Here is a 40,697-nt window from a genome sequence, read left to right as displayed (position 1 = left end):
ACGTTCACGTGTACGCCGACAACGGGCGTCGTCGCGCTCAGCTGGCTCATCCTTGCCGCGAGCCCGATGCGCCGCGAGCACGACCTCCCGCAGACCCACGAGCCAGAGCAAGCGCCCGCCAAGAGCTGAAGGATAGGGTCGCCAGACGAGCGATCCAGCTGCAGTTCTCGCCGCGTAGTTCGGAGAAGGCCCTCTCTGCGGCAGCTGCAACACCTTCGAGGGTAAGAGCTCCCCGCGCAGCTTCCTGGAGCGACAGAAAGAGGCCGTGCTGCACCTGCTGGAGTGCCGCGGCTGCCTGGAACGGCAAACCCTGCCCGGCCGGTACCACGTCGGCATCGCCCAGAAGCATCCGGAGGCGACCGAGCGCCACCGCCACCGCAGTCGCCGATGCCGATGCCGACGCCAGACGTGGGTCCGGCACGTGGAACTCGCCCACGGCGCGCACCGCGGCCAACCTGGAGAAGTTGCTCCTGCGTACCCGGCGTCCGGTCAAGATGGTCGACCGCACGCTCGAGATCTTCGGCAGCTACTACGGGCAGGTCACCGAGCCCGTGGTGCGCAGAGCGTTGCAGCTGCTGCACAAGGAAGGCAAGACGCCGAGCACGGGCGTCGGGGTAAGGCGGACGCGCGAAATCGTGGTCTACCCGGGCCGTCAGGCGGCGGCATAAAGCCTGAAGCGGTTTCGGTTTCGGCGCTTCCCTAACTATCGCCAGCCGTCATTGGTGATGATCCAGGGTTCGCCAGCCTGCATGTGTGAGCACTGGTCACAGTGAACACACGCCCCTGCCACCGGCAGACCCTGACCGTGTGTGCTGAGCAGCCTGACCTGTCAGCACACACCTGGCCGCCACCCGGAACTGCGGCTGTCGGCTGCGGTACACGGTGGCGGGAGGTGTCCGGGATATGTGTTTGAAACGGTAACCAGCAACTCGTGGTGTCTGTAGGCTTCTGCCGCTCATCAGCACTATTGAGGGGGGACCTCACCTTGCGTACCCATGCCGTCATTGCCGCAGCCCTCGCGGCCGGAACGCTCGCCGCGCTGACCGCGAGCCCGGCCCAGGCCACTGAGTACTCCTCCGCGCTGAAGGTCCGCGGTGTCCAGTACGACGCGCCCGGCAGGGACTCCAACAGCTGCTCGACCGGAAACACCCGCGAGGAGTACCTGACGATCAAGAACTACTCGTCCTCGGCGACCGTCAACCTCAGGGGCTACTTCGTCAAGGACGCCGCTGGGAACCGCTTCACGTTCACGGCGAACCACTACCTGCAGCCCGGCGACTACGTCAGGCTCCGCGGCGGCAACGGCACCGACTCCGACGCCTACAACGTCGTCTACCGCGACAACTGCAACTTCATCTGGAACAACGACCGGGACACGATCTACTTCTACAAGCCCTCCGGCAGCCGCGCCGACGTCCACTCCTACACCAAGAGCGCAAACGACCCCGACGGCAACGGCTACATCACCTTCCACTGAACATGCGCGTGCTCTGGCCCCATCGCTCAACAGTGATGGGCCAGAGCAGTCCAAGAACAGGCGCCCACACGCCGTCACGGCGCCCGCAGCGGTGGTGCAAGTAATAGGGACATGGCCCGCAGCCGCATGACGCGTCCGCGATCCCCGCGGACGTCGCTGCGGCATACAGACCGGCCGCGGTGTCTCCGGGGTCGTTTTCCTGGTCGTGGACGAGGCGTCGATGGTCGACGACCGCGTCGCCGCTTTCATGACGGACGCCGCACCGGCACGAAGATCGTGGCCATCGGCGACCCGCAGCAGCTCCAGGCGATCGGACCCGGTGACTGGTTCCGCAAGGCGCACCGCATGGTCGGCGGGCTCACCCTCGCCGAGAACCGCAGCACGTGGCGGCTTCGTGCCGTTCCCCCTGGCCCCGCTGCTGTCATGTCTGGATCGCATACAGCTTGTTGTCATGGCTGCCGACGTAGACCACCTCGTCGGCCACCGCCGGCGACGACGACACGAAGAAACCGGTGAGGAAGGACCAGATCTCCTCTCCAGGCTTGCGGCTGGGGCTTCGGGTGGTAGATGAGCTGATCTTCCCGCCCGTTTCTCTGGTTGGCCCTGCTTCGGAGGAGCCGTTGTCGAGCACCTTCCAGGTGGCGAGGGAGGTACCGAGGGTGGTTCCGGTCAGGGGGAGCAGGGCAGAGCGGCGGGACAGGGGGGCTGGAGGGGTGGCCGTGCGAGGGGTACGCGGGGTCCGTCGGCTGTTCTGGGGAGTCGGCTTTGTCCGTGTCGGGGGCTGGTGAGGGCGGGACGGTTTCGTGGGGGGCCCGGCTTGGGTGGGTGTCCGGTGTGCCTCGGGTACTTGGCTTTATTCACGAGTAGTGGGATCAGGCACAAATTCCGTGAGCGTCAGGAAGGCGAGGGCTCAGGTTCGTTCGTCCCATTTCCATCCAGTTTCGGGGAACTGCTCGAGCAGTGCAGAGAACGAAGTTGCCTGGTGGATGGCGGACGACCAGTCCTGAGCGGAGACGTCGAGCAGGACCAGAGGCGGGGGTTCCTGCCGAAAGTCGTAGGTGAGCAATTCGCGGCTTCCGTCCCCGCCGATGACGATGCTCCCAGGGAAGCGTTCCTGGAAGTCGCCAGCCTCATTGACTTCGATGAGCTCCGCACTGGCATTGATCATCAGGAAGTCGTCCGCAGGAGGAACGAACCGGGCGATGCTCCCTTCCGTGGCCAGGAAGTGTCGGTAGTCCTCGGGAAATCGGACTCCGAAGCGGCGCTCAGCCTGCGCGATCTGGTCGTCGTTCGAACTCATGAGGCCGTTCTATCAAGGCCGGTCATGCCTGGTGGCGGTGGCTGCCGTGAGCTGCGGTGAGCAGGACTCGCTTCCGGAGGAGGGGAAGTTTTGCTCGTCCGAACATCTGCCGTTTGATCATCTTGATGTGGTTGACCCGTCCTTCCACCGGACCGGAGTTCCAGCAGGTGGTCAGGCCCTGGACGACGGCGTCCCAGTCCTTCTCCAGGCCGGTGGCGAATGTGTGGAGTCCGGGCAGATCCTCTGCGCGGGTTGCGGTGACCCAGTCTTTGAGGTGCTGGCCAGAGCGTGTTGTGAGGATCTCGGCGAATGTGCGGACGTGCCCATGGAGGGCGGTGAGTTCTGGGCACTGGGCGAGGACGGTGGTGAACTGCTGGCGTTCTTCGTCGCCCAGGTGGTCGGGGCGGCGCATCAGCCAGCCGGTGACCTGCCGGACGCCGGGTGGAGCGGGAGCGACAACACGGATGCGGCGGCGTCGCCTCGGTCGCAGGTAGTCGCTGATCGTCTGGTAGCTGCCGCGGTAGCCGAGGTCCTGGAGCTCGGCGTGCAGATCGATCGCGTTGGTGAATCCCTCGGCCCAGCGTTTGTCCAAGTGAGGCTTGTAGGGGTCGAGCTGGCTGGGCCGGGGCTGGTGTCGTCCGCTCAGGAGCTCTTCGGGGGCTGCGGCGCGGGCGGTGCGGCGGACGGTGTTGCCGCCCATGTGCAGTTCTCGGGCGATCTCACGGATGCCGTGCCCCTGGGCGAGCAGAGCATGGACGGTTGCGTGGCGTTCGCGGATACGGGCCTCGATCGGCGACATCTTCTTCTGGGCATCTGCATAGTCGGCGACGGCATCGTTCGGCAGGCCGTCAGCCCTGCTGGCTGCTGTCTTGAGGCAGTTGCTGTGGCGGCGCACGCTGCGTTCGACGGCGGTGCCGAGGTTCTGCCAGAGGTGGAAGCGGTCGGCAACCTGGATCGCGTCCGGGGCGCCGGTGCGGGCGCCGTCGGCGTAAGAACCGGCCCGGTCACGGCAGATGATCTCGGGGCCAGGATGTTCACGCAGCCAGCCGGCCAGGGTCGCAGCGTCGCGGCCGGGCAACAGGTCGAGAGGCTGGCCAGTCTCGCAGTCGATGAGCACGGTGCCGTAGTGCTGTCCACGACGGGTGGCGAAGTCATCGACTCCCAGCACTCTCGGAACGGTCCAGGCAGGATCGGGCAGGGCCATAACCGCCCGTAACAGGGTCGACCGGCTCGCCCGTGTATGCAGGGCAGCGGCAAGACGGCTCCCAGCCCGGCCCGCGAGTGCGACAGCAACAGCCTCCAGAACCCGGCGAGCGGCGGGTGTGCGGCGGCTATAGCGAACGGTCAGTCCCTCGACCTGCTCTGCGAACGTCCGCCGCGAGCAATGAACGTTCTCGCAGTACAGCCGCCGCACCGTTACTGAGGTTGAACTCGTGATGTCGTGCTGTTTGGTCAGGCGGGTCTGATGGCCAGGCCGGTCTCGGCGAGGCAGCCATCTATGAGATGGGTGCGGTACTGGATGTGCCGTAGGCCGCGTCGGATGCGCTGGACGAGGTGTTCGGGAGTGCTGAAGGCAACGTTGGAGAGCCAGCCGCGTCGCAGGAGGGACCAGATCCCTTCGACGGGGTTGAGGTCGGGTGCATAGGGCGGCAGGTAGTAGATGGTCAGCCAGTCCCGGGTTTCCGCCCATTCCTGCAGGTCAGCAGCTTTGTGGACGTTGAGGTTGTCCCAGATGAGCACGATGGAGCCGCCGAGCTGCTGATGTGCGGCGATCAGCAGGTCGCGGTAGTCGCGCCAGGAGAAGCTCTTGCGGCCGTCGCGCCGACCGTCGTCCCGGCGCGGACGGTAGATCAGCCGGGACCGGTGGCCGGGTTTGTAGCAGGTCAGCGCGGCGATCGACACTCGTCGGCGGGAACGGCCCCGGACCCGCACCACGGGGGTCCGGCCGCGCTGCGACCAGGTCTTCGCCTGCGGCGGCGTCATGGAGAAACCGGCTTCGTCCTCGAAGACGAGCCAGGCTCCACGGGCCGCCGCGAGTCTTCCGCGCACGGCCACACCTCCTTGACCCACCCCGCGACCGCGTCGTCGTCCCGTTCCATGGCCCGTCGGGCCGGGACCTGGCAGGACCAGCCATTACGCACCAGGAGCTTGCGCACACCCTGAATCGTGTAGGTCAGGTGGAAGCGTCGGCCGATCACCGTCTTGACCCGCGCCAGCGTCCAACGCTGGTCTTCCCAACCATGCGCGGCCGGCCCCTTGGCCAGCTCTGCCTCCAACTGTGTGAACTGCTTCTGGCTCAGCCTCGGAAGCGACGCCGGCCCCTGCGACCGCAGAGCCCGCGGACCGCCCTCGTCCCACATCTGCCGCCACCGCTGCACCGACCGGACACTGACCCGCAGGTCCTTCGCGATCGCCGAGCTCGCCTCACCTTGGGCGAACCTCTCGGCCGCCTTGAGCCGTAACTCCTCGCGGAACTGCTGCCGTTCGGCGGTCAACCCGCCCCCTTGTGGATACCGCATGCCTTCGGTGATACCGCACGGGCGACGAGTCGTCAGCCCCTACGACTCCACGAGTTCAACCTCAGTAAGTGGTGCGCGACTCGACAGCGAAAGTCGTCTGCGGCGCCTGCGACCCTTCGAGGTCGGCTTCGCCGACGGGACGCGGGCTGCGGAAGCGGGCCGCCTTGATCAAGTAGGGCAGGTTCGTCCGCGCTCGGATCAGCTGCCTGCCGTAGAGGCTGCGGACGCCAGGGCGGAGGATTCGGTGAGGAACGGCAGAGGTTGGCGGGCCCGGAAGGGGGACCCGAGTCGTCCATACGGCCCGTATTTCGTGGTGGTGTGCGGGTTCGAGCTGATCCCGGCGCCTAGCGTCGGTCGCGGCGATGTTCAGCGCCGCGGCGACGCCCGACGATCCATGACGGGGCATCAATCGCCGAGTCCATTCGGGGCACTGGAACGCACATCGGTGTCGTGCACTGCAGGAGGTCTTGATGTCGGGTATCGCAGTATGGGGGCCGCCGGATCAGGGAAGTACTTGGCGAACTCGCGGAAGCGGGGGTTCGTGGTGGGTGGTGGTGCGGGCCTGGGTGGCGGGGTTGGCGGTCCTGGCGGGCCTGGTTCTCCCGATCGCCGTGGCCACGCCGGCCGCCGCGCAGACCGGGACCTTCGCCTACGTCGTCAACGCCGGCTCGGACAACGTGTCGGTGATCGACACCGCCACCAACACCGTCATCACCACCATTCCCGTCGGCGACGGGCCCTTCGACGCGGCGGTCACCCCAGACGGCACCCGCGTCTACGTCACCAACTCCCAATCGGACAACGTGTCGGTGATCGACACCGCCAGCAACACCGTCATCACCACCATTCCCGTCGGCGACGTCCCCTTCGATGTGGCGGTCACCCCGGACGGCACCCGCGTCTACGTTGCCAACCAAGGCTCGGACACCGTGTCGGTGATCGACACCGCCACCAACACCGTCACCACCACCATCCCCGTCGGCGACGGCTCCAGGGGCGTGGCGGTCACCCCTGACGGCACCCGCGTCTACGTCGCCAACATTTCCTCGGACACCGTGTCGGTGATCGACACCGCCAGCAACACCGTCATCACCACCATTCCCGTCGGCAACGGCCCCACCGGCGTGGCGGTCACCCCGGACGGCACCCGCGTCTACGTCAGCAACATTTTCTCGAACGACGTGTCGGTGATCGACACCGCCACCAACACCGTCACCACCACCATCCCCGTCGGCAGCCTCCCCTTCGATGTGGCGGTCACCCCTGACGGCACCCGCGTCTACGTCACCAACGCCGGCACGGACGACGTGTCGGTGATCGACACCGCCACCAACACCGTCACCACCACCATCCCCGTCGGCGACAGCCCCAATGGCGTGGCGATCACCCCGGACGGCACCCGCGTCTACGTCACCAACTCCCAATCGGGCAACGTGTCGGTGATCGACACCGTCACCAACACCGTCATCGACACCGTCACCGTCGGCGACAGCCCCTTCGGTGTGGCGATCGGGACGGTCACTGAGGAGCGGACGCCGACCAGGCTGACGCTGAGGCTGGAGAAGAAGAAGGGGAAGGACGGCAAGGCCGCCATGGACGCCATGGACGCCATGGACGCTCTGGGCGGCGGGGGCAGGAAGGGCCTGACTCTGAAGGCCAAACTGACTGCGGAGGGCGAGCCGCTGGCGGACCAGACCATCGAGTTCACCACCGACTCCGTCTCGCTGTGCACCGAGACCACCGACAGCAGGGGCAAGGCCACCTGTAAGGTCCCGCGCAGCCGGGCCGATGAGACGTGCTACACCGCCACCTTCGCCGGCGACGACACCTATGAGCCCTCCACCACCACCGGCTGCAGGTTCAACGGCAGCTCTGTCGAGTCGTCAGAACTGGAGGGGCTGGAAGGCCTGAGCGTCATCCCCGGCCAGGCACTGACGCCGGCCGCCAGGACATGAACCTGATCCTGCACGGCCAAGTCCCGGCGACTCGCCGACTCCCGCTACCGCAACCCCGCGACTGACCACCTCGACACACGCTCAGCCAGGGCATGCCATTTCCCGTACGACTCGTGGCCCTGACCTCCACCGGAGGCAGGGCCACGACGGCGCCACGGAGCCCGATGTGATCGGGCTGCTCCAGAGAATGATGTTGCCGCTTCATGCGCTGACCTGCGTAGAAGGGCAGTGACCAGCCTGAAGAGGGCGCAAGTGGTGCGGAAGTGGTGCGGGGAGCCTAGAAGGGTCTGGACAACACAAAGGCCCGGGTCGGGGATCATGTCCCTGGCCTGGGCCTTCGTCGTGGAGCGGGTGACGGGAATCGAACCCGCGCTCTGAGCTTGGGAATCACCGATCTTGCGGATGTCCTTCGACCCATGACCAGCGGAAACGGATGTCAGGGGGAACCCTGCGGGCTCACCCTGACATCCGTCGTTGACCGCTGTTCCCCGCCCTACCTGGCACGCGTCTGGCACGGCCAACGTTCTAATCCGTAGCTCTAGCCAGATCAGTCAGCACCGGTCATACCGGCCAGCTTCGGGCCCCACCGAGTCGTTGTCAGTTAGGCGAGGTTGCTGTGGTTGCGGTACGTCGCAGCTGTACGGCACTACCACCGGCTCCATGCGCTGCATGGCTCACGGATGGGCATCATCTCAGTCGCCTGCTGCAAGCATTCGGCGACGACGACGGGCGATTAGCATTCGCCGCCAATCAGTTGGCCGCTGCTCTGTTGCAACGTCTAGATCCATACGTGCCGCGCCCTCGAAGATGTCGATCGCCGGCCCCATCGCCAGGATCGCCGCATAGGCTTCCTCTGTGGTTCCCCGGGTTGTCTCCACCGCCCCAGTCGCATCCCAGCAGAATTCAAACATTCGCTTTGCCGCCGATGGTGCGAACCCTTCGGAAAGGATCGATATCTCGGCGATGAGGTGCTCTGACTCCTCATTGAGGCTGAAAGCCCGCTCAAGAGCTTCTTGTACGATCTCCAAGCTGGTCGCATCAAAGATCGAGATGTCACCAGAGTCCGGCGGCACATCGCTGGCCCGGGTGATCGTGAAGGCCGTTCGCCCCATGTCCTGCAGGCGTTGACGCTCCGCATCCGAAGGCAGGTGGGCAGCGGCGCTGTACAGAATTCTCTTGACCTCGTTCACTTTGTAAAGAAGCTCTTTAAACGCGCGAAACCGATCCGCATGCCATCGACGGCCGTCGTCAGCGGCGCGTCTTTCTCTCTCCGCCCGCCGTTGCAGGATCTGAGTCGTGATGGCAGCAGCCAAGGTGCCTGCAACACCGAGCGCTGCCAGAGCAAGCTGAACGATTGATTGGCTCACGTCGGGAGGCTAACGGCCTCTCACGTGACACGGGGGCTTTAGCGCAATCTGAAGGCGTACAGAGGCCCGACCTAGTTCAGCCACAACTGATCACCGGCGGCCGTGACCTGCGGCCCCCTTATCGATCAACGCTCTGACCTGCTGTTGAGCTGTCGGCAGTTGTCGACGTTGGTCATTACTGAGCGCCCTTCCACGGCCCGAGGACGGCCCGGGAGGGCGCTCGTGCGTGAGCACCGCATTAGGAGTTCGATCAGCCTGCGGCGCGGCCCCTCAAACAGGGTTCGATGGCGGCTCCTCGCTCCGCCTACGGCCTCTTCCGTCCGCCATCGTGCACCGTCGTTGATGTCAGACGGTGATGTCACTTCGCGTAGCGTCGACGTGCCGCCAATCGCTTCAGTCTGCGGCGGCGTTGCCCTCCTGCACGCTGCTGCGCTCTCACGATGGCAACCGTCTGCGGATCACTGACCAGGTCGTAGTCGTACATCAGAAGCGCGTCGTCGTCCTCGGCGAGAAGGCACCGCAACGTGTCGATGTGGCGTTCAGGACTGACGAGCAGTCGTTTCGATTCCAGCCAAGCGGCCTGGCAATCGTTGTCTTGCAGCACGGGGACACCGTAGCCAGCGAGGGCAGCACAGTCATGCCTTTTCCCTGTCTGGATCACGAGTTTGGAAGATCCCGTATGTGCATCCCAGCTGACCTGGCAAGATGCTGACCTGGATGATCCCGGGCGACTCGCCGAGGTTTCCCGCTGTTCCCCGTCCGTGACCGTCCGGTCGGGCACGGAGGGGGCACACGTGACCCTTGGGATCTCCACCCCGGCTACGTCCTTATGGCCCCAGGGCCGGGCCGGGTGTACTCGCCGCATTCCGCGGGGCTTGCCGAGCTACTGGGTCGGCAGCCGCTGCCACGGCATGCTGATTCGTAGATCAGGCATCAGTAATGCGTAAGACTGCCGGGATACGGCAGTGACTCTCCTGGGCAGTGGTGGGATCGTCGACGCGGCGTCGTGGCTGACGACGGCGAAGGAGAACCGCCCTCTACCGATGGGCGGCTTCTCTGACAGGACAAGGAGTGTGAGCCGTGTTCACGTGGCTCTTCGTGATCGGCTGGTCAGCGTTCGCACTGCCACTGGCCATCGCCATGTTGCGGGGCTGGGCGCCCAGGCGTGTCCGGCGTCGTATCAGTCCGTGGGGCATCCAGGTCCGGGGAATCGCGCTGCTGGTGCTCTGGGTCGGAGGGCTGGTCGGTCCGCTGGTGCGGCAGAGCGGCCTGGACATCGAGGAGGCCACGATTCTCGCGTCCATGACATCGGTCGGGTTTTTGATGTTCGCAGGTGGGCTGATGAGCGGATCGCAGCTCGGCGAGTGGTTCTACCGGCGGGCTGGGCGGTCCCAGGCACTCGATGCGGCACAAGACGTCGGCGGGCAACCGTACGACACGGAGTCCGTCGGCAGACTCAGAGGCGGTGGCCCGGCTACGTGAGTCGCTGGTCAGTAGGCCGATGGGTGAGCCGTCCCACGCTCGCAGCCTGCATGCGCTGAGCCTACTCGGCTCTCACGAGGTCGGTGTAGCGGCTTTGGGCGGGAGCTGCCATGGGGCGAGAGATCGGGGCCCGTAAGCTTGCCGCGACTCGGGCAGTCTGTGGACCTGCCCGCTAAAGCCCGATGTGGGCCCCGATCTTCGAGGCTCGCCCCATGGTGGCTGCCTAAAGCCGTGGAGCCGACGCCCCAGCCCCGTGCCGACCCTTCTCTGACGGTTGGTGTCCGCGCTCGGTGCGCCGCCGCCCGGCCGGGGGCAGCCGGGCGAAGACAGGGGCTGCCCCCGAGCCGGGGGCAGCGGCGCGCGCCGCGCTTGCGCGGCGCCTTGATGAAGTAGAGAAACTCTTACCGCGCTGCGCCTCAGAGGGCGATCGGGCTGTATGCGAGGGCTCTATCGACGATGTTCGCTGCATTCGGCTCCGGGGCGTTGGCCCAGTAGATGTAGTCGCTGATGTGAGGGCACATCAGTCCGCGCCTCAGGGCGTTCAGGATCTCGGAGTGCTCAGCCTCGTCGGCTGTATCGGCGTCCAGAAGATGCTGCACGAGCGAGATCGCTTCGTCGCGGCTCATCCTGTGCTGGGGCTCGGTCATCACTGCGCCGTGAGTAGCTGGCGTCCATCGTGGCTGCGGACATGAGGGCTGCCCTCGTCGTCCAGGGCATCGAGCAAGCGCACTGCGTAGACCTCGGACATCTGCTCGGCGACTTCCTCCGGCGTGAGCCATGCGACTGCCGTCGACTCGTCGGAGGTGCGCTCGGTGCCCCCGGAGGGCTTGCAGCGGAAGACCAGGGCGACGATGCCTCGCGTCGTGTTCTTGTAGACGCCGCTGAGCTGGTCGACTTCGACGTGGATGCCGGTCTCTTCCCAGACTTCGCGGGCCACACCGTCTTCCGGCGTTTCGGAGAGCTCCAGGACTCCGCCCGGCAGCTCCCAAGTCCCGTTGTCTGCCCGGCGGATCGCGAGGAGCCGGCCGTCCTCGCGTATGACCGCCCCCGCCACGGACACGGAGTGCAGTGGCGTTGACTTGTGCTGCTGGGAGCCCGTACTCATGTACAGGAGCATAGGAGGAAGAGAAGGACTATGGGAACTGCGGTAGGAGGTGGCAGGGCCGTACCTCGGTACGTTCAGATCGCCGACGAGATCGTTCAGCAGATCCGGGCTGGTGTCCTGAAGCCTGGTGACATGGTGCCGAGTGAGTCCGAGCTGGTCGAGCGCTACGGCGTCTCCGGCGGGACGATTCGCAAGGCCATGGTGGAGGTCCGGGCCAGCGGCCTGGTGGAGACCCGCCACGGTAAGGGCTCGATCGTGAAGGATCGGCCGCCGGTACGACTTCGGTCCTCGGACCGGTTTCGGGCCTCGCATCGCCGGGGCGGCAAGGCTGCCTATCTGGCCGAGTCGGAGCAAGCGGGGGCTAAGCCAGACGTGAGTCTCCTCTACCGCGGCACGTTGGAAGCGCCGGCCGAGATTGCAGAACGGCTTGACGTCGAGATCGGCGCCCAGGTGCTGGCCCGGCGGCGCCTCTACTTCCGCAACGGGACGCCGGTTGAGACGGCCACCTCGTACCTGCCATGGGACGTTGCCAAGGACATCCCCGAGCTGCACGCCGACAACCCTGGCCCTGGCGGCATCTATGCCCGCCTCGAGGACCACGGTCACGTGTTCGCGGAGTTCGTCGAGACTCTTCAAGCCCGGCTCGCCACCAAGGCTGAAGCGTCGGAGCTGGCTCTGAGCCCTGGCGCCCCCGTCGTCCACCTACTTCGTAACGCCGTGACCGAAGAGGGTCGGGTGGTCGAGGTGTGCGACACCCTCATGGCCGCTGACCAGTTCGTTTTCCAGTACAGGATCCCCGCGGCCGACTGACGCCCGCTCAACTCCCTTCAACCCGCCGCGACTTCTTCGTCTCGGCGGGTTGACTCATGTATAGGAGTCGTGCACTCTTCTTCATGTCACTCATGTACATGAGTGACGGAGTCCAACACTTCTAGAGGAGTGATCTCTGTGCGTGTGATCCCCGTGGACATGAGCGGCGTGACCGCGATGGTGGCCCAGCCCCCGCAGCCGAAGATGAAGGACAGGAAGAACGGCGTGATCGCCGTGGACGCCGAGACCGGTGGCTCCCTGATGACGGTGGACGTGCTGTTCGTCGCGAACGGCAAGGCCGACCTGGTCACGGTGACGGTGGCGGAGGCAGACCTCTCCGGTGAACTCGTCACGGGCACGCAGGTGGCGCTGACCGGGCTGGTGGCCCGGCCGTGGGAGAACGAGTTCGACGGCAAGAAGAAGCACGGAATCACCTTCCGCGCCGCTGCCGTGACCGCGCTGGCGGGCTGACTCATGAGCGCCCGAGAGTTCCTGATCTACCTGGGCCTGGGGCTGGTGGCCGCCGGACTGCTCGTCCTGCGGCGCCGGCGCCCCGCCTGGTACTGGTACGCGGTCGGCGCCCCCGCCAAGCTGCTCCGGATCGTGGTTACGTACCGCTCGGTCATGGAGGCGTGCGGGCTCACCGAGCCGCCGTCCCGGTTCCGCCTCGCTGTCGCGGCGACGACGAACCGTACGGCCCCGCGCAGGGTGCCCCGCCTGGCTCGTATCCGGTTCACCGCAAGCGGCCTGGTCTTACGGATCCGGATGCAGCCCGGGCAGGAGGTCCACGACTTCGAAACGGCCACCGAGCGACTGCGCCACTCCTGGCGGGCCTACGCGGTGCACGTCTCGGCTCTCACCCCGGGGTGGCTTCAGGTGAAGGTCGTCGGGTACGACGTGCTCCGCCAGGTCGTGATGCCGAAGTCGGCGCGTCCGGAGCTGCTGAGCATCCCGGTGGCCGTGCGCTCTGACGGCGCGGTCCACACACGGGACTTCCGCACGGTGCCGCATGAGTTGGTGATGGGCGCAACGCTGTCTGGGAAGTCGGTCTACCTGCGGGGCCTGTTGGCCGGTCTCGCGCCTCAACCCGTCGCGCTCGTCGGGATCGACTGCAAGTGGGGTGTGGAACTCGCGCCCTTCGCCCCGCGGTTGTCCGCGCTCGCCTGCACGCCGGATGAAGCCGCCGAGCTGCTTGACGCCCTGGTGGCGGAGATGACCGAGCGATACGAGCTGATCCGGAGCGTGCAGCGGCTCGGGCCCGGTCCGGTGGAGACCATCACGTCGGACATCTGGGGACTGCCGGAGGACATGCGGCCGGTACCGGTTGTCGTCTTCGTCGACGAGGTGGCGGAGCTGTTCCTCACGGCCTGCTCCGCCGACGAGAAGCGCCGAGACCAGATGGTCACCCAGCTCGTTCGCCTCGCCCAGCTCGGCCGCGCCGCCGGCCTCTACCTGGAAGTCTGCGGGCAGCGCTTCGGCGCAGAACTCGGCAAGGGCGCAACCGCACTTCGCGCCCAGCTCACAGGCCGCATCTCGCACCGGGTGAACGACGAGACCACCGCCAAGATGGCGCTCGGGGACATCAGCCCGCTCGCCGTCCTGGCCGCCACCGCCATAGCGCCGGAACAGCGCGGCGTGGCCGTCGCGGGCGACTCCTCGGGCGGCTGGTCCCTCGTCCGCAGTCCGTTCACCGAGCTCGCCGACGCGGTGGCCACATGCACCGAGCACGCGGATCTGACACCCGACCTGCCCGGCCTGGCCGCCTTCCGTCCCGCGGTCCCCACCCTGGCCTTCGACCTGGTCGCCGACAAGGACTGACGTCATGCGCCCATCGCTCCGACTCGACGCCGTCCTCGTGCAAGCCGTGATCGCCGGGGCCCTGTCCTTCTCCCACCTGCACGACCTGGCGGAGGCCGCCGGACAGCACGGCTGGAAGGCATGGGCCTACCCGGTGTCCGTGGACCTGCTGCTCGTCGCCGCCTGGCGTCGGCTCCGCACGCTGAGGGATGCGGGCGCGTCGCGAGGGGCTGCCTGGACCTGGTTCGCCGTCGCCCTCGCCGCCTCCCTCGGGGCGAACGTCGCCACGGCCGGGCTGCTCGACCTGAACGACGTGCCGGACTGGCTGCGCATCCTCGTCGCCGGTTGGCCGGCGCTCGCCTTCCTCGGCGGCACGCTCCTCGTGCACACCCCGGAAGCCCCGCGGCCCGCGCCCGAGCCTGTCGCCCAGGAGGACACGGCACCCGAGGTCGTACGGGCGGAGATTCCCGAGGACGAGCCCGCTTCGGCTCCGGAACTCCCGGCCGCCGGCCCCGCGGTACCGCCCGCCCTCATCGCACACGCCCGGAAGCTCGCCGACTCGCACCGCTCGGCGACCGGACGCGACATCGACGCCGACACCCTGCGCTCCCGGCTCGGCGTCCCCGCCCCGATGGCCGACGCCATCGCCGCCCGACTCGCCTGAGAGGAGGTGATCCGCATGCCGCGCAACCGCTTCTGGGACGTCGACCGCATCGGCCCCGTCCAGATCGGAACCCACCGCGACCGGCAGGGCCGCGAGGCGCACGCCGCCGCCTGCACCGCACCCGGCTGCGACTGGTCGGCCGACTACCTCAACCGCGCCGCCGCCGAGCTGGCCGCCCGCACCCACCGCTGCAACCCACGCTGACCACACAGGAGACCACGCCATGGACGTACCGCTCTGGCTCGCACTGATCGTCGTCGGCGCCCTCGGCATCAAGCTCGTCCGCCCGCCCTGGTGGCTCGTCGCCGTGCTCCTCCTCGGCGGCTACCTCCTCGCCGACAGCCTCCTCGCACCGGTCATCGACCCGCTCGCCAAGTAACCACCCGGAAAGGACACGGCCCGTGTTCAAGCCCAAGTACCCGCCCTCCGACACCTACGACGCACTCACCAGCCGCATCGCCTCCGCGCCCGTCCCGGCCGAACGGCCCGTCGCGCTGGCGGCCCCGCACCGCCCCGGGCTCGTCGACCAGGTCCGCGCCAACCCGGCCGCCACGATCACCGGCGTCGTCGCCGTCGGCGCGGTCCTCGTCTCCATGCTCCTGGCCGTGGCCATCACCGGCCTCGCGCTCTCCATCAGCGGCGTCGTCCTCCTGGTCCTGGTCCGCATGCTCCGCCAGGAATTCCGCCGCTGACCGGCCTCCGGGCGGTGCCACAAGCCGCCAAGCATCGCCACCGCCCGGACGGCCCACGCACCTCTTCCAACCGCAACGAAGGGACAACCGTGGACACCCAAGCGCTCGCCTTATCCCTGCCGCTGGTCGGCTGGGCCGCACACTCCGGCTACCTCACCCACCGACTGGCCACCGCCCGCCGCGACCCGCTCACCGGCCTGCGAACCCGCGCCGGATGGACCACACGGGCCGAACGCATCATCCGCCGCCACCGCGACGCCGTCGTCCTGCTCCTGGACGTCGACGACTTCAAGTACCTCAACGACACGCACGGCCATGCCGCCGGAGACGCGGTACTGACCGCCATCGCCGCTCGCCTCACCGCCTGGTGCGGCCGACACGGCATCGCCGGGCGCTTCGGCGGAGACGAGTTCGTCGCCGTCGTCCGCTCCGCCGGCACCGAGGACATCGACCGCCTCGTCGACCTCCTCCACGAACCGCTCGCCCACGCCGGTGAACGCATCCCGCTCTACGTGTCCACCGGGGCATCCTGCGTCGCGGACCTGCCGCTGCGAAGGCTCTCCGACGCGCTCTCCGCCGCCGACGCCGCCATGTACGAGATCAAGGGCAAGGCCGGCCGCCGCGGGACCCGCACCCTCGCGCGCTGAACCACAGCCACGCACTGACCGGCCCCCGGGCGGCGCACAAGCCGCCAAGCATCGCCGCCGCCCGGACGGTCCGGCCCCTTCCAACCGCAATCGAAAGGACCACCATCATGTCCCAGCCCACCCCTGCCCGGACACGCGTGTGCCCCGACTGCGACGGCTTCCCCGCCGTCAAGGTCACCCTCGGCGGCCGCGACCGGGCCGGACACCTCCGCACCGTCACCGCGCACTGCACGGCCTGCCACGGCACAGGCACCCGCCTCCTGTCCTCCATCAACCGGGCGGAGGTGTCGGCCTGATGGGTCTCTTCAGCAGGCGCGAGCCCGACGACTACGACATGCAGGAAGCAATCGACCGCGCCAAGCGCGACGGTGCCCACATCCGGGAAGTACGGGAGGCACACAAGGTCCATGACTTCTTGCGGCCCGAGCCGAAGAAGGCTCGTGGCAAGAACCTGAGCGGCCCTGTGAGCAATGACGTCAGCACCGCCAAGGGGAGGCGGCGCTGGTGACCGACACCGCGACCATCGCGGGCCTGGACCCGGCCACCCTCGGCGACCTGCTGCGGGTGGCCGGGTCCACCGGCTTCGACCGCTGGCGTGACCAGATCCGCCGCACCGGCGGCTGCGCCAACCCCATCCACCTGTCCGGCTGGACCCTCACCAAGGACAAGACCACCGGCGACACGCTGCACCGCTACTCGACCGACACCGAGCCCGACGGTCGGCTCCGCGTCGCCTGCGGCAACCGCCGCGCGTCCCGTTGCCCGGCCTGTGCGTGGATGTACGCCGCCGACACCTACCACCTGATCCGCGCCGGGCTCGCGGGCGACCAGGACAAGGACGTACCCGCCACCGTCCGCGACCACCCCCGGGTCTTCGCCACCCTCACCGCACCGTCGTTCGGCCGCGTCCACAACCGCCCCGACTCCGGCCGCTGCCGCTGCGGCCTCCGGCACCCGGCGGACGACGACACACTCGGCACACCGATCGACCCGGCCACCTACGACTACGCCGCGGCGGTCCTCTTCAACAACCACGCCGGGGAGCTCTGGCAGCGCTTCACCAACCGGCTCCGCCGCGAGATCGCCGCCCGCGCCGGCATCACACAGCGCGAACTCAAGGAACGCGCCCGGGTCTCCTACGGCAAGGTCGCCGAGTTCCAGAAGCGCGGCGCCGTCCACTTCCACGCCGTCGTACGCCTCGACGGACCCGACGGCCCCGAATCGGCGCCGCCGTCCTGGGCCACCGTGCAGCTGCTCACCGACGCCATCCGCGCCGCGGTCGCCCACTCCTACACGACCATCACCGTCCCAGCCGCCGCCGACCACCCCGCCCGCACACTGCGCTGGGGCACCCAGCTCGACATCCGACCCGTCCGCGCCTTCGAGGCCGGCACCGCCATCACCGAACAGGCCGTCGCCTCCTACGTCGCCAAATACGCCACCAAAGCGGCCGAGACGACCGGCACCGTAGACCGCCGCATCGGCAACCGTGAAGCCCTGGTCCTCCTCGAGGTCCCCGACCACCCACGCCGCCTCATCGAAGCGTGCTTCGACCTGGATGCCGCGTATCCCGACCGGCGGCTGAGGGTCTGGGCCCACATGCTCGGCTTTCGCGGCCACTTCTCCAGCAAGTCCCGGCGCTACTCGACGACCCTCGGCGCCCTTCGCCAGATCCGCGCCGACTACCGCGCCGCCCAGCAACGCGACGAACTCGGCCGGCCCGACCCGGACCAGGACCCGACCATCCTCGTCCTGGCCGACTGGCGATTCGCAGGACAGGGCCACAGCCCCGGCGAATCCGTCCTCGCCGCCTCCATCGCCAGAGACATCCAGCTCAACCGCCAAACCGCCCGCGAAGCACTTGCCTTGGAAGGAGACCGGCCGTGAGTGACCTCCTGCTGACCGTCGAGCAAGCCGCCGAACGCCTCGGCACCACCGCCCGCTTCCCGCGGCGACTCATCGCCGAACGGCGGATCGCCTTCGTCAAGATCGGACGCCACGTGCGGATCGCGGAGAGCGTGCTGAACGCCTACATCGACGGCAACACCGTCCAGCCCATCCGCCGTCGCCGTGCTCGGTACGGGAGGGCTGCCTGATGGCCAACAGGAGAGGCAAGCGGCGGGCATTCGGGGCGGTGCGGAAGCTGCCTTCCGGGCGGTACCAAGCTCGGTATCCCGGCCCGGACGGTGTCATGCGGCCGGCGCCCGAGACCTTCGCGACCGTGCGCGACGCTGACGACTGGCTCGCCGAGAAGCGGACCGAGATCCGCCGTGGTGACTGGCAGGACCCGGACGCCGGAGCGGTCAACTTCGAGGAGTACGCGACCCTGTGGGTCAAGGAACGGCGGCTGTCCCCGACGACCGACGAGCTGTACCGGCGGCTCCTCCGGCTGCACATCCTGCCCGCCTTCGAGGACCTGGACCTCGACGAGATCACGGCTCCGCGCGTGCGCTCCTGGCGCTCGGAACGGCTCGACTCGACCGGGGCGGAGACCACCGTCGCCAAGAGCTATCGCCTACTGAAGGCCATCCTGGAGACGGCCGTCGAGGACGAGCTGATCCGACGCAACCCGTGCCGCATCCGGGGGGCGGGAAAGGAGACAGCGGCCGAACGGCCCGTCGCCACCGTCGACCAGGTCGACGCGCTCGCCGACGCCCTCGGTCCACGCTGGCGCCTGATGGTCTACCTCGGCGCATATGGTCCCCTCCGCCCGGAGGAACAGGCCGAGCTGCGCCGCAAGGATGTGGACCTCGGCAACCTGACGATCCGCGTTCGGCAGGCCGCGCCGGAATTGACCACCGGCAAGCGGGCCGAAGGGCCGACCAAGTCGGAGGCGGGCAAGCGGCTCGTCGTCCTGCCGGCCTTTCTGCGGACCGACCTTCGACGGCACCTCGACTGGTACGCCGAGAAGGGCCCGGACGGGCTGCTGTTCGTGGGGGAAAAGGGCAAGCCGTTCCGGCGGTCCACCTTCGGGCGGAAGTGGCGTACTGCCCGTACGAGGGTGGGTCTCCCCGACGGCTTCCGCTTCTACGACCTTCGTCACACCGGACACACCCTGACGACCCGCTCCGGCGCGACGCTCAAGGACACGATGGTGCGCGCCGGACAGTCGACCGAGCGGGCCGCGCTGATCTATCAGCACTCGGATGTCGACCGTCAGCGGGAGGTCGCGGCCGGTCTCGACAGGCTCGTCCGGCAGCGGCGTAATGCAGTGGATGCGCCAGCATCTGGCACGGATGTGGCACGGGACGCTTAAACAGGTCCAGACAACAAGAAAGGCCCGGGTCTCTGACCTGGGCCTTCTGCATGGAGCGGGTGACGGGAATCGAACCCGCGCTCTGAGCTTGGGAAGCTCATGTTCTACCATTAAACTACACCCGCGCAGCGGACCGGTGATCAGCTCCGCATCGTCGCACACTCTACCCCATTCCTCACCCCTCGGCGTATGTCGCCGCGGGGTGTTCGTGGTGCCCCGGGCTCGGATGTGTGTGCGGGGGGCGGGAGTTGAGGCGTAACCTCGGGTGCGGAGTGCCGCCTGTGGTGGCGTCCTGGTCATCCCCTAATGTGTGCCTTCGTCCGCATTTCGTTGGGGAAGGGGCCCGATGGACTTGATGGAGCGCACCGTCGTCCGCTGTGCCGAGGGGCACGTGTTCACCACCACCTCGTTTCCGATGCAGCAGCTCGGCGCCGACCGGCTCGGGCCGGGGCGGCTGATCCGGTGTCCGCGGTGTGCGCGGCTGCGTCATGCCGTGCCCGTGGTGGAACAGAACAAGCGGTAGCACCCGGCGGCGGGGCGCGCGGGCCGGAGTCCGATTGGGGGCCGCCCGCGCGCTCTGCGTATCCTCGGGGCGTGCTTCTCTCTGACAAGGACATCCGGGCCGAGATCGACGCCGGGCGCGTGCGCATCGATCCGTACGACGAATCCATGGTGCAGCCCTCGAGCATCGATGTGCGGCTGGACCGCTACTTCCGGGTGTTCGAGAATCACCGTTACCCCCACATCGATCCTGCCGTCGAGCAGGCCGATCTGACGCGGCTCGTCGAGCCGGAGGGCGACGAGGCGTTCATCCTGCACCCCGGCGAGTTCGTGCTCGCCTCGACCTACGAGGTCATCTCGCTGCCGGACGATCTCGCCTCGCGGCTGGAGGGCAAGAGCTCCCTCGGGCGGCTGGGTCTGGTGACGCACTCGACGGCCGGCTTCATCGACCCCGGCTTCTCCGGGCACGTCACCCTGGAGCTCTCCAACCTCGCCACCCTGCCGATCAAGCTGTGGCCCGGGATGAAGATCGGGCAGCTCTGCATGTTCCGGCTCACCTCCCCCGCCGAGGAGCCGTACGGGAGTGAGCGCTACGGGTCCCGGTATCAGGGTCAGCGGGGCCCGACGGCCTCCCGCTCCTTCATGAATTTCCATCGGACACAGGTGTGAAACGATCATGAGTGACGTACGGGAGAACCTGACGTACGAGAGGTTCGGCGGCGCGGTCCGCGAGCTCGCGCAGACCATCGCCGACGACGGGTACGAGCCCGACATCGTGCTCTCCATCGCCCGCGGCGGTGTCTTCGTCGCCGGCGGTCTGGCGTACGCCCTGGACTGCAAGAACATCCACCTGGTCAATGTGGAGTTCTACACCGGTGTGGGCACGACGCTGGAGATGCCGGTCATGCTGGCGCCGGTGCCCAACGCCATCGACTTCTCCGACAAGAAGGTCCTGATCGCCGACGACGTCGCCGACACGGGCAAGACGCTCAAGCTGGTGCGTGACTTCTGCGTCGACCATGTCGCCGAGGTCCGCAGCGCCGTGATCTACGAGAAGTCGCACTCGCTGGTGAAGTGCGAGTACGTCTGGAAGCGCACCGACGACTGGATCAACTTCCCCTGGTCTGTGTTGCCTCCGTGCCGTAAGTCCGGCACACCGATCACTCCATCACGCGAGGCTCTGTAGATTCAGCCTGACCTGCATTCAGTACGCCCCAGACGGCACGGCTGCCGACCAGGAGGCGTATAGGCATTGCTGCGCCGCCTGGTCGTGGCGGTGCCGTCCCCCCGGTGGCGTCCTGCCGCCGCAGATCACCGCGGGTGCGGCACTTCGCCGTCGCCTGCGCACGGGGCGGGTGCTCCCTTGCCACGTCCCGTGCCCACGCCTCAGCGGCGGCCCCGCTCGCCGGGTACCGGCACCGACCGGGTCAGCCGCGGCGACAGCCGTCAGGTGCCCGTGACCGGTCTCCTCCTCGACCAGACCCACGTACTGCACAGCAGCCTCCGCCGATGCGTCCCCGGTCATGACCGCACCCCAACCCCCTGCGGCCGCAACAGGCAGACCCGAGCAGGCGAACCACGCACTTCCGTCAGCAGATTCCGGCTCTGGCCGTGTTCCGGGTGCGTGTTTCCCCGGGACAGGTTGCGGTTACCCGGGCGACCAGAGTGAAAGAGCGCCGGGTTCGTGGTGCCAGGCCCAGATCCGGGCCTTCGCGCGGCGGGCCGGGGCGTAGTCGAAGGAGGGATGGCTTATGAGTGATGCCGGACGCGTGCAGCAAACGGGGCAGGCCGCGAAGGAGCAGGCGTCGACTACGGCGGGCCAGGCCGGGCAGGCGGCCGGTGAGGTGGCGGGGACCGCTGCCGAGCAGGCCAGGGCGGTGGCGGGTGAGGCGCGTCAACAGGCCGGGAGCGCGGTGCGTGACCTGAGGCAGCGGGTGATGGAGGAAGGCCAGGGGCAGGCGGAGAGGCTGGCCGGGACCGTGCGGCAGTGGGCGGACGATCTCGCAGGGCTGGCGCGGAATGCTCCTGGAGACTCGCCGGCCCGCAGCCTTGCGGCCCAGGCCTCCGACCAAGGACATCGTGCGGCGGACTATCTGGACAAGAATGGCGTGGAGGGCTTGGTAGGCGATCTGCAGGGCTTCGCGCGCCGGCGGCCGGGGGCGTTCCTGGGCGGTGCGGTGGTGGCCGGTCTTGTGGTCGGCCGTCTCGCGAAGGCCGGCAAGGCCCAGTCCTCCGACGGTGGACGGCAAGCCCCTGCCCGTCAGGAGAGCAGTCCGCTGCCGCAGAGCCCTGTGCGGCCGGAGCTGCCCGGGTATCCGGGGGTGTGAGATGTCGTCGATCGCCCCGAAGTCGCCGCAGGAGCGGACGGATCCGCCAGAGCAGGACCGGTCTGTCGGCGAGCTGTTGTCCGCCGTGACGTCGGACGTGCAGTCGCTGTTCCGGCAGGAGGTGGAGCTGGCCAAGGCCGAGATCCGAGAGGAGGCGACGAAGGCGGGCAAGGCCGCCGGAATGTTCGGCGGAGCCGGGTTCGCCGGCTACATGGTCGCCCTGTTCCTCTCGCTGGCGGCCGTGCTCGGGCTGGCCAATGTGATGGACGCCGGCTGGGCAGCACTGATCATCACCGCCGTGTGGGCGGTCATCGCGGCCGTGCTGTTCGTGATGGGCCGCTCCCGGATGCGGGAGGTCTCGCCCAAGCCGGAGCAGACCGTGGAGACGCTGAAGGAGGACGCACAGTGGGCACGTCACCCGACCAGGTAAGGGCCGACATAGAAGCGACACGCGACAGGCTCTCGCAGAACGTCGACCGGCTGGCCGACCGCACCAGCCCCAAGCAGATGATGCGACGGCGTACCAACCGGGTGCGCTCGGCGGCATCGGGCCTGCGGCATCGGGTCATGGGGGTCGCGTCGGACACCAGCGGCCAGGCCGCCGACACGACACGTCAGGCGGCGCAGTCGGCGCAGGAGAGCGCCGGACAGATGGGCGAAGCCGTCAAGCAGGCCCCGGAACAGGCGATGCGGCAGACGCAGGGCAATCCGCTGGCGGCCGGCCTGATCGCATTCGGCGCCGGGTTGCTGGCCGCATCCCTGCTGCCCGCCTCGCAAGCGGAGGAGCAGGCAGCGAGCCGGATCTCCGACCAGGCCAGTGAGGCCATCGAGCCGGTCAAGCAAGCCGCGATGGAAACGGCCCAGCACCTGAAGGAGGACGCCACCGAGACCGCGAAGCAGGCCGCCGGTGAAGTCAAGGACACCGCCGCGGATGCCGCCCGTGCCACACGCGACGAGGCACGCGGCCAGGCAACCCAGGTCACCGAGCAGGCCCGCGAGTCCGGGCAGCAGGTCGCCGACGAAGCACGCAGGCAAAGCCCCGGCAGCCAGTAGTCCCGGCAGCCAGTAGTCCCGTGCCGGGACACACCACCGCCACAGGCAGGTCCGCCCTGCCGCCCGGTGGACCACCCGCCAGTGAGCGGGCCCGTGACGGCCGCCGCGCGGGCCGGGTCCCTCCTTCCCCGGCCTGGCGTGGCGGCATCGGAAGGAGGACTCGACCATGGCCCGGAACGCACGCGAGAAGGACGGCAACGGCGCACCTCGCCAAGGGCGAGGAGAGCGGCCGCCGGCCCAGGCGCCCACCCAGATGCCCAAACGGTCATGGGGCGCTGTACTGAAGCGCACCCTGAAGGAGTTCAAGGAAGACAACCTCACCGACTGGGCGGCCGCGCTGACCTACTACGGGGTCCTGGCGATCTTCCCCGCCCTGCTGGCCCTGATCTCGATCCTGGGCCTGCTGGGCAGCTCCACGATCAAACCCCTGATCGACAACCTGGGCAGCCTTGCCCCCGGGTCGGTGCGCGACATTCTGAACAGCATGCTGACCCAGCTGCAGAGCAGTCAGGGCAAGGCAGGGATAGCGCTGATCATCGGGCTCGTTGTCGCCCTGTGGTCGGCCTCCGGCTACATCGCCGCGTTCATGCGCGCCTCCAACGCCGTCTACGACATCGGCGAAGGACGGCCGGTGTGGAAGACGTTGCCCACCCGGCTGGTCATCACCGTCGTGGTTGTGGTGCTGCTGGCGCTGATCGCCATCGGCGTGGTCTTCACCGGCGCCCTCGCCCAGAAGACCGGGCAGGTCCTGGGGATCGGCGACACGGCCATGACGGTGTGGAACATCGCCAAGTGGCCGGTGATGGTCATCCTGTTCAGTCTGATCATCGCCCTGCTGTACTGGGCGTCCCCCAACGTCAAACGCGGCTTCCGCTGGGTCACCCCGGGCAGCCTGCTCGCCGTGCTCATCTGGCTCGTCGCCTCGGCTCTCTTCGCGCTGTACGTGGCTAATTTCTCCAGCTACGACAGGACCTACGGCAGCCTGGCGGCAGTCATCATCTTCCTGATCTGGCTGTGGATCTCCAACATCGCCATCCTCCTCGGCCTGGAATTCAACGCCGAACTCGAACGCGAACGCGCCATCGGCGCCGGCCACCCGCCCGGCGAAGAGCCCTATGTAGAACCCCGCGACACCCGCAAACTCTGACGGTGGTCCCGTGCGGAGTGGCACACCGTGGTGGCGCTCGTTCGCTCTACGCAGCTTGAAGCCCGAGTGCGCTCGTTGAAATCCGCGACGGGCGGGTGTGTGCCTAACGGCCATCCTGCGCCGCACGTCCTGCACCGCCTTGATCCAGCACAAGCAGGACAACGAGACCTGCTATACCGCCACCTTCGCCGGCTGACGGTGGACGGGCTGCGGCCCAGTTCGGCGGCGGTCGTGCGGGCCGTGGCCTTCTCCCGCAGCCGGTCGGCGATGTGAACGCGGTCAGCTTCTTGCAGGTAGCGAGAGCGAGCGGAAGGCGGCACCACCGGTCTTGCCGGTGGTGCCGCCTTGTTCGCGCCTGACGCGTTGCGTCCCCAGCGCCATCGCTTTCCGGTCCGGCGGTTGATCCCCAGGACCGGGCACGCTTCTGTGTTGCTCATGCCTTCCGCACGAGCTGGAAGTATGCCGCGCGCTCTGCGGTCAGCTTCCTCGCTCCCTGAGGCTTCCGGTCCTTGCGGATCTCGAAGTCCATCGCAATCCCTGAACTCCGGTGTTGCGACGACCGCTGGAACCCAAGATCTCTCCGGTGGGGCCTTTTCGATGCCCGGATCAGATCGTGCCCAGCTTGATGATCGACAGCAGCGCGATCAGCTGGATCGCCGACGCGCCCAGGGCCTTCGGCCACGGCAGGTCGTGGGACTTGCTCACCATCGAGGTGAACAGCGCCGCCGCCGCGAGCCAGGTCAGCCAGCCCAGGACCTGTACGAGGGAGTTCTCGCCGCCCAGGAAGACGGCGAAGATCAGGCGCGGTGCGTCCGTGACGGACATGATCAGCATGGAGAGGCCGACCGTCGGCTGCCACGCGCCGTCGCCGCCGAGCTGGCGGGCGAGCGTGTGCGTGACCGCGCCCAGGATCAGGCCGCTGAGCACGAACGCGACGCCGGTGATCAGCACGGACGGGATCGCGTTGGAGAGCGTCGCGTTGATCGCGTCGTCGCGCGGCTCGTCGAAGCCGAAGATCGCGAGCAGGCCGTAGAGGAACGTGACGACCAGCGCCGGGCCCCACACCGGGTAGTCGCGCATCTGGAGGAACGTCGGGCCGGGGCGCAGCACGATGCCGCTCAGCAGCTGCTTCCAGTGCAGCCTCGGGCCGACGGGCGCGGCCGGGGCCGTGCCGGCGCGGTAGGTGGCGCCGTCGCCGTATATGTCGTCGTCGTTGACGCTGAACGCCTGCGTGTGGCCGGGGTTGTTGGCCGCGTACGGGTCGGGGGCGGGCGGAGCCTGGTGGTACGGGTCGCCGAAGTACTCCGGCTCGTCGTACGCCCCTTGGTGCTGCTGCTGATACCCCTGAGGGCCGCCGCTCGTCCGGGGCCACTGCGGGGGCTGCTGCCCGTACGGGGGCGCGGCACGGCCGCCGCCCGGGTAGGGCGGCGGCGCCTGGGGCGCCTGCTGTTGTTGCGGGGTGCGGTTGTCCCGGCCGCGTCCGATCCTGAATCCAGCCACGTCATCGAACGTACCCGGTCCGCGCACGCGGGGTGACGGCGGACCGGGAACCGGGGGGCCTTTGCTGCCGAGCTGTGACATCCCCTAGGGGAACCCCGGGGGTTGGCCGCAGTATGCCTCCGCCGAGGTCAGGACAGGTGGAAGGGGTGAGGAGGCGGCGGGGAGTGAAGGCATGGAACGCCGGGAGCAGGGGCGGGGGCACGTCGAGGGTCTGCCTCGGCCGACCGGGGCCCCTCTGCGCCCCTCTCTCCGGCCGGAGAGAGCCGGAGAAAGACAGAAGCGGCCGGTCCTGCCCCCGAGGCAGGTCCGGCCGCGCTCCGTTCATGCGGGAAGACGGTTACTTCACCGGCTCCGGTTCCGGCGCGTCCGCCGCTTCCGCGGACGGCTCCGGGTCGGTCGGCGGGGTCTTCACCGAGTCGAGCAGCAGCTGCGCGACGTCGACGACCTGGAGCGACTCCTTGGCCTTGCCGTCGTTCTTCTTGCCGTTCACGGAGTCCGTGAGCATCACGAGGCAGAACGGGCAGGCCGTGGAGACGATGTCCGGGTTGAGGGACAGTGCCTCGTCGACGCGCTCGGTGTTGATGCGCTTGCCGATGCGCTCCTCCATCCACATGCGCGCACCGCCGGCGCCGCAGCAGAAGCCGCGTTCCTTGTGGCGGTGCATCTCCTGCTGGCGCAGGCCCGGGACGGCCGACATGATCTCGCGCGGGGGCGTGTAGACCTTGTTGTGGCGGCCCAGGTAACACGGGTCGTGGTAGGTGATCAGGCCGTCGACCGGGGTGACCGGGACGAGCTTGCCCTCGTCGATGAGGTGCTGCAGCAGCTGCGTGTGGTGGATGACCTCGAACTCGCCGCCCAGCTGCGGGTACTCGTTCGCGATCGTGTTGAAGCAGTGCGGGCAGGTCGCGACGATCTTCTTCGCCGACTTCGGCTTCTTCGTCGACTCGTCCTCGTCGTCCTCGCCGAAGGCCATGTTCAGCATGGCCACGTTCTCCTGGCCGAGCTGCTGGAACAGGGGCTCGTTGCCAAGGCGGCGGGGCGAGTCACCGGTGCACTTCTCGTCGCCGCCCATGATCGCGAACTTGACGCCCGCCATGTGCAGCAGTTCCGCGAAGGCCTTGGTGGTCTTCTTGGCGCGGTCCTCCAGGGCGCCGGCGCAGCCGACCCAGTAGAGGTAGTCGACCTCGCTGAGGTCCTCGACGTCCTTGCCGACGATCGGGACCTCGAAGTCGACCTCCTTGGTCCACTCGACGCGCTGCTTCTTGGCAAGACCCCAGGGGTTGCCCTTCTTCTCCAGGTTCTTGAGCATCGTGCCCGCCTCGGACGGGAACGAGGACTCGATCATGACCTGGTAGCGGCGCATGTCGACGATGTGGTCGATGTGCTCGATGTCGACCGGGCACTGCTCGACGCAGGCGCCGCACGTGGTGCAGGACCACAGCACGTCCGGGTCGATGACGCCGTTCTCCTCGAGCGTGCCGATCAGCGGGCGCTCGGCCTCGGCGAGGGCTGAGGCGGGGACGTCCTTCAGGGCCTCCTCGGAGGCCTTCTCGTCGCCCTCCATCGTCTTGCCGCCACCCGCGAGCAGGTACGGCGCCTTGGCGTGCGCGTGGTCGCGCAGCGACATGATCAGCAGCTTCGGGGAGAGCGGCTTGCCCGTGTTCCAGGCGGGGCACTGCGACTGGCAGCGGCCGCACTCGGTGCAGGTGGAGAAGTCGAGGATGCCCTTCCAGGAGAACTGCTCGACCTGGGAGACGCCGTAGACGTCGTCCTCGCCCGGGTCCTCGAAGTCGATCTCCTTGCCGCCGGACGTCATCGGCTGGAGCGCGCCGAGGGCGGTCGAGCCGTCGGCGTTGCGCTTGAACCAGATGTTGGGGAACGCCAGGAAGCGGTGCCAGGCCACACCCATGTTGATGTTGAGCGAGACCGTGATCATCCAGATCATGGTGGTGCTCAGCTTGATCATGGCGAAGAGGTAGACCAGGTTCTGCACCGCGCCCACGCTCAGGCCCTTGAGGGCCAGGACCAACGGGTACGAGGCGAAGTACGCGGCCTCGTAGTGGTCGACGTGGTGCAGGGCGCCCTCGAGGCCGCGCAGTACGTAGATGGCGAGGCCGATGGTGAGGATGACGTACTCGACGAAGTACGCCTGGCCCATCTTCGAGCCGGCGAACCGGGACTTGCGGCCGGGGCGCGAGGGCAGGTTCAGCAGGCGGATGACGATCAGCGTGGCGATGCCGAGGGTGGTCATCGCGCCGATGAACTCGATGTAGAGCTCGTACGGCAGGAAGCCGCCGATCACCGGCAGCGTCCAATCGGCCTGGAACAGCTGGCCGTACGCGGTGACGATCGTCGGCGGCAGCGTCAGGAAGCCGACCGCCACGAACCAGTGGGCGATTCCGACGATGCCCCACCGGTTCATCCGCGTGTGGCCGAGGAACTCCCTGACCAGGGTGACGCTGCGCTGGTAGGGGTTATCGGTCCGGGTGCCTGCGGGCACCGGCTGGCCCAGCTTGAAGTAGCGGACGAACTGGCCGATGGCGCGGGCGAGCAGCGCAACGCCGACCACGGTCAGGGTCAGCGACACAATGATCGCGGCGAGTTGCATGGAGGCTCCTCGGGCCTGCGAGGGTGGGAGGGCTTAGGCACTACTACTAAGCGGTAACTTATTCAGTCCGTGCTGAGCGTACCCACTTATTCCGCCGCACTGTAGCTGCGTGGGCGGTGATCTGTGTCGCTCAGGCAACCCTGACCGGAGGGCGCCCGGCGACCGCGGCGGGAACGGTTCTGGCCAGGATCATCAGGTCGAGTCCAAGCCAGTGCTGTTCCACATAATGCAGGTCGAGGACCGTCATTTCCTCCCAGGGCAGCTCGGACCGGCCGCTGATCTGCCACAGGCCCGTGATCCCTGGCCGTACGGCGAGACGAGCCCGCTCCGGCCCGGCCGGAGCCGGCTCCACGGGGAGCGGGCGCGGGCCGACGAGCGACATCTCCCCGCGCACCACGTTGACCAGTTGGGGAAGGCCGTCCAGGAAGTGGCGGCGCAGCGCCCGGCCCACCGGTGTGACCTGACCGGCGCGCATCGTGCGGAACGTGAACCTCTCGAAGGTGCGCCCGCCCAGGCCCGTACGCCGCGCGCGGTGCAGGGTCGGGCCCGGTGAGGTCACGGAGACGGCGATCGCGGCGGCCAGCAGGACCGGGGACAGTGTCAGCAGCAGGAAGAGGCTGCCTGCGAGATCGACGGCTCGCTTCGCCGACATGAGCGGTTCACCCTTCGTCGCGAATGATGGTTCTTGACCGTTTTTTACGGCTATGACTTTCGCAGACGGGTGCGAACGGAACCGTGCGCCACGCGCGCGGATCGGCGGGTGCCGCTGCACGCGGGAGGCATGCGGGAGAACGGTGTGCGCGCTGCGCCGGACCCGTCAGGGTGCACGTAAGGGCTGGATAAAAGTTGAGTCGCCCTGACTCAGGTCTGTTGACGCGAGGGGCACCGGTGGGGCATCCTTGAGCCAGTTCTACTCAAGTCAGCTGGAGGAATCGAAATGGCACGTGCGGTCGGCATCGACCTGGGCACGACTAACTCCGTCGTCAGCGTTCTGGAGGGCGGCGAGCCCACCGTCATCACCAACGCCGAGGGTGCCAGGACCACGCCGTCCGTCGTCGCCTTCGCGAAGAACGGTGAAGTGCTGGTCGGCGAGGTCGCCAAGCGTCAGGCGGTCACCAACGTCGACAGGACCATCCGGTCCGTCAAGCGCCACATGGGCACGGACTGGAAGATCGAGCTCGACGGGAAGAACTTCAACCCGCAGCAGATGAGCGCGTTCATCCTGCAGAAGCTCAAGCGCGACGCGGAGTCGTACCTGGGCGAGAAGGTCACGGACGCGGTCATCACCGTCCCGGCGTACTTCAACGACTCCGAGCGCCAGGCCACCAAGGAGGCCGGTGAGATCGCGGGTCTGAACGTCCTGCGCATCGTCAACGAGCCCACCGCGGCCGCCCTGGCCTACGGCCTGGACAAGGACGACCAGACGATCCTGGTCTTCGACCTCGGTGGCGGCACCTTCGACGTCTCGCTGCTCGAGATCGGCGACGGCGTCGTCGAGGTGAAGGCCACCAACGGTGACAACCACCTCGGTGGTGACGACTGGGACCAGCGCGTCGTCGACTACCTGGTGAAGCAGTTCGCGGGCGGCCACGGCGTCGACCTGTCCAAGGACAAGATGGCTCTCCAGCGTCTCCGCGAGGCCGCGGAGAAGGCGAAGATCGAGCTGTCGTCCTCGACCGAGACGACGATCAACCTGCCGTACATCACGGCCTCCGCCGAGGGCCCGCTGCACCTGGACGAGAAGCTCACGCGCTCCCAGTTCCAGCAGCTCACCGCGGACCTGCTCGACCGCTGCAAGACCCCGTTCCACAACGTCATCAAGGACGCCGGCATTCAGCTGTCCGAGATCGACCACGTGGTCCTGGTCGGCGGCTCGACCCGTATGCCCGCCGTCGCCGAGCTCGTCAAGGAGCTCACCGGCGGGCAGGACGCCAACAAGGGCGTCAACCCGGACGAGGTCGTCGCCATCGGCGCCGCGCTGCAGGCCGGTGTCCTCAAGGGTGAGGTCAAGGACGTCCTGCTCCTCGACGTGACCCCGCTGTCCCTGGGCATCGAGACCAAGGGCGGCATCATGACCAAGCTGATCGAGCGCAACACCACGATCCCGACCAAGCGGTCCGAGATCTTCACCACGGCCGAGGACAACCAGCCGTCCGTGCAGATCCAGGTCTACCAGGGCGAGCGCGAGATCGCGGCGTACAACAAGAAGCTCGGGATGTTCGAGCTGACCGGTCTGCCCCCGGCCCCCCGCGGGGTCCCGCAGATCGAGGTCGCCTTCGACATCGACGCCAACGGCATCATGCACGTGACCGCGAAGGACCTGGGCACGGGCAAGGAGCAGAAGATGACCGTCACCGGCGGCTCCTCGCTGCCGAAGGACGAGGTCGACCGCATGCGCCAGGAGGCCGAGAAGTACGCGGACGAGGACCACCGTCGCCGCGAGGCCGCCGAGACCCGTAACCAGGGCGAGCAGCTCGTCTACCAGACCGAGAAGTTCCTCAAGGACAACGAGGACAAGGTCCCCGGTGACGTCAAGACCGAGGTCGAGACCGCCCTCGCCGAGCTGAAGGAGAAGCTCAAGGGCGACGACACGGCCGAGATCCGCACCGCGACCGAGAAGGTCGCCGCGGTCAGCCAGAAGCTCGGCCAGGCGCTGTACGCGAACGCCGCCCCCGAGGGCGCGGCCGCGGGCGCCGACGCCGCCGGTGAGGCCAAGGCCGACGACGACGTCGTCGACGCCGAGATCGTGGACGACGAGAAGGACGTCAAGGGTGGTGCCGCGTGACGGAGGAGACTCCGGGCTTCGACAAGAAGCCCGACGTCCCCTCCGGCGCCGCCCCTGAGGACGCCGCCGAGTCCGCCGAGTCCTCCGAGAAGGAGGGCCCGGCGGCACCGGCAGGGGACGCAGCGAAGATCGCCGGTCTGACGGCACAGCTGGACCAGGTCCGTACGGCGCTCAACGAGCGCACGGCAGACCTCCAGCGGCTCCAGGCCGAGTACCAGAACTACCGCCGCCGCGTGGAGCGCGACAGGGTCACGGTCAAGGAGATCGCCACGGCGACGCTCCTGACCGAGCTGCTGCCCGTGCTCGACGACATCGGCCGTGCGCGGGAACACGGGGAGCTGGTGGGCGGGTTCAAATCCGTCGCCGAGTCCCTGGAGACGGCCGCGGCCAAGATGGGTCTGCAGCAGTTCGGCAAGGAGGGCGAGCCCTTCGACCCGACCGTGCACGAGGCCCTGATGCACTCGTACGCGCCGGATGTCACCGAGACGACGTGCGTCGCGGTGCTCCAGCCGGGGTACCGCATCGGCGAGCGCACGATCCGCCCCGCACGGGTCGCGGTGGCCGAGCCCCAGCCGGGCGCGGCGCCGACGGCGGCCAAGGAAGAGAAGCCGGCCGACGAGGAGAGCGGTGGCCCCGACGAGGGCTAGCGCGATGATCGTCCGAGAGGAGGGACGTCGATGAGCACGAAGGACTTCGTCGAGAAGGACTACTACAAGGTTCTCGGCGTCCCCAAGGACGCCACCGAGGCCGAGATCAAGAAGGCGTACCGGAAGCTCGCCCGCGAGAACCACCCGGACGCCAACAAGGGGGACGTCAAGGCCGAGGAGCGCTTCAAGGAGATCTCCGAGGCCAACGACATCCTCGGTGACCCCAAGCGGCGCAAGGAGTACGACGAGGCCCGCGCGCTGTTCGGCAACGGCGGCTTCCGGCCAGGTCCCGGCGCCGGCGGCACCTTCAACTTCGACCTGGGCGACCTCTTCGGAGGTGCCCCGGGCGGGGGCCAGGGCGGTGCCGGCGGTTTCGGCGGCGGCCTCGGGGACGTGTTCGGCGGCCTGTTCAACCGAGGCGCCGGCCCGGGCACCCGCACCCAGCCGCGCCGCGGCCAGGACATCGAGTCCGAGGTGACGCTCAGCTTCACCGAGGCCGTCGACGGGGCCACGGTCCCGCTGCGGATGTCCAGCCAGGCGCCCTGCAAGGCCTGTTCGGGCACCGGCGACAAGAACGGCACGCCCCGCGTGTGCCCGACCTGCGTCGGCACCGGCCAGGTCTCGCGCGGCGGGAGCGGGTCGTTCTCGCTGACCGACCCGTGCGTGGACTGCAAGGGCCGCGGCCTGATCGCCGAGACGCCCTGCGAGGTGTGCAAGGGCAGCGGGCGTGCCCGCTCCTCGCGCACCATGCAGGTGCGCATCCCGGCCGGCGTGTCCGACGGCCAGCGCATCCGGCTGCGCGGCAAGGGCGCGCCGGGCGAGCGCGGCGGACCGGCCGGTGACCTGTATGTCGTCGTCCATGTCGACGCGCACCCGGTCTTCGGCCGCAAGGACGACAACCTCACCGTCACCGTGCCCGTCACCTACGCGGAGGCGGCCCTCGGCGGCGAGGTGAAGGTGCCCACCCTCGGTGGGCCCGCGGTCACGCTGAAGCTGCCCGCAGGCACGCCGAACGGCCGGACGATGCGTGCCCGCGGCAAGGGCGCGGTCCGCAAGGACGGCACCCGCGGGGACCTGCTGGTCACCATCGAGGTGGCCGTGCCGCCCGAGCTCAGCGACAAGGCGAAGGAAGCGCTGGAGGCATACCGCGAAGCCACCGCGGACGAGGACCCGCGGGCCGAGCTGTTCCAGGCCGCGAAGGGAGCATGACATGGAGGGCCGTCCGGGACGCAGTCGCAGCCCCTATGAACTGACCGACGAGTCGCCTGTGTACGTCATCTCGGTGGCCGCTCAGCTGTCGGGCCTGCACCCGCAGACCCTGCGGCAGTACGACCGCCTGGGACTCGTCTCGCCCGACCGCACGGCCGGACGGGGCCGGCGCTACTCGGCCCGCGACATCGAACTGCTGCGTACCGTCCAGCAGTTGTCGCAGGACGAGGGCATCAACCTCGCCGGGATCAAGCGCATCATCGAACTGGAGAACCAGGTCGCGGCGCTCCAGGCCCGGGTCGCCGAGCTGTCGGCGGCCGTGGAGGGCGCGGCGGCGGCGATGCAGCAGCGTGAGGCGCAGGTGCACGCCTCCTACCGGCGTGACCTCGTGCCGTACCAGGATGTGCAGCAGACGAGCGCGCTGGTGGTGTGGCGTCCCAAGCGGCACGACCAGGGCGGCAGATCGTCCTGAAGCCTTGTGCGAGAAGGGCCGGAGAGCACATGCTCTCCGGCCCTTCTCCGTATGCCGGTACGCCCATATGCCCTTGTGCCCGTCGGGGGCGTGCCGGGCGGGGCAAGGGGGCGCGGCAGGAAGGTGCCGGGCCCGGTGCAGGAAGCTGACATGAGTGCCCGCCTGATGCTGCTGTTCCGGTGGCATTGTCCTCCTCGTCGGTGACAACCCGGAGGCCGAGGGGGAAGCAACCGAACGCGCAGTCCCGGCGTCCTTCGGTTCGCGAGCGCTGACCATGGTGGCCTGCGACCTGATCTTCCCGAGCCGGCCGCTCGCCGCGGGAATCCGGCTGGCGGACCGGGTCCGGCCGCGCGTCGGATCCCTGGCGGGGCAGCGGGCCGGATGGCCGAAACAGCCCGCCGTTCCGGCGGCGTGGACGGCCTCTGCCGGGAATGCAGGCTGATCGTCCGGGCGCAGGCGGCCGTGCCGCCCGCCCCGGGCCGTCATACACCGGGTCGCAATACCCATGAGGGGGAGTCAACTGTGGCGATGGTCGGACTGTTCTGGATCACCGCGGATGCGGTGTACGTGGGTGCCCCGCCCGGCACCGAGGGCCGTGGGGTGCGGCTGACCGGGCAGGGCGTGGAAGCCGTTTGGGCCGACGGAGCCGACGGAGCCGACGGGGCCAGGACCTGGACCTGGGCGGAGCTGCGCGCGGCGACCGTCGAGGGCGCCCCCGTGCGCAGCGCGTCCCGCCGCCGGTTGTCGCTGGCGGTGGAGACGGTGCTCACCGCGGCGCTGGGCGGCGCCGGCGAACCGCCGCAGATGATCCTGCGACTCGAAACCCCTGAAGGCGCCGAGGAGTTGAGCGTCCACTCGGCCGCCGCCGGGGCCTATGTCGAGGAGGAGTTCGCCCTCTCCCAGGATCTGCTGGCCCGGTTCGTCGACGGCACCGCCTCCCCGCTGACCCTCGCGGAATGGGGCAGGGACGGCGACGGCACGACGCCGAAGCCCCCGACGCGCCAGACGCTGCTCAGGGAGTGGGCCGGCACATGAGGCAGTTGCTGCGCCCCGCGCCGGGGCGCGCGATCACCGGCACCGGCCCCTGCGCGCCGAGCACGGCCACGACCCGGACTCGTACGTCGAGATCGGCTCGTTCACCAAGGCCCTCACCGGCACGCTGCTCGCGCGCCTTGCGACGGCAGGCCGGATCGATCCCGACGACCATCTGATCAGGTGGCTTCCGGCCGTTCCCGTCAGATCGGACATCACCCTGCGGCAGTTGGGCGTCTTCATGCAGTGCAACAACACGACGGTGGTGGCTGCGCCGCGGCCGCGAGAGAGTCGACGGCGAGGCGGCCGGGCCTGATGGGCTCCGACCTCCATGCGGGCCGTGGCCGTACGACCCCCCCTCGTACGGCCGCGGCTGTCACCGTCTTTCGGACCGCTGCACCCGCCACCGCGCTCGTAGGATCGCCTGTTGGACTTTGGCGGTGGTTCAAGTGGCGGGCCGGGGGGACGGGGATGACTCATCACACGCATGATCTGGCGGAGCTGTGTGAGGCGGGCGACTCGGCCTACGGGGAGGCGCTGCGCCGCGGCCGCGTGCGGCGCGGGGAGGTGGCGGACGCGCCGTGCCTGATCGACCTGGGCCTGCTGCACCCGGACCCGGACGACATGGAATCGCTGGTGCCCACATCGCCGTCGGTGGCCCTGCACACGGCGCTGCGGGACATCGAGGCGGAGATCCATGAGTCGCGGGCGCGGGAGGCGAGGATCGCCCGCGTACTCGAGGGCTTCAGTTCACCGGAGCGCGGTGACCGGATCTCTTCCATTGGCGGGGTCGTCGTGCTGGAAGGTCTCCCGCGCATCAACGCCGCGATCGACCGGGCGCTGCACGCCTGCCGCACGGAACTCCTGTGCGTCCAGCCCGGCGCGCGCAGCGAGGCCATCCTTCGCGAGGCACTGCCCAAGCACCTGCGGCTGCGGGACAGGGGCGTACGGATGCGCAGCCTGTACGGGCGCGCCTCGCTGCACAGTCCGGCGCTGAAGGGTTTCCTCCACCAGGTCGGTGACGCGCTGGAGGTGCGCAGTCTGAGCGACCTGCCGCAGCGCATGTTCATCATGGACCACGACGTGGCCTTCATCCCCGCCGACCGGGACGGCTTCTCGGCGGCGCTGGAACTGCGCCAGCCGGCCCTGGTCGAGTATCTGGTCTCCGTCTTCGAGCGGTTGTGGCACCAGGCCCTGCAGACGTCAGGGGCCACACCGTCCTCTGCCACGGCGGAAGGTGTGACCGAGCGGCAGACGGCCATCGCGCGGCTGCTCGCCGAGGGACACGCCGACGAGGTTGTGGCGCGACGGCTCGGCATCAGCGTGCGCACCTGCCGCAAACATGTCGCGCAACTGTCCGCGGTCTTCGGCAGCACGAACCGTGTCCAGTTAGGGGTGCGCATCGCTCGCTCGGGTCTGCTCGACGCTCCGGGGCCCGGGGGCCGATTGAGGTGACTGCGGGGCGCCGTCATGGGCTCCGGTTGCTGAACTGCAGCAAGATGACGGTGGTCCCGGCGCACTGCCGCAGGCATCCTCGGACAACAGGTCCGGTACGGAGGGGGTGGTCAGTCGTGGTCGCCGCCGCGCAGGCACTCCGCTTCCAGGATGCCGGACTTCGCGATGAGGAAGCCGAGTTGGGCGCGGCTTCCGCTGCCGAGCGCGGCGGCGAGCTTGGCGATGTGGGCGCGGCAGGTGCGGACGTTCATCCCGAGGCGGCGGGCGATGGCCTCGTCGACGTGGCCCTCGATCAGGAGCCTGGCGATGGAGCGCTGGACGCCCGAGATGCCGTCCGGAGTCGGGTCGTACGGAACCTCCTCCACCAAGGGCACGGCGCGCCGCCACAGTTGCTCGAAGACCTTGATGAGGTACTCGACCAGTCCTGGGTGCCGCAACTCCAGGGCCACGCGGCGGTCGTCCCGTGCGGGGATGAACGCCACCGTGCGGTCGAACACGATGAGACGCTCGATGAGTTCCTCGAGGGTGCGGATCTCCACCTTGCCGGCGGATATGCGCTCGACGTAGGCGAGAGTGCCCTGGCTGTACCTGACGGTGTGCTGGTACAGCGTGCGGATGCTGACGCCGCGGTCGATCAGCGGACGGTCACGCTCCAGAGCCTGGGTCAGGACGTGTGCGCTGCGCCCCCCGCCGGGCTGGATCGTCAGCATTTCCGTGCGGCACTCCGCCGTGGCGAGATTGAGCGCGGCGTTGATCCGGTCGAAGCCTTCCAGCACGGTGATGGCGTGGGTGCTCGCCGGGTTCTGGGCGCTGATGGCCATGAACGGTTCGAACGCGTCGGTCAGTTCGATGGACAGCCGCCTGCGGTCCAGGATCTCCCGCTCGATGGGGTGCAGCCTTTGCGCCAACGCGACGGACGGGGGGACGGGACGGAGCCAGGTCGCGTCGTCGGGATCAGGGTGCAACAGGGCGAATTCCAGGAGGCAGGGTGCGGCTTCCGCGTCGGATCTGCTGATCCGCCCGGTGCTCAGAGCACTGACGTAGAGCCGTGCTCCTTCTTCGCACAGATCGGTGACCGCATGGGGATGTGTCTGTTTTTTAATGTTCTGCGGCAAATCTCCACCCCCCAGGGTCCTGTACGTACAGGAACATGATGCATCGCCCCTGTGGCATTGACATGCCTGAATGAGCCATCGTCTTGTGATGCGGGGGAGAAGAAACCATCAAGTGAGGACGAAGCCGACTATGCGCGAAAGAATGCTTCGCTCGGTGCTTGCCGCTGTCTTCTCTGCGATCGTGGCGTTCGGCGCCGCGGGTGCCACGGGGTTCGATCCGGCCGACTTCCCGGCGGACAGCGGTTGGGACAACGTGCAGGCCGTCACCGGACCGCCGGACAGCGGCTGGGACGTCCCGCCCGCGAAGGCGGACGCATGACCATACCCCCGGACGACAGGGTCTTCCGACGGGAGATGGCGACGGCATATCGCTCCGGGTGGCACTTCATCGACCTCGTCACGGCAATCCCCCACCGTGGCGACTCGTTGATGGTCACCCTGTTCGGAGAGCCCATCGTCGTCGCCCGTGAAGAGGACGAGGACGTCCGCGCCTACCGATGCCTTCGACGGCCGCGCGGAGCCCCGCAGCCGGTCCGCTGTGCCATCCGGTACGGCATGATCTTCGTCAACCTCGACGCGCGTGATCATCAGCTCGTCGAACCAGACACCACCGCCACCCCCCGCAGTGCCTGAGCGATTCCCCCGTCGTTTCAAATCGCTCGGGCGCTTCCCCCACACAGCGGCGCCATCGTGGACCTGAAACACGATGGCGCCGTTGTGCTGCCCGGAGACGTTTCGGCCGGGCCGGCGGGCCCGCGTCCCGCTCGGGCCGCCCACGGGCCACCCGCCGGGCCGCCCGCGCCGGGCGTCAGGCCCGGCCCATCGCCCGGGTCAGCGCGATCTCGATGACCACCCGGTCCGGATTGGGCGACGGCGTGCGCCCGTACCGCTCCGCGTAGCGGCTCACCGCGTCGGCGACGACATCCGGCTCCGTGCGGATCGTCGCGACGCCCTCCAGCGTCGCCCAGCGGCCCTTGTCCACCTGGCACACCGCGGCCGGTGCTCCCTCCGGGCCCGCGGCCAGGACATTGGCGACCTTGCGGCTGTGCTTGTTCGTGATCACCCGGGCCATGCCGCGCGTTCCGCCCTCGGGGTCGTACGTCACGCCCACCGCGACGACGTGCGGGGTGCCGTCCGGGCGCGGGGTCGTCAGGGTGCACATGTGGTACTCGCGCCAGAAGCTGAGATACGAGACGTCGGGGTTCCGGGGATCGATGGCCATGGGGCGGAACCTACCTTCGTGGCCTGTTCGTCGACACCATGAGTGGAATAGACTCAACTTTGTGAAGGTTGACGGAGTCAGTGTTGGGCAGAGCCCATCAGCAAGGAGGAAAGAGGGCACGTGGACGCCGAGCTGACCAACAAGAGCCGTGACGCGATCAACGCGGCGAGCAACCGGGCCGTGCAGGACGGGCACGCCGATCTGACCGCGGCGCACCTGCTGCTCGCGCTCCTCGCGGGCCAGGAAAACGAGAACATCACCGATCTGCTGGCCGCGGTCGACGCCGACCAGGCCGCCGTCCGGTCCGGGGCCGAGCGCCTCCTCGCGTCGCTGCCCAGCGTCACCGGCTCCACCGTCGCGCCGCCGCAGCCCAACCGCGAGCTGCTGGCGGTCATCGCCGACGCCTCCCAGCGGGCCAAGGAGCTCGGCGACGACTATGTCTCCACCGAGCACCTCCTCATCGGCATCGCCGCCAGGGGCGGGCAGGCCGGTGAGGTGCTGGCCGGGCAGGGTGCCACGGACAGGAAGCTGCTGGACGCGTTCGAGAAGGCAAGAGGAGGGCGCCGGGTGACCACACCCGACCCCGAGGGTCAGTACAAGGCGCTGGAGAAGTTCGGCACGGACTTCACCGCGGCCGCCCGTGAGGGCAAGCTCGACCCGGTCATCGGCCGGGACCAGGAGATCCGCCGCGTCGTGCAGGTGCTCTCGCGGCGCACCAAGAACAACCCCGTGCTCATCGGCGAGCCGGGCGTCGGCAAGACCGCCGTCGTCGAGGGCCTCGCCCAGCGCATCGTCAAGGGTGACGTGCCCGAGTCGCTGCGCAACAAGCGGCTCGTCGCGCTCGACCTCGGCGCGATGGTGGCGGGCGCCAAGTACCGCGGCGAGTTCGAGGAGCGGCTGAAGACCGTCCTGTCCGAGATCAAGGCGAGCGACGGGCAGATCATCACGTTCATCGACGAGCTGCACACGGTCGTCGGCGCGGGCGCCGGCGGTGACTCGTCGATGGACGCGGGCAACATGCTCAAGCCCATGCTGGCCCGCGGCGAGCTGCGCATGGTCGGCGCCACCACCCTGGACGAGTACCGCGAGCGGATCGAGAAGGACGCGGCGCTGGAGCGGCGCTTCCAGCAGGTGCTGGTCGCCGAGCCGACGGTCGAGGACACCATCGCGATCCTGCGCGGGCTCAAGGGCCGCTACGAGGCCCACCACAAGGTGCAGATCAACGACTCCGCGCTGGTCGCCGCGGCCACTCTCTCCGACCGGTACATCACCTCCCGCTTCCTGCCGGACAAGGCCATCGACCTCGTGGACGAGGCCGCCTCCCGGTTGCGGATGGAGATCGACTCCTCGCCCGTGGAGATCGACGAACTGCAGCGCGCCGTCGACCGGTTGCGCATGGAGGAGCTCGCGCTCAAGAACGAGTCCGACCCCGCCTCCGTGCAGCGCCTGGAGAAGCTGCGCCGCGACCTCGCGGACCGGGAGGAGGAGCTGCGCGGGCTGACCGCACGCTGGGAGAAGGAGAAGCAGGGCCTCAACCGCGTCGGTGAGCTCAAGGAGCGGCTGGACGACCTGCGCGGCCAGGCCGAGCGCGCCCAGCGCGACGGTGACTTCGACACCGCCTCCAAGCTGCTCTACGGGGAGATCCCGGCCCTGGAGCGCGATCTGGAGGCCGCGTCCGAGGCCGAGGAGGAGGCGTCCAAGGACACCATGGTCAAGGAGGAGGTCGGCCCCGACGACATCGCGGACGTGGTCGGCTCCTGGACCGGCATCCCGGCCGGCCGCCTGCTGGAGGGCGAGACGCAGAAGCTGCTGCGCATGGAGCAGGAGCTGGGGCGGCGGCTGATCGGCCAGAGCGAGGCGGTGCAGGCCGTGGCCGACGCGGTACGGCGTACACGCGCGGGGATCGCCGACCCGGACCGGCCGACGGGCTCGTTCCTCTTCCTCGGCCCGACCGGTGTGGGCAAGACCGAGCTGGCGAAGGCGCTCGCCGACTTCCTCTTCGACGACGAGCGGGCGATGGTCCGTATCGACATGTCGGAGTACGGCGAGAAGCACAGCGTCGCCCGCCTGGTCGGCGCGCCCCCCGGCTACGTCGGCTACGAGGAGGGCGGCCAGCTCACCGAGGCCGTGCGGCGCCGCCCGTACAGCGTGGTGCTGTTGGACGAGGTGGAGAAGGCCCACCCCGAGGTCTTCGACATCCTGCTCCAGGTCCTCGACGACGGGCGGCTCACCGACGGGCAGGGCCGGACGGTGGACTTCCGCAACACCATCCTGATCCTGACGTCCAACCTGGGCAGCCAGTACCTCGTCGAGCCGCTGACCGGCGCCGAGGAGAAGAAGCAACAGGTGCTGGAGCTGGTGCGGGCCACCTTCAAGCCCGAGTTCCTCAATCGCCTCGACGACCTGGTGGTCTTCTCGGCGCTGTCGAAGGACGAGCTGGCGCACATCGCCCGGCTCCAGATCGACCGGCTGGCCCGCCGTCTCGCCGAGCGCAGGCTCACCCTGGACGTCACCCCGGCGGCGCTGGAATGGCTCGCGAACGAGGGCTACGAC

Annotated in this window: 49 protein-coding genes and 1 tRNA gene (1 of these 50 only partly in view); 34 read left to right on the top strand and 16 right to left on the bottom strand. The window is 68.6% G+C overall.

The annotated features are described in order from the left end of the window. Positions 1-464: 464 nt before the first annotated feature. On the top strand, positions 465-668 hold the full coding sequence (locus tag J7E88_RS23195; protein WP_251023044.1) for a hypothetical protein: 204 nt from the start codon (positions 465-467) through the stop codon (positions 666-668). Positions 669-985: 317 nt separating this feature from the next. Further along, the gene (locus J7E88_RS23190; protein WP_215184107.1) at positions 986-1,477 is read left to right on the top strand and encodes a lamin tail domain-containing protein; all 492 of its coding nucleotides are present in this window, start codon (positions 986-988) and stop codon (positions 1,475-1,477) included. Positions 1,478-1,898: 421 nt separating this feature from the next. Here the strand turns inward: J7E88_RS23190 and J7E88_RS23185 are convergent, their stop codons facing one another. The 5 genes from J7E88_RS23185 to J7E88_RS23165 form a co-directional block, all read right to left on the bottom strand. Continuing rightward, positions 1,899-2,108 (bottom strand): PQQ-binding-like beta-propeller repeat protein, encoded by a 210-nt coding sequence (locus tag J7E88_RS23185; RefSeq protein ID WP_308307577.1) that lies wholly within the window; start codon positions 2,106-2,108, stop codon positions 1,899-1,901. A 279-nt stretch (positions 2,109-2,387) separates the two neighbouring features. After that, the gene (locus tag J7E88_RS23180) at positions 2,388-2,777 is read right to left on the bottom strand and encodes an SMI1/KNR4 family protein (RefSeq protein ID WP_215184106.1); all 390 of its coding nucleotides are present in this window, start codon (positions 2,775-2,777) and stop codon (positions 2,388-2,390) included. Positions 2,778-2,799: 22 nt separating this feature from the next. Continuing rightward, positions 2,800-4,191, bottom strand: a complete 1,392-nt coding sequence (locus J7E88_RS23175) for an ISL3 family transposase (RefSeq protein WP_215184104.1) — start codon at positions 4,189-4,191, stop codon at positions 2,800-2,802. A 38-nt stretch (positions 4,192-4,229) separates the two neighbouring features. Next, positions 4,230-4,760 carry a transposase gene (locus tag J7E88_RS23170; protein ID WP_251023079.1) on the bottom strand — a complete coding sequence of 177 codons (531 nt, stop codon included), beginning with the start codon at positions 4,758-4,760 and terminating at the stop codon, positions 4,230-4,232. Further along, complete coding sequence (locus J7E88_RS23165) at positions 4,757-5,296, bottom strand: winged helix-turn-helix domain-containing protein (RefSeq protein ID WP_215184100.1); 540 nt, start codon at positions 5,294-5,296, stop codon at positions 4,757-4,759. Before J7E88_RS23165 ends, J7E88_RS23170 begins: the two co-directional genes overlap by 4 nt. Before the next feature lie 566 nt (positions 5,297-5,862). Between J7E88_RS23165 and J7E88_RS23160 the strand changes: the two genes are divergently transcribed. Continuing rightward, positions 5,863-7,251, top strand: coding sequence for a YncE family protein (locus J7E88_RS23160; RefSeq protein ID WP_308307576.1), 1,389 nt, complete (start codon positions 5,863-5,865; stop codon positions 7,249-7,251). Positions 7,252-7,943: 692 nt separating this feature from the next. Here J7E88_RS23160 and J7E88_RS23155 read toward each other — a convergent pair. Together J7E88_RS23155 and J7E88_RS23150 are read right to left on the bottom strand one after the other, a co-directional pair. Then, complete coding sequence (locus tag J7E88_RS23155) at positions 7,944-8,618, bottom strand: hypothetical protein (protein ID WP_215184096.1); 675 nt, start codon at positions 8,616-8,618, stop codon at positions 7,944-7,946. Between the two features lie 358 nt (positions 8,619-8,976). Then, positions 8,977-9,222: a hypothetical protein gene (locus J7E88_RS23150; protein WP_215184094.1), complete on the bottom strand. Its 246-nt coding sequence runs from the start codon at positions 9,220-9,222 to the stop codon at positions 8,977-8,979. A gap of 476 nt (positions 9,223-9,698) precedes the next feature. Between J7E88_RS23150 and J7E88_RS23145 the strand changes: the two genes are divergently transcribed. Then, positions 9,699-10,100 carry a hypothetical protein gene (locus J7E88_RS23145; protein ID WP_215184092.1) on the top strand — a complete coding sequence of 134 codons (402 nt, stop codon included), beginning with the start codon at positions 9,699-9,701 and terminating at the stop codon, positions 10,098-10,100. A gap of 416 nt (positions 10,101-10,516) precedes the next feature. On the opposite strand, the gene J7E88_RS23140 is transcribed toward J7E88_RS23145, so the two are convergent. After that, a complete protein-coding gene (locus tag J7E88_RS23140; RefSeq protein ID WP_251023043.1) occupies positions 10,517-10,747 on the bottom strand; it encodes an e9imm peptide in 231 nt (76 codons plus the stop codon). Then, a complete protein-coding gene (locus tag J7E88_RS23135) occupies positions 10,747-11,217 on the bottom strand; it encodes an NUDIX hydrolase (RefSeq protein ID WP_215184090.1) in 471 nt (156 codons plus the stop codon). Before J7E88_RS23135 ends, J7E88_RS23140 begins: the two co-directional genes overlap by 1 nt. A gap of 18 nt (positions 11,218-11,235) precedes the next feature. Here J7E88_RS23135 and J7E88_RS23130 point away from each other — a divergent pair, with 18 nt between their 5' ends. The 13 genes from J7E88_RS23130 to J7E88_RS23070 all read left to right on the top strand — a co-directional run bounded on the left by J7E88_RS23130 (position 11,236) and on the right by J7E88_RS23070 (position 19,071). Continuing rightward, positions 11,236-12,015, top strand: a complete 780-nt coding sequence (locus J7E88_RS23130; RefSeq protein WP_215184088.1) for a GntR family transcriptional regulator — start codon at positions 11,236-11,238, stop codon at positions 12,013-12,015. 138 nt (positions 12,016-12,153) lie between these two features. Then, positions 12,154-12,486 (top strand): hypothetical protein, encoded by a 333-nt coding sequence (locus J7E88_RS23125; protein ID WP_215184086.1) that lies wholly within the window; start codon positions 12,154-12,156, stop codon positions 12,484-12,486. Positions 12,487-12,489: 3 nt separating this feature from the next. Then, positions 12,490-13,833 (top strand): FtsK/SpoIIIE domain-containing protein, encoded by a 1,344-nt coding sequence (locus tag J7E88_RS23120; RefSeq protein ID WP_215184084.1) that lies wholly within the window; start codon positions 12,490-12,492, stop codon positions 13,831-13,833. Between the two features lie 4 nt (positions 13,834-13,837). Next, a complete protein-coding gene (locus tag J7E88_RS23115; protein ID WP_215184082.1) occupies positions 13,838-14,476 on the top strand; it encodes a DUF2637 domain-containing protein in 639 nt (212 codons plus the stop codon). Positions 14,477-14,491: 15 nt separating this feature from the next. Next, a complete protein-coding gene (locus J7E88_RS23110; RefSeq protein ID WP_134407505.1) occupies positions 14,492-14,680 on the top strand; it encodes a mobile element transfer protein in 189 nt (62 codons plus the stop codon). 19 nt (positions 14,681-14,699) lie between these two features. After that, positions 14,700-14,855, top strand: a complete 156-nt coding sequence (locus J7E88_RS23105) for a hypothetical protein (RefSeq protein WP_134407504.1) — start codon at positions 14,700-14,702, stop codon at positions 14,853-14,855. Between the two features lie 22 nt (positions 14,856-14,877). Further along, entirely contained in the window at positions 14,878-15,168 is a 291-nt protein-coding gene (locus J7E88_RS23100) for a SpdD protein (protein ID WP_215184080.1), read from the top strand. A gap of 89 nt (positions 15,169-15,257) precedes the next feature. Next, positions 15,258-15,815, top strand: coding sequence for a GGDEF domain-containing protein (locus J7E88_RS23095; RefSeq protein WP_215184078.1), 558 nt, complete (start codon positions 15,258-15,260; stop codon positions 15,813-15,815). 107 nt (positions 15,816-15,922) lie between these two features. Then, positions 15,923-16,111 carry a hypothetical protein gene (locus J7E88_RS23090; protein ID WP_215184076.1) on the top strand — a complete coding sequence of 63 codons (189 nt, stop codon included), beginning with the start codon at positions 15,923-15,925 and terminating at the stop codon, positions 16,109-16,111. After that, positions 16,111-16,323 carry a hypothetical protein gene (locus J7E88_RS23085; protein WP_215184074.1) on the top strand — a complete coding sequence of 71 codons (213 nt, stop codon included), beginning with the start codon at positions 16,111-16,113 and terminating at the stop codon, positions 16,321-16,323. The genes J7E88_RS23090 and J7E88_RS23085 overlap by 1 nt, the downstream gene beginning before the upstream one ends. Continuing rightward, on the top strand, positions 16,320-17,702 hold the full coding sequence (gene repSA / locus J7E88_RS23080; protein ID WP_215184072.1) for a replication initiator protein RepSA: 1,383 nt from the start codon (positions 16,320-16,322) through the stop codon (positions 17,700-17,702). Before J7E88_RS23085 ends, repSA begins: the two co-directional genes overlap by 4 nt. Continuing rightward, positions 17,699-17,911 (top strand): excisionase family DNA-binding protein, encoded by a 213-nt coding sequence (locus tag J7E88_RS23075; RefSeq protein ID WP_215184070.1) that lies wholly within the window; start codon positions 17,699-17,701, stop codon positions 17,909-17,911. The genes repSA and J7E88_RS23075 overlap by 4 nt, the downstream gene beginning before the upstream one ends. Beyond that, positions 17,911-19,071 carry a site-specific integrase gene (locus J7E88_RS23070; RefSeq protein WP_215184068.1) on the top strand — a complete coding sequence of 387 codons (1,161 nt, stop codon included), beginning with the start codon at positions 17,911-17,913 and terminating at the stop codon, positions 19,069-19,071. Before J7E88_RS23075 ends, J7E88_RS23070 begins: the two co-directional genes overlap by 1 nt. Before the next feature lie 51 nt (positions 19,072-19,122). Here the strand turns inward: J7E88_RS23070 and J7E88_RS23065 are convergent. After that, a tRNA-Gly gene (locus J7E88_RS23065) sits at positions 19,123-19,196 on the bottom strand. A gap of 230 nt (positions 19,197-19,426) precedes the next feature. Between J7E88_RS23065 and J7E88_RS23060 the strand changes: the two genes are divergently transcribed. From J7E88_RS23060 to J7E88_RS23030, 7 genes are all read left to right on the top strand, one after another. Next, the gene (locus J7E88_RS23060) at positions 19,427-19,594 is read left to right on the top strand and encodes a hypothetical protein (protein WP_215184146.1); all 168 of its coding nucleotides are present in this window, start codon (positions 19,427-19,429) and stop codon (positions 19,592-19,594) included. Between the two features lie 71 nt (positions 19,595-19,665). After that, positions 19,666-20,241 (top strand): dCTP deaminase, encoded by a 576-nt coding sequence (gene dcd / locus J7E88_RS23055; protein WP_215184066.1) that lies wholly within the window; start codon positions 19,666-19,668, stop codon positions 20,239-20,241. Positions 20,242-20,248: 7 nt separating this feature from the next. Then, complete coding sequence (locus J7E88_RS23050) at positions 20,249-20,758, top strand: phosphoribosyltransferase (protein ID WP_215184064.1); 510 nt, start codon at positions 20,249-20,251, stop codon at positions 20,756-20,758. Between the two features lie 565 nt (positions 20,759-21,323). After that, positions 21,324-21,899: a hypothetical protein gene (locus tag J7E88_RS23045; protein ID WP_215184062.1), complete on the top strand. Its 576-nt coding sequence runs from the start codon at positions 21,324-21,326 to the stop codon at positions 21,897-21,899. A gap of 1 nt (position 21,900) precedes the next feature. Beyond that, positions 21,901-22,329: a phage holin family protein gene (locus J7E88_RS23040; RefSeq protein WP_215184060.1), complete on the top strand. Its 429-nt coding sequence runs from the start codon at positions 21,901-21,903 to the stop codon at positions 22,327-22,329. Continuing rightward, entirely contained in the window at positions 22,305-22,952 is a 648-nt protein-coding gene (locus tag J7E88_RS23035) for a DUF3618 domain-containing protein (RefSeq protein ID WP_215184058.1), read from the top strand. Before J7E88_RS23040 ends, J7E88_RS23035 begins: the two co-directional genes overlap by 25 nt. Positions 22,953-23,118: 166 nt before the next feature. Further along, entirely contained in the window at positions 23,119-24,099 is a 981-nt protein-coding gene (locus J7E88_RS23030) for a YihY/virulence factor BrkB family protein (protein ID WP_374196310.1), read from the top strand. On the opposite strand, the gene J7E88_RS23025 is transcribed toward J7E88_RS23030, so the two are convergent. The 4 genes from J7E88_RS23025 to J7E88_RS23010 all read right to left on the bottom strand — a co-directional run bounded on the left by J7E88_RS23025 (position 24,066) and on the right by J7E88_RS23010 (position 28,859). Next, complete coding sequence (locus tag J7E88_RS23025; RefSeq protein ID WP_215184056.1) at positions 24,066-24,536, bottom strand: helix-turn-helix domain-containing protein; 471 nt, start codon at positions 24,534-24,536, stop codon at positions 24,066-24,068. The two genes, J7E88_RS23030 and J7E88_RS23025, sit on opposite strands and share 34 nt — an antisense overlap. A 169-nt stretch (positions 24,537-24,705) precedes the next feature. Next, the gene (locus tag J7E88_RS23020; protein WP_215184054.1) at positions 24,706-25,599 is read right to left on the bottom strand and encodes a Yip1 family protein; all 894 of its coding nucleotides are present in this window, start codon (positions 25,597-25,599) and stop codon (positions 24,706-24,708) included. A 337-nt stretch (positions 25,600-25,936) separates the two neighbouring features. Next, on the bottom strand, positions 25,937-28,207 hold the full coding sequence (locus J7E88_RS23015) for a (Fe-S)-binding protein (RefSeq protein ID WP_215184052.1): 2,271 nt from the start codon (positions 28,205-28,207) through the stop codon (positions 25,937-25,939). Between the two features lie 130 nt (positions 28,208-28,337). Further along, the gene (locus J7E88_RS23010) at positions 28,338-28,859 is read right to left on the bottom strand and encodes a sugar transferase (protein WP_215184050.1); all 522 of its coding nucleotides are present in this window, start codon (positions 28,857-28,859) and stop codon (positions 28,338-28,340) included. A 285-nt stretch (positions 28,860-29,144) separates the two neighbouring features. Here J7E88_RS23010 and dnaK point away from each other — a divergent pair, with 285 nt between their 5' ends. The 7 genes from dnaK (at position 29,145) to J7E88_RS22975 (ending at position 35,807) form a co-directional block, all read left to right on the top strand. Then, positions 29,145-30,992 carry a molecular chaperone DnaK gene (gene dnaK, locus J7E88_RS23005; RefSeq protein WP_215184048.1) on the top strand — a complete coding sequence of 616 codons (1,848 nt, stop codon included), beginning with the start codon at positions 29,145-29,147 and terminating at the stop codon, positions 30,990-30,992. Further along, entirely contained in the window at positions 30,989-31,639 is a 651-nt protein-coding gene (grpE, locus tag J7E88_RS23000) for a nucleotide exchange factor GrpE (protein WP_215184046.1), read from the top strand. Before dnaK ends, grpE begins: the two co-directional genes overlap by 4 nt. A gap of 30 nt (positions 31,640-31,669) precedes the next feature. After that, positions 31,670-32,848 (top strand): molecular chaperone DnaJ, encoded by a 1,179-nt coding sequence (gene dnaJ / locus J7E88_RS22995; protein WP_215184044.1) that lies wholly within the window; start codon positions 31,670-31,672, stop codon positions 32,846-32,848. A 1-nt stretch (position 32,849) separates the two neighbouring features. After that, complete coding sequence (locus J7E88_RS22990; RefSeq protein ID WP_215184042.1) at positions 32,850-33,320, top strand: heat shock protein transcriptional repressor HspR; 471 nt, start codon at positions 32,850-32,852, stop codon at positions 33,318-33,320. A gap of 522 nt (positions 33,321-33,842) precedes the next feature. Further along, positions 33,843-34,355, top strand: coding sequence for a hypothetical protein (locus tag J7E88_RS22985; RefSeq protein WP_215184040.1), 513 nt, complete (start codon positions 33,843-33,845; stop codon positions 34,353-34,355). A 49-nt stretch (positions 34,356-34,404) separates the two neighbouring features. Then, entirely contained in the window at positions 34,405-34,668 is a 264-nt protein-coding gene (locus J7E88_RS22980) for a serine hydrolase (RefSeq protein WP_215184139.1), read from the top strand. Positions 34,669-34,823: 155 nt separating this feature from the next. Continuing rightward, a complete protein-coding gene (locus J7E88_RS22975) occupies positions 34,824-35,807 on the top strand; it encodes a helix-turn-helix transcriptional regulator (RefSeq protein WP_215184038.1) in 984 nt (327 codons plus the stop codon). Between the two features lie 110 nt (positions 35,808-35,917). Here J7E88_RS22975 and J7E88_RS22970 read toward each other — a convergent pair whose 3' ends face one another. Then, positions 35,918-36,922 (bottom strand): helix-turn-helix transcriptional regulator, encoded by a 1,005-nt coding sequence (locus tag J7E88_RS22970; RefSeq protein WP_215184036.1) that lies wholly within the window; start codon positions 36,920-36,922, stop codon positions 35,918-35,920. A 154-nt stretch (positions 36,923-37,076) separates the two neighbouring features. Here J7E88_RS22970 and J7E88_RS22965 point away from each other — a divergent pair, with 154 nt between their 5' ends. Both J7E88_RS22965 and J7E88_RS22960 read left to right on the top strand, forming a co-directional pair. Further along, positions 37,077-37,241 (top strand): hypothetical protein, encoded by a 165-nt coding sequence (locus J7E88_RS22965; RefSeq protein ID WP_215184034.1) that lies wholly within the window; start codon positions 37,077-37,079, stop codon positions 37,239-37,241. Further along, entirely contained in the window at positions 37,238-37,555 is a 318-nt protein-coding gene (locus J7E88_RS22960; protein WP_177149720.1) for a (2Fe-2S)-binding protein, read from the top strand. Before J7E88_RS22965 ends, J7E88_RS22960 begins: the two co-directional genes overlap by 4 nt. 175 nt (positions 37,556-37,730) lie before the next feature. Here the strand turns inward: J7E88_RS22960 and J7E88_RS22955 are convergent, their stop codons facing one another. Beyond that, entirely contained in the window at positions 37,731-38,144 is a 414-nt protein-coding gene (locus J7E88_RS22955; protein WP_215184032.1) for a pyridoxamine 5'-phosphate oxidase family protein, read from the bottom strand. A 120-nt stretch (positions 38,145-38,264) separates the two neighbouring features. On the opposite strand from J7E88_RS22955, the gene clpB reads away from it, so the two are divergent. Then, positions 38,265-40,697, top strand: the 5' portion of a protein-coding gene (gene clpB, locus J7E88_RS22950; RefSeq protein ID WP_215184030.1) for an ATP-dependent chaperone ClpB. Its footprint extends 153 nt past the window's final position; the window shows 2,433 of its 2,586 coding nt (coding positions 1-2,433); it begins with the start codon at positions 38,265-38,267; its stop codon lies beyond the right edge, outside the window.

The organism is Streptomyces sp. ISL-10, from assembly GCF_018614575.1.
GTDB lineage: Bacteria > Actinomycetota > Actinomycetes > Streptomycetales > Streptomycetaceae > Streptomyces.
This window is presented reverse-complemented; position numbering and strand designations above follow the sequence as displayed.

Bases quoted from the DNA above. Each gene is read 5' to 3' on its own strand.
- J7E88_RS23085 (WP_215184074.1), top strand. From the start codon at position 16,111: ATGGGTCTCTTCAGCAGGCGCGAGCCCGACGACTACGACATGCAGGAA.
- J7E88_RS22975 (WP_215184038.1), top strand. From the start codon at position 34,824: ATGACTCATCACACGCATGATCTGGCGGAGCTGTGTGAGGCGGGCGAC.
- J7E88_RS23130 (WP_215184088.1), top strand. From the start codon at position 11,236: ATGGGAACTGCGGTAGGAGGTGGCAGGGCCGTACCTCGGTACGTTCAG.
- J7E88_RS23010 (WP_215184050.1), bottom strand. From the start codon at position 28,859: ATGTCGGCGAAGCGAGCCGTCGATCTCGCAGGCAGCCTCTTCCTGCTG.
- J7E88_RS23165 (WP_215184100.1), bottom strand. From the start codon at position 5,296: ATGCGGTATCCACAAGGGGGCGGGTTGACCGCCGAACGGCAGCAGTTC.
- J7E88_RS23110 (WP_134407505.1), top strand. From the start codon at position 14,492: ATGCCGCGCAACCGCTTCTGGGACGTCGACCGCATCGGCCCCGTCCAG.
- J7E88_RS23140 (WP_251023043.1), bottom strand. From the start codon at position 10,747: ATGACCGAGCCCCAGCACAGGATGAGCCGCGACGAAGCGATCTCGCTC.
- J7E88_RS23050 (WP_215184064.1), top strand. From the start codon at position 20,249: ATGAGTGACGTACGGGAGAACCTGACGTACGAGAGGTTCGGCGGCGCG.
- J7E88_RS23040 (WP_215184060.1), top strand. From the start codon at position 21,901: ATGTCGTCGATCGCCCCGAAGTCGCCGCAGGAGCGGACGGATCCGCCA.
- J7E88_RS23135 (WP_215184090.1), bottom strand. From the start codon at position 11,217: ATGCTCCTGTACATGAGTACGGGCTCCCAGCAGCACAAGTCAACGCCA.
- J7E88_RS23170 (WP_251023079.1), bottom strand. From the start codon at position 4,760: ATGACGCCGCCGCAGGCGAAGACCTGGTCGCAGCGCGGCCGGACCCCC.
- dnaK (WP_215184048.1), top strand. From the start codon at position 29,145: ATGGCACGTGCGGTCGGCATCGACCTGGGCACGACTAACTCCGTCGTC.
- dnaJ (WP_215184044.1), top strand. From the start codon at position 31,670: ATGAGCACGAAGGACTTCGTCGAGAAGGACTACTACAAGGTTCTCGGC.
- J7E88_RS23015 (WP_215184052.1), bottom strand. From the start codon at position 28,207: ATGCAACTCGCCGCGATCATTGTGTCGCTGACCCTGACCGTGGTCGGC.
- J7E88_RS22990 (WP_215184042.1), top strand. From the start codon at position 32,850: ATGGAGGGCCGTCCGGGACGCAGTCGCAGCCCCTATGAACTGACCGAC.
- J7E88_RS23030 (WP_374196310.1), top strand. From the start codon at position 23,119: ATGGCCCGGAACGCACGCGAGAAGGACGGCAACGGCGCACCTCGCCAA.
- J7E88_RS22960 (WP_177149720.1), top strand. From the start codon at position 37,238: ATGACCATACCCCCGGACGACAGGGTCTTCCGACGGGAGATGGCGACG.
- J7E88_RS23180 (WP_215184106.1), bottom strand. From the start codon at position 2,777: ATGAGTTCGAACGACGACCAGATCGCGCAGGCTGAGCGCCGCTTCGGA.
- J7E88_RS23045 (WP_215184062.1), top strand. From the start codon at position 21,324: ATGAGTGATGCCGGACGCGTGCAGCAAACGGGGCAGGCCGCGAAGGAG.
- J7E88_RS23070 (WP_215184068.1), top strand. From the start codon at position 17,911: ATGGCCAACAGGAGAGGCAAGCGGCGGGCATTCGGGGCGGTGCGGAAG.
- J7E88_RS23060 (WP_215184146.1), top strand. From the start codon at position 19,427: ATGGAGCGCACCGTCGTCCGCTGTGCCGAGGGGCACGTGTTCACCACC.
- J7E88_RS23025 (WP_215184056.1), bottom strand. From the start codon at position 24,536: ATGAGCAACACAGAAGCGTGCCCGGTCCTGGGGATCAACCGCCGGACC.
- J7E88_RS23115 (WP_215184082.1), top strand. From the start codon at position 13,838: ATGCGCCCATCGCTCCGACTCGACGCCGTCCTCGTGCAAGCCGTGATC.
- J7E88_RS22955 (WP_215184032.1), bottom strand. From the start codon at position 38,144: ATGGCCATCGATCCCCGGAACCCCGACGTCTCGTATCTCAGCTTCTGG.
- J7E88_RS23090 (WP_215184076.1), top strand. From the start codon at position 15,923: ATGTCCCAGCCCACCCCTGCCCGGACACGCGTGTGCCCCGACTGCGAC.
- J7E88_RS23105 (WP_134407504.1), top strand. From the start codon at position 14,700: ATGGACGTACCGCTCTGGCTCGCACTGATCGTCGTCGGCGCCCTCGGC.
- J7E88_RS23120 (WP_215184084.1), top strand. From the start codon at position 12,490: ATGAGCGCCCGAGAGTTCCTGATCTACCTGGGCCTGGGGCTGGTGGCC.